The sequence below is a fragment of the Leptospira sarikeiensis genome (genome assembly GCF_004769615.1).
GTDB lineage: Bacteria > Spirochaetota > Leptospiria > Leptospirales > Leptospiraceae > Leptospira_B > Leptospira_B sarikeiensis.
Window position 1 is genome coordinate 1 of sequence record NZ_RQGF01000016.1, and the last position, 56,580, is coordinate 56,580.

Consider the following 56,580-nt stretch of genomic DNA (forward strand, 5'->3'; position numbering starts at 1 on the left):
CCACTAAGTTTACGAAATTGACTCCTTTAACGACCCTACCGTCTTTTATATCGAGGCAGGGAATGATCCTTGCGGACGAGTTATGTTTTCTAGATATCACTGCCTCCAGTGATAAAAGAGATATTCTTATTCATTTAGTAGAAGCGGTCGCTGAAAGGATCTTTATTCCTTTTACTGTCGGTGGGGGATTGCGAAATCTGGACGATGTTAAAGCAGTATTGGAGAAGGGAGCGGATAAGGTTTCTATCAATACGGCTGCTTTTCAAAATCCTGATCTTCTGAGAGCCGCAGCGGAGATTTACGGATCACAATGTATTGTCTGTGCTGTGGATGTCAAATTCCATCCGGATCGCCAAAGATACGAAGTCTTCCTACACGGAGGAAGAACAGAAACCGGAAGAGATGCATTGGACTGGGGACAAGAAGCTCAGTCGAGAGGGGCAGGAGAGATCCTACTTACTTCTATGGATAGAGACGGAACTAAAAAAGGTTTCGATATACAGCTTCTGAAATTATTTTCTTCTAATTTAGAAATTCCGATTATTGCAAGTGGTGGAGCCGGAAATCCTGAGCATATGGTAGAAGCGATCCTGAGAGGAAAAGCGGACGCGGTACTTGCCGCATCCATCTTTCATTTTGGCGAGTTTACTATTCGTGAGACAAAGGAGAATATGAAAGAAATGGGAATTAAAGTCAGGCTTTAATTTCGTTCCATTCTCCTTTTAAATTTTAAAGATTATCTATAATTGTTTTAACTTCCGCGAGAACATCATTGAAGTGGGCTTTCACTTTCGTTAAACCTCCTGAGTCTCCAGATTCATTCCTAAAAGACATCTGAGAATGATCCATATCGGAAACAGTATGTGAATCCGCTAAACCGCCGGCCCCGTTTAATAATGCCGAAGGTAGAGAAACAATTCCATCAGAGTTATTGAATATTGGATTTCCATTTGTAATTACTGTGCAAGCAGCTTGATAAGTCGTAGCATGATCTGCGCCGCCACAATCCGTGGGACCCATGTCTCCACCATATACGGTGGTTACACCGTCCTTGCCAGTGTTATTGATCATCTTTTCTAAGAAATAATTATAAGCCTGGTTCGTTCCATCAGTAATGGGAGGAGAAATCGTAGTTGCTGTGGTAAGACCATTTGTATACGCAAGGCCTTGACCACCCGGAGTGTCCGTCATAAATTTTATGATCGTGCCTATGGAGTTTAGGTTTCCTGTATATTGAGGAGACGAGTAGGGAGAACCATAATACGGAGTTCCGAGACTTACTATATGATCGATTACATCCTTAGTATTATTCGGATGTTGGATCGCAGCCCTAGAAACAAGGCCACCCATTGAGTGAGCAACCACGACCACTTTGTCCGAGTTAGAAAAGGCTGCGTTTAAGGAGTCGATAAATCTTCTTCCGTTTACTTCAATATAATCGGAGGTTCTATAAGTAAAAACGTAGATCTCATAAGTGTTATAAACACTAACAGAATAACCGGCCGGAACCCCGGTGGTCTGTGTTGTGAATGCAAGACCTTGGTTCCAAGTGCCGAGTAAGTTTGCTACTTTCTTATTAAAATCAGTAGGAGGATCCGTCTGCCTTTCTGCAAAGTCCCAGCCGTGAATGAACACGATCTTAGCTTTTGAATTATCTCTCTGAAAATATGGGTCTTGAAAATATAGGGGAGATAGACTACCAACTGCCATGTCCGGAAAGGAGGTAGAGAATTTATAAAGAGCGTGATTCTGTTCCGCAAAAAAAGCGGAAATGAGATAATCCTTAATTTTATCGCCAACAGATTCGTTATTAGGGGGCTTAATACGATCTTCAATATAATCGCAATTTGAAAGAGAGAATAAGAACAAGAATAGAACTAAGGTCTGGAAAGACAGAAATCTTTTCATACAAAGAATCTTCTTCGCGTGGAGAATTACCGCAAGCTATAAATAGTTTAGAATGATGCTTTGTAACGGATTGGAAATAAATGTTTGAACTGGATTACCTAGGTCGGTTTTTCAAACGATCTAGAACAATTCCTGTGGCGACCGTCACATTTAAGGAAGAAATATGACCGTGGAGTGGAATGCGAACGGTAAAATCCGATTTTTCCATGAGAATCCTTTTTAGACCTTCTCCTTCATTTCCCATCAGGATCACTAATTCATCCCAAGGAGGGATTTTGGACCAATCCTCGGTTCCTTTATCGGAAGTGGAGACTACCCAGAAATTTCGTTTTTGCAATTTTTCTAATATTTGAGCTAGGTTCCCGACTTTAAAAACATTCAAGTAGGCGAGTGCTCCTGAGGCGACTTTTTCTACCGCTGGAGTGATCCCGGAGGAATCCCTTTCAGGGATCAGTACCGTTTCCACTCCGAAACATTCTGCGGTCCTAAGTATATTTCCCAAATTTCCTGGATCTTGGATCCGATCCAAAACTAAGATCGGTCCTTTACAATTTTCTAAATGAGAATCGAAAGATTTTTTATCTCCGGAATGTAATTGGATGCGAGATGCAAGAACTCCCTGATGATTCACACCAGGATACATTTTATCCAATTTGCTGGGAGAAGCTTCCTTGATCAGTATTTTGCTTCCGAGTTCTTCCAGAAGATCTTCCAGTTCTTTTTTGGCTCCGGAGGTAAGCCAAATTTCTTGGAAAGGAAGTTCTGAACCTTTTTCCAGATGTCTTTCCAGAATTTCTCGGATATTTCTTCTTCCGTAAATATAATCGGGGCGACTCATTTTCTTTTCCAGCGAAGACCTTCTTTAGTGTCTTCTAATATGATCCCGAGCTCGTTTAATGTATCTCTGAGTCTGTCAGCTTCTGCAAAGTTTTTATTTTTACGAGCTTCTTGCCTCTGTCTTACGAGTTCGTCTATATCGGAATCCAGGACTTCTTTCTTTAATTCGAAATGAAGAACTCCCAAAATGGAATCTATCTTATGAAATAGAGATAATCTTTTTAGGATCTCATTTGGTTCGGAAGAGTTTTGGTCCAAGTATTGATTTGAATCTTTTACTAATTCGAATACCGATGCTAAAAATTTAGAGATATTCAGATCGTCTGCGAGGCTTTCTAAAAACTCTTCCCAACCGGAAACGTTTTCTTGGAGCACAAAGTTTTTTTCTAATTTAGTAAGTTCTTCCAATAAACGGTTCACACAATTCTGTATCTTAGAAACAGAACCGGAGGCTTCTTCCAGACGGTCTTTGGTGAAATTCAGTTTACTTCTATAATGTGCGGAAATTAATAAAAAACGAATATTGCGAGGATCTTCTCCTTCCTTTACTAAATCCCTTAAGGTGAAAAAATTCCCTTTGGATTTAGCCATCTTCTCTCCGTTTACAAGAAGATGTTCCGAGTGTAGCCAGTATTTTACGAAGGATTCTTCCGGATAAGCTCCTTCACTTTGAGCGATCTCGTTTTCATGGTGAGGGAAGGTGAGGTCCACGCCACCCGTATGAATATCCACGCCGGTTCCGTATACATCTCGGATCATAGCAGAACATTCCAAATGCCAACCGGGTCTTCCGGAACCGATCTCTGTTTCCCAAGAAGGTTCTCCGTCTTGTTTTGGGAATTTCCAAAGTACGAAGTCTCTTACGTCGTCCTTATCGTATTCGTCCGTATCATAACGAGTTCCGGATTTCATTCCGCTTACGTCTATTTTGGAAAGTTTTCCGTAATTTTTGAATTTGGAAATCGAATAATAAAGACTTCCGTCCTTCTCATAAACGAGTCCGTTCGATCTTAATTTCTGGATCATTTCCACCATGGACGGAATGGAATCTGTAGCTCTAGGATAATGTTCTAATTTTAGAATATTCAGAGAATCTAAATCTTCTTGAAAGGCTTTTACCCAAGGTTCCGTGAATTCTCTAATATTCTTTTCTTGAGCAATGGACTCGCGGATGATCTTATCGTCTATGTCGGTAATATTCATTGTCATATCCGGTTTATAGCCGAAGGACAGTAGAGTCCGTCTAAGTAGATCTACGAATAGGAATGCACGTAAATTTCCAAGATGTGCGAAATTATAAACGGTAGGGCCGCAGGAATAGATCCTTACCTTATCAGGGAATTCCGGGCGAAATACTTCCTTTTCTCCGCTTAAAGAATTATAGAAACGGATCTCTTTCATTCAGGGAACAGGATCTCTTTGGCAAATTCCAAATTCGCCAAATTTTGTTTGTCTCCTGCGACTCCTGCTTCGTTCCCTTCCGTAGGATATACCTGCATTCTTTTGTCGCAGACCAAATGATTGAATAATGCGAAAATAGATTTAGGATGAGAAACCTTATCATCCATTCCGACGGAAACCAGAGTAGGTATCTTGATCTTCTTGGAAAAATTCAAACTATCGAAATAAGAAAGGTTCTTTTTGAATTGGGATTTTTTGGATTTAGAGTTTGCAAGTTGATCTGCAATTTCTTTTCCCCAACTAGTCCCAAGTTTGAGCTGAGTATCGTCGACATGACAAAAATTAGGAGTTTCTAATATAAGAGCTTTAACCCTTGGAGAATTTGCGGCACCGAAAAGCGCCATGGAAGCTCCGATCCCTTTTCCTGCCAGAATGATCTTATCTCCGTCGATCCCGTCAGTGAGTCTTAAAAATTCGATCGTGCGGATCACATCCAAATAGTTTGCTTTAAGGAAGAAGGATTCTTTCGCTTCTAATCCTTTTCTATAATAACCGGGAGTCCAATCCGGATCAGGAAGTTCACCTTCTTTCAAAACAGGGCGAATGAGTTGTGTCCCATGTCCTCTCAGATCCAAGATAAGTTGTGCGATCCCGGCTTCAGTTAGGCCCTTGATGATCTGTGGCCTGTCTTTTGCATAATCGTGGAAGTAAACGAGAACTGGAAGATCTCCTCTTTTTCGAGGGATCACTAAACTTCCGGTAAGAGTCGCGTTTCCATAAGATTGGAAAGAAATATCGTAGATGGTTTCTTTTAGGATCGTTCCCTTGAGAAGTGCCTTTGTCTGATTTTTAACCGGAAAACCTTTTAGTTCCCGGATCGATTCGGCCCAAAAATCGTCCAAATCCGCAGGAGGAGAGAACGGAGGATATGTCTGGAAGCACTCGTCGAAACTGATAGCCATCAGAGATACATCGTTTTCATTTCAACGGGGGTGTAAAGTGATCTTTTGCGGAATACAATGTCTGGAGAAGAAGGACTGAAATCGTCATAGGTCCTACACCACCCGGAACCGGGGTATAATGAGAGGATTTCTCCCAGGCCTTAGAAATTTCGATATCCCCCACGTTTCCTGCGTTATACCCTGCGTCCAATAAAACCGTTCCAGGTTTGATCCAATCCGCCTTGATAAATTCAGGCTTTCCGACTGCACCAACTACGATATCCGCCTGGGCTATGATTTCGGGAAGGTTTTTGGTTTTAGAATGACATAGAGTAACGGTTGCGTTCATTTCCGTGAGAAGCATCGCCATCGGTTTTCCAAGAATTGGAGAACGACCTACAACAACTGCTCTTTTTCCTGCAGGATCAATTCCGTATTCTTTTAGTAAAAGTACCATCCCGTACGGAGTACAAGGAAGGTAGGTTTCCACTCCCATGGATAATTTTCCGAAGGATAATGTAGTAACTCCGTCCACATCCTTATTCAAAGCGATCCGATCGAAAGCGGCTCTTTCGTCGATTTGGGGAGGGGAAGGATGTTGTAGAAGAATTCCATGGGTGTCCGGATCTGCGTTCAGTCGATCTATGACTGAGAGTAATTCCTGGGTGGTTGTGGTTTCAGGCAATTCGATCTTTTCGGAGATCATTCCGACTGCATGACAGGCCTTCACTTTCATATTCACGTAAGTCGCAGAGGCAGGGTCGCTACCCACAAGAATGGTCGCGAGTTTCGGGGGCTTTTTCCCGGAGGCCGTGAGAGATTTGATCTCTTCGGCGATTGTATCTTTTATTTTTTGGGAAAGTTTTTTGCCATCGAGTAAAATCGCAGTCATGGGTTCAGGATTTCGCTTTAGGCCCCGATGTCATCCGAAAATAATCCTTTTCAGTCGGGTAGAATGCGTAAAATAGGATCATGTCCGAAACCTCTACCATAGACCTGAATCAATTGAAAGAACATGTAGGCCAAGAAGTCCGTATCCAGGGTTGGGTTCACGGTATCAGAGGCTCGAATGCCAGACAATTCTTAAGCCTTAGAAATTCAGGAAAGATCTTACAGGTCCTCGCTGAGAAAGAAATTTTAGGAGAAGAAGTTTTTACGGATATCAAACATCTTAAACAGGAAACTTCTGTGGAACTAATCGGTAAAATTGTGGAGAATGAAAAATCCCCGATCGGATACGAACTTGTACTTTCTTCTTACAAAAAGATAGGAGAATCCGAAAATTACCCGATCACTCCCAAAGAACATGGGATCGATTTCTTACTCTCTCAAAGACATCTATGGTTAAGATCCAGTAAACAGCTTGCGATCATCAAAGTGAGAAGCGAACTTTCCTATCAGATCAGAAAATATTTTCATTCGAATCAATTTACTCTAATCGACACTCCGATCCTGACAGGTTCAATCGGAGAATCTGCCGGGACACTATTCTCTACGGAATATTTCGATCTTGGAAACGCATATCTTGCACAAACCGGACAGTTATACCTGGAGACTGCCATCTTCGCTCATAATAAAGTATATTGTTACGGACCTACATTTCGTGCGGAGAAGAGTAAAACCAGAAGGCATTTAACCGAATTCTGGATGGTGGAAGCTGAAACTGCATTTTTAACACATGCAGGAAACTTAAAGTTACAGGAAGATTTCGTAAAAACGGTGATCCGAGAGACTATCTCTGCTTGTGCTCCTGAATTAAAAGTCTTGGAAAGAGATCCTTCTCCATTACTGGATTATATCTCTAAACCATTTGCTCTCATCGATTATAAGGAAGCGTTGGAATACCTACAATCCCAAGGAGAGGATATCGTTTGGGGAGATGATATCAATTCGGAAAGGGAACAGATGCTTTGCCAAAAATTCGGCGGACCTGTATTCATCCAAAAATACCCGAGAGAAGCGAAAGCATTCTATATGAAGGTAAATCCGGAAGATCCAAGAACTGTGCTCAATGCGGACCTAATTGCTCCGGACGGAGTGGGGGAGATCATAGGCGGCTCCGAAAGAGAAGAAAGTTACGAAAACATAGTGAAACGTTTAGAAGAGGAAAAACTTCCTGTAGAATCCTATGAATGGTATCTGGAACTCAGAAAATACGGCTCCGTTCCACATTCCGGATTCGGTCTCGGGACAGAAAGGCTGATCGCCTGGATCTGCGGATTACAACATGTTCGAGAATGTATCCCTTATCCTCGAATGATGGAAAGACTGTACCCTTAAGGACTAATTTCGCACAGAGATCGCAGAGAAGCACAGAGTCTATATCTTGCGTTTTTTGAACTCCGTGAACTCTGTGTTCTCCGTGTGAAACATCTTTATAAGAGCCTAAAAAAATAACGGAAAAATTCTAGAGTTACCGATACCAGAGAGTAGAGGTATCATATGGCTAAAAGTTCCGCCCTTTCCACACAGCTTTCAGTTGAGGAGTCCGCATGGGAACTCTTTGAAACGGGAGCCTATGAAGAGGTATCTAATCTCGCGGAGAAGAACCCTAAAAATGTGTTCTTAAACCATTTGAGAGCGGTCGGTGAATTCGAGACCGATCGAAATACCGCGAATAATTTCCTTTTAGAAGGCAAAACGGCTCTTACTCCTCTTTTGGGAGCTTATCTTCACAGAGCAAAAGGGAATTCTAAAGAAGCCGCTGTCCTATTTCACGAATACTTTAAGGCTTCTTCGAGTCCTGTATCTTATGCAATTTTGACAACTGGGATCAAGGCTTGCGAAGAAGTAGCGGCTTATAAGGCATGCGCAGATCTGATCCAAAGATACAAGGCATTATGGTCGGACGGATATTTCGGTAAGCTTGAATTTTTCTCCTTCTATCATTTGAGAAAATTCGAAGAAGCATTAAAGATCTTTAAAGAACATTCTGAAAGCCTAAAAGAAGATAGAGATGTTCTTGCGGCTCTTGGACTTTGTTTCGTTCATATAGGTAGATTCGAAGAAGCTTGTAATATCCTGGAAAAACTTCCGGGCGCAGGAGAGATCCCTTCTTTCGAAGACAAAGTAGTAGAGTATTCTGACAGAATTAAGAATATTCCGAAATACGAAGCAAGGAAGAAGGAATTAACTCGTAGTGAACTTCTGGATCTAGGATATGCGTATCTGTTCTCTGAATCGTATAAAAAAGCGGAGGAAGTATTTACTTCTCTCGTTTCCCTAGAAGCACGATAACCTTACCTTTCAAAAGAGCCTCCCTGGATTTAGGGGAGGCCAAGATCTTCTCCGCATCCTCATTGGAGATCACAAGATCCGCTCCCAATTTTCCGGAAACACCAAGCGCAGTAGTAAACAATGGTTTCATTCCTGCGACTTCTTCTTTCATCGCATCCTTAGGATTTGCATAATAACGAATGTATCCGTAATTCACAACGGAACTTTTTTTAACGAATAGAGGAGAATAGATCCCGATCCCATCCTCATCTCTTATCTCGGAGAATAAAGCAGGTTCGACTCCAAGATGTCTCGCATCCACGATCAACCCCGTATAAGGATCCGCGGGAGTATGGATCGGATGAGCTTCCGGAAAATTTTCGGAAGAATAAGGGAGAGTGATATGGGAAAGAATTCCTTTTTTACCTTTTAAGGAAAGAATTCCCGTGGCTAATAAACTATTGCCCGCGTATCTTGTTTGGATCTCGATCGGTTCTTTTTCGTAGATTTCTTGGAAAATTTCCCGAAAGGATTCGTCTTGTGCGATCTTTTCTCTAAGTAGAAGATTGGAATCCAATTTAAGATTTTCCATACTTCTATATAAATATTTCTGGATCTCTTCCTTTGCGGTTTCTTTTGCAATGGTCCTTGCTTCTGTCAAATTTTTGGCAGTTCCAACCTTATTATAATCAGGATCATCCGGATGAAAGACCACTTTCGGAAGTTTTACTTCTATCGTCTTACGGATCTCTCCAGATCTCCAGTCTACGATAGTTTCCGTTTTATCCTTGGATTCCCAACCAAAAACGGAAACACTTAGGATCAAAAGAATAGAACCGTATTTAAGTTTCATACTGCTTCTCCTGAGGAGTAATTGGGAAGTTTAGAATATTCTAATTTAAGCTGATTCCATTCCGAGATCCTTTTCGCAGGAGGAAGGGAATTGATCAAATCTGTACCGTAGGATTTAGTCCAAATTCTGGAATCGAGTAAACTTACGATCCCTGTGTCTCTTTCAGAACGGATCAGCCTTCCAAAGCCTTGTTTTAAAACAGTCGTAGCATAAGGCAATTGAAGATCTCTGAAAGGATTTCCACCTTTCTCTTTCAATTTTTCACTTCTTGCCTCTAATACAGGATCATTCGGAGGTTGGAAGGGAAGTTTCGTAAGAATTACGGATCTGAGTTTATCTCCTCTAATATCCACACCCTGCCAGAAGGAAGAAACTCCGAAAAGAACTCCATTCTTCTCAGCAAGAAAACGATTCTTTGCTGCTTCAGGTCCCGATTCTAATTGGGAAATGATAGGTAGATCCGTAAGAGGTCGGATCGTTTCTATGATCTCGTTCAAAGATTTATTGGATGTGAAAAGAACGAATGCCCCACCATTTGTAAGTTCGATCAATTTCAGAATATAACGGGAAAGGTCCGCTGCATTTCTTTCCGCAGATTCTGTTGCGTCCTTTATATCTTTAGGCAAAAACAAAAGAGCATTTTTTTCATAAGGAAAAGGAGAAGCGACTAATTTGGAACGGGAAGGAAGTTTTCCGATCCGATCCGAAAAATAACTCAGGTCTCCCTTATTAGTAGAAAGGGTAGCAGAGGTGAATACCATACTTTCAGTTCTTGGTTCTAAAATTTCTCTTAAGATCGTTTCGGATTCCAAAGGTTGGGTCAGGAGTTTCGGGAACATTTCCTTCGCTTTTTGATTGGGAGGATCCGCCCAATACACTCTCTCTCCTCCGTCCATAGTCCTGAATAGATGTAGACCCTCTGCGATCTGACCGATCCTACCTGCGGACATTTCGATCTCTAATGCGATTTCTTTCTCTTCTAGTTCGTCGCTTTCTTTGGAATATTTTTTTAATTCCAATAGAAGTGTTTCTTGGAGAGAATCGAGCGCTGCTTCCAATTCTCCTCCGTCCATTTTTAAAGGTCTTCTGATCCTTTGGGACCCGTAAAAGTTGAGAGGAAGTTCTCCGATTACCTTATTAAAACAAATAAATAGTTTTTCTCCCGCAAGATTTGCGAGTTCATTCACTTTTACAGAATTGATCCTTGCTCCAAGTCCTGATTTTTTTTGAGAGTTCCAAACTCCTTGTAGGATCTTTTGGATCTCTAAGGAAGATAATTCGATCCGAAACGCATTCCCTAAAACTTCGGGAAAATTATGAGCCTCATCCACTACGATCTTTTTGAAATCAGGTAGAATATTGAAATCGGATGCGATATGGGCCGCGAGTAGAGAATGGTTTACGATCAGAAGATTGGATTTCTGCCACTTGGCTCTTTCTAAAAAATAAAAAGAATGAGAGAAGTTTGGACAACTTCTTCCTAAACAAGAATCCGCTTCTCTTGTGACCTTGGACCAAAAATCCGGAGAGGCATAACCGTCGTATTCCTGTCTTCTTCCCGATTCTGAATTGGAAACCCAATCTTTAAAAGAAGAAAGATGATCCATCATTTCCGGGCCGAAGGTTCCTTGTGTGAGAACATTTCCTAATTTACGCTTACAAACATAATTAGAGGCTCCCATCGCAATTTCTGCCTTCACTTCTTGTCCCAAAATTTGAGAGACTAAAGGAATATCTTTTTTGATGAGCTGGTCTTGGAGAGCCTTTGTCTCGGTAGAGATGACTACTACCTCTTCTCCTTCCAATGCGCTGATCGCTGCCGGGATCAAGTAAGCCAATGATTTTCCTACGCCGGTTCCTGCTTCTACGATCAAATGTTTGGAACTTGCAAACGCGTCTTCTACGCTATTTGCCATTTGGATCTGCCCGGATCTGGATTCGAAATCAGGCCAGAGTTTTGCGAGCTTCTTAAATTGTTCTTCTACTTGGCTCAAAACTCTCACGCTTCCCTGGTTCGGAAAAGTTTTACGATACAATATAAGGATAGAAGGGTCACGAGTCCTAGAGAAACCCACATGATGAGTGTTCCGTCCAGAGTCAAATGAGGAGAAACGGATCCGAAAGCTGTGCTACTCGAAGGAGATTCCTTGTACGGTAAAAAGTTCATAAACAATGCCAGGATCAGTATAAAACTTCCCAAAAAGATTGGTAGTATTTTGTTTTTAGATTTGTCTTTCGCTTCTTCTTTATTCTTCAAACTGATATGAACTAAAAGATAGACTAAGGCAAAAACAGCGAGTATCGCCAAAAATACATAACGAGAAATAAGCGCCTGGAATTTTGCCTCTTCCGGATTTGTTCCTGGGGCCGCATTTGCGATCATCCAATCCACATCCATTTTATTTATATAAGAGCCCAGGTTTTGGTAGAGAAACATCCCGAATACGATCAATAAAAACGCAGGAGTAATGTATTGGATCACCCACCAGAAAAATTTAGGAAGTTGTGCGTGAGAACCCTTATGACCTTCTTCCAATCCTTTTCTGGCACCGATCACCCAACCGAAAATTAGGATCTGCAAGGTAGCAAGAATATAGATCAGAACTGTTCCAACCCAGAAGTCAGCTTGATCCAGCGCATTAAAGTTTTTATTAAAATACAAGATCGGGAAAGAAAGTGCGAATGTGAATACGAATAGAAAGAAACTAGAAGTCCTTCTTTTGATATGAAATGCTTCTTCCAAAAATACGATCACAGGTTGCAACATTGTTACGGAAGAAGTAAGTGCAGCCAAAAATAGAACGAAATACCAGATCGCTCCGAAGAATGCTCCTCCAGGCATTAGTGCAAATACGGAAGGAAGTGCGATAAATCCCATCCCGAATGTCCCGAAAGAAGTCGCGGATACTCCTAAGAATAAAAATGCAACAGGGATAGTGATCATTCCGCCAAAAGCAACTTCCACAAACTCGTTTAAGGAAGCGGCAGAAACGGAAGAAAGGATCACATCGTTTTCTTTTTTTAAGTAGCTAGAGAATACGAGAGCGATCCCGAAACCCGCAGAAAGAGTAAAGAAGATCTGACCCGCAGCAGAGATCCAAACCTTCGCTTCGCCTAATGCCGACCAATTTGGGTTCCACATTTGAGCGAGCCCGAGCTCTATATTATCTAAAGTCAATACACGTACAAGAACGATCACGGAACATATAAGCATAGAAGGGACAGCGATCTTTGCAAAAACTTCGATCCCTTTTGCGATCCCTCTATATACTAATATAAAATTCATCAAAAAGCATGCGAGGGTGGCGTAGAAAATTTTTCCTTGGATTGCGGTACCGTTCTCCTTTGCACCTACTAGAGTATGAAAATGGTTGGAAGAATTTTGGATGAGGCCGTTCAGGTCCCCTGTCGGAGATTGAAGGCTAATTCCTCCGGTCACAAAATCGAATGCGTATGCAAGACACCATGCTTCCACAAAAACATAATACACATAAATCAAGAGAGGGATCGTAACTCCGATCGCTCCGAGCAGTCTAAGAGGAACACCGGAAAGATAGGCGCGAAACAGATTCGGAAAGCTATGCCCTTGTTCTCCACCCATTCTTCCCATCACCCATTCGGTGATACAGACTGGAATTCCTACAAGAATGAAGCTGATGATATAAGGAAGAAGAAAGGCTCCTCCTCCGTTTTGCACTGCTTGTCCCGGAAATCTTAAAAAGTTTCCGAGGCCAATCGCACCGGAGGCGACGGTTAATATAAGTCCTGTACGGGATTTCCAGCTTTCCTTGGGCGGTTCATTTGACATCTAGGGTTGGTCCGACTTTAAGGGATTTCGGACTTACAACCCGTCCGAAAAGGGAATGGACTATAATCCCTATAGGTCCTTACGCCTTGTCAAAACGAATTCCGAATAAGAAATGGAAAAAAACGGGACATAATCTGCTGGAAATTGTCTCTGACTTTCTGGCAGAAATTTTTGGAAAAACATCGGCTTAGTCAGTCTAAGTAGTAACTCGAATACATACAAGATTCGGTACAAAAATGAAGTTAGATAAGATTACTATAAAATTGAATGAGGCTCTTTCCGGAGCCCAAAGTTCCTACGACAAAAATCCCGAGATCCAAGAGGAACATATCATCGCTCAGATCCTTTCTCAAGGAGACGGGTTTGCTCCTCCCTTATTCTCTAAGATAGGACTTAATTTGTCTTTGTTCCTACAAAAGACAGAGGAGTTCATACAAAGACTTCCAAAGGTAGAAGGTCAGGCGGAGAAGGGATTCTCTCGTGCTGCAGTCTCACTTTTACAGTCTTCCGACAAGATCAGAGCGGAATTGAAGGATGAATATCTTTCTACAGACCATGTGCTACTTGGATTTTTGAATAACGGGACTTCTTCTCTTCGCCAAGAATTCCAAAAGCTCGGACTCGATTATTCCAAATTATTAAAAGTTGTATTAGAACTTAGAAAAGGACAACCGATCATGGATGATACTCCTGAAAACAAGGCAGAAGCCTTAAAAAAATATGCCAAAAATCTAAACGAGCTCGCGAAGCTTGGAAAACTGGATCCGGTCATAGGAAGGGACGAGGAGATCAGAAGAACGATCCAAGTACTTTCTCGTAGGACTAAAAATAATCCTGTACTGATCGGGGAGCCAGGTGTAGGTAAGACTGCGATCGTAGAAGGACTCGCAGGAAAGATCATCCAAGGAGAAGTTCCGGAAGGAATTAAGAATAAAACTATCTATGCATTGGATCTAGGAGCGATGATTGCAGGTGCAAAGTATAGAGGAGAATTCGAAGAAAGACTAAAGGCAACTCTAGACGAAGTCAAACATAGTGATGGAAATATCATCTTATTTATAGATGAGATCCATACACTTGTGGGAGCAGGCGCGCAAGAAGGAGCTATGGATGCTTCTAATATGCTCAAGCCTATGCTTGCTCGGGGAGAGCTGCGTTGTATCGGTGCAACCACCTTAAAGGAATACCAAAAGTATATCGAAAAGGATGCAGCTCTTGAAAGAAGGTTTCAACCCGTTTATGTAAAAGAGCCAAGTGTGGAAGAAACAGTTACGATCCTAAGAGGACTTAAGGATAGATACGAACTTCATCATGGGATCAAAATTTTGGATTCTGCGATCGTTGCCGCAGCTAGTTTATCTAATCGTTATATAGCGGATCGATTTTTACCTGATAAAGCAGTGGATCTAATCGACGAGGCAAGTTCCAAGATGAGGATAGAAATGGATTCTATGCCGGAAGAGTTGGATAAGCTGAGTAAGAAGATCCAATCCTTGAAGATAGAGAAGGAAGCTTTAAAAAGAGAAACGGATCCTGCTTCTAAACAAAGAGTGGAAAATATCACCAAAGAACTTTCGGAGCAAGAAGAGCTATTCCGGAACTTGAAGGCTCGTTGGGATCTTGAAAAGTCTAAAATTTCCAAGATCAAAGAGATTAAAGAGGAGACTGATAAGTATAAGGTCCTGGAAGCGGAGGCGGAAAGAAGAGGGGAGATCAACCGAGTCGCCGAAATACGTTATGGAAAACTAATAGAGTTGTCCAAAGAAATGGAAAAAGCAAACGCGGAGCTCAAGAAAATTTCCGGCACAGGAAGACTCTTAAAAGAGGAAGTAGACGAGGAAGATATCGCAAACATAGTCTCTCGTTGGACAGGCATCCCTGTATCCAAAATGCTTCAGGGAGAAAAAGCAAAACTACTTAAGATGGAAGACTCTCTGAAGATCAAGGTCATCGGACAAGATCATGCTTTGGAATTATTGTCCGAGGCAATACGAAGATCCAGGGCAGGGATTGCGGATCCAAATCGGCCTATCGGAACCTTTTTATTCTTAGGACCGACAGGTGTAGGTAAAACTGAAACTGCAAAAGCTCTGTCCGAGTTCTTATTCGATGATGTGAATGCAATGCTTCGAATCGATATGAGCGAATACATGGAGGCACATTCAGTATCCAGGCTGATCGGTGCTCCTCCTGGCTATATAGGACATGATGAGGGTGGACAACTGACAGAAGCAGTTCGTCGTAGACCTTATTCAGTTCTACTGTTTGATGAGGTGGAGAAGGCTCACCCGGAAGTGTTCAATATCTTCCTACAAATTTTGGACGAAGGAAGACTAACTGACTCTAAGGGACGAAATGTGGATTTCAAGAACACAGTTATCATTCTGACCTCGAATATCGGTTCTGACGTTTTAAGTTCTACAGAATATTCGGAAGAAGAAAAAGAAAGAATGGTGGATCAAAGATTGAAACGTCATTTCAAACCTGAATTCCTGAACCGTTTGGACGAAGTGATCTTATTCAAATCAGTAGATGAAACAATGATCGCGAGTATTGCAGAATTACAATTACAGATCATGGTGAAAAAGGCTGCGGAGAATGGACTTGCGGTAAGCTTCACTCCTGGATTGAAAAAACATATCGTGCAAGCGGGTTTCGATCCTGAATACGGAGCAAGACCTTTAAAACGACTGATCCAAAGAGAGATAGGAAACGCTCTGAGTAATTTCATCCTCAAAGGTGAATTTAAAGAAGGGCAGAGTATCGTTCTGGATTATTCGGGCGGTAAGGTCTTCGTAAAATAGTCTGAGAAATAAAAAACCCCGGGAACAACCGGGGTTTTAGGATCAATGCACAGTAAGGGAAAAAGAATGTGCAGTATTACTTTACGGGAGGGAATCCCTCCCGTATTTGAATTTAGAATTCTACTTTATGTAGAAATAATTCCTCTTTTTTCATTTTTAAAACTTTAGAAGCCATGCTCTTAAAGTCTTCAGGCGGCTCTAATAATCCCAATTCCACTTTGGAAAGGAAAGGAGTAGAGACCTTTAATTTTTTGGCCATATCATATTGTTTGATTCCCAATTCTCTGCGCTTTGCCCAAAGTTTATTGGTAAGTCCTTGGCTGAATTCAGGGTAAACTTCTTCTACCGGACTTTCGTTAAATAATTTATCTAATGTCGTTTTCAAATACTTAGCACAAGCTTGTCTGAATTTTTCAGTCGGAGCTTGGCTTCCGGTTTCAATTTTGGAAAGGTAGCTAGGGGATACACCCAAAGCCCTTGCCATATCATATTGCTTGATTCCCCGTTTTTTGCGGAGCATATAGATGTGGTTGTTCATTCTTTTCCCCTTTTTTACCGTTATAAAACGACCTTGCTTTGTCTCAAGAATAAATTTCCACAAGGCTTAATCAGCCTTTAAGTATAGAAATTTTTTCCAAAGTTGGCTTATACTAAAAGAGATGAGTGGAAGAATCAAGCATTTGCAGTTTTTACTTATCAAAAAAAGCCGATAGACTGCTGCTCTTTATAGAACACGGTCAGTAGCCCGAAGTATAGGTTTGTATAACCTTTTCGGACTACTCGTTTTGGGTACTTACTCTCCAAGTGTATTGGAGAGTATAGTGATCAGACTTATATTTTACCCTCTTTCAATCTTCCCGAATCCATAATGAATTGGTAATCGGTTTTCAATTTCTGGGTAAGCTCTCTTACAAAGTTCTGTTTCTTTGCACGGATCAAATCTTCTTTAATCTTTTCACGAACTTCTCCATAAGGGATAGGAGTTCTGTCTTGAGGATTGTTCGGATTTGCTCTTGTATAAGAGAACATTTTAGCTGCTTCGTATTGCTCTCTCATTTCTTGCTCGGAAACGTTTACATCTGTAGGGAGTTCTCTTTTGAAAACCAAAGGTTGAACGATGTATAACTTCATAACGTTGAACATTTCTAAGAATTCTTTGGATTCTAAAGCCTTTTTGATCTCAGGAGAACTGTCTGAAATCTTAAACCAAAGATACTGTTGTCTGAAAAATTGAAGAACGTTTGCCTTATCATCCAGTTTAGAAGAATCTAATCCGCTTTGTTTTGCCAATTGTTCCAATTCAGAAAGTACGTCTTTGTATTTGATCGTCTCTCCTGTTTTGGTGTTGGTCAATAATACGGATTCAGGACCGAATTGGTTCAGGTTCTCTTGAGTAATTACTGCTTTTTCGAAACCTGCATTTTTCACTAATTGTTCTTCTTGTTCGGTAACTGCGCTGTATAAATATCTTTTTTTCATAAAGTCTTCGTATCTTGGTGCGATATCGTCTACTTTAAGATCCAGATAATTTCGTTTTATTTCTGACTTGGCTTGTTCGCTGATCCCTGGAGTTTCAGAATAAGTTTTAGCGAGTGATTTCAGTTTTCCGAATTCTTTAGAGAAGAACTTTCCTACTCTGGATGCATAGATGGTCTCTACACCTTCCACTCTTAGGATCAGGAATTTTTTTCTTTTAGGGATTTTCGGGTCTGAGCCGGGAGGAGCAAGATCTTCTATTTCTTTTAAGATCCACTTTCCTTCGTTCTGAGCGGCTTCTTGGTAGTAGGCAAGATTCGGATCGTTCCCACAATTTAAACATTGCGGTTCTAAAAGTCCACCAACGGCTTTATAAGGATTTTGATCCGTATGATCCGCAACATATTGGTTGATCTCTTTTTTCTTGGAAAGTTTTTGGATCCCTTCGAAAATGCTTTGAGCTCTTTGTCTAGTGATCTCTTCTTCTGTGGGGCTATTAGAGAAAACCGCAATCGCTCTTACGAAAGCGAACTTGAGTTTGCCTTCCTGCTCTAACTTTTCTGCCAAATTTCTTTGTAAGAAAGACGCAGCCATTTGTGGTTTGGAATATTTTAAAAAGACGGCTAATTCATCTTCAGAGACTAATTTTTTCTCGGAATTATACAATGCGATCAATTTGAAAAGGCCGAGTGTTTCCAGAAGTTGTGTTTGCTCTTCTTTTGTAGGATGACCCGGTTCAGGTTTACGTCCGCCCGTATTTAGTTGGTAGAAGTTCCTTAGTTCTTTTCTGGTAATTGTGCCGCCTTTGAAGGAGGCTAAAACATCCGTGTCCGAATTACACTGAAAGAGCAATACGGCCAAGAAAGAGAGTACGATTATTTTTTTGTTCATGTTGTTTTATATAACCTGTTCTTTTCGGATCTCGAAAAGACTAGTATTTATGAATGGTCTTTCGGGCAGGTTGCTGCTTCTTACCTTGGATTTCAACGGATATTTCGCGAGTTAGGCGTTTTTCGTTATCCTGGTATAAACCTTCTGCTGCCCTGGCTCCGGAAGGGTTGCCGGAAGAATTCCAATCAGAAGGAGTTTCTTTCGTTTTTAGAGAAAGCATCTCAATTCTTTGAGAAGACAGTTTATCCATCTCCGATCCGATCGACTCCTTTAAGGATTCGGAATAATCTCTATCCGCTGCAATTCTATCCTTGATTTTGCTTAGTTCAGTCAAGTCCCGATCGATTTCTTCAGTTTTACGTAAGAGATGTGCTACTTTGATTTTCATGAAAAAGATACCGGGATTTATACTTCGCTTCCTGATTCTAGGCCCCATGCTGCTTCTTGCAAGTAGGAAAAAAAGAGTCCTAGACTTAGGATCATTAACTCTTCTCCCGGGCGGGATATACATATAAGGAAAAAGAGGACGGAAAATAAGATCTTACTAAGAGGATCTCCTTTGCCTTTCCAGATCACCCAAAAAATCCCCAAGGACATAAATGTAGATTTGAATAGGGAAGGTTCAGAACCTGAATTTTCCCAGTTGAATAAGATCCAAATTACGCTGATTAGGATACAGCCGGATAATATTAAGATCCGGATACGTTTCGGGATCGAGAAAATTATGAATAATGAAAGTACTGGAAGAAGGAAAGGAGACAATTCTCTTCTGGAAAAGGAAAGAATACAGGCTCCCGCTAAGATCAATACTCCAAGGGTCTCCTTAAACGCCGGGGATCTAGTCCCTAAAAATGAAAATCCCCCGCTTGAGATCATACCCGCTAAACAAATAGAAACAAGATCTAAGATAGATTCAGGAGAAGAGCCATCCCATAAAGAGATCAGACATAGAGATGCCGGAAAAAGTAAGATCCCAAGATTTGTCTTTAGGTTACGGGAGGAATGGAATTGGGAAAACGCGATCGTAAGGCAAAGCACAAGACATCCCGAAAATGGAAACCCGTAGGTTTTGAAAAATAGATAAGCTGAGGTGAAGGTGAGAAAAACCATTTGTATCTATTATGAAATTCCGGTATCTTGACGAATCGAACTGTTATGATCCTGAACGAGATTATTATCTCAACGGAAAAGATAGACAGCGTTCAAGTTCTGAAATTGCAAGGTTCTATCAACTCCTTTACTGAGAAAAAATTCAAGGATGCGCTTTCCGTTGCCGTCCGCCAAGGCCCAGTAATTATGGATATGGAAGACGTTCATTTGGTCTCCTCTACCGGAGTCCAGGCCTTAAAGGAAGTGAGCCAATCCAGCTTTGCCAGTAAGAATAAATTGGTATTAGTGAATATTTCCAAGGCGGTTATAAACGTTTTTAAAATGGCTGGATTAAACGGCTTTTTTTTGATCGCAAATGATGAAGAGGCCGCTCTAAAAATGGCATCTAAACGTTAGGATATAAGCTGGAACTGTAGCGATACTCGGATCGAAGGTTAACTCTCGGAAATAAAAATGAAATCTGAAAAAACTACCTCGTTTAATTATTTTAGAAAGGCTTGGCATCTACTCGGTCTGATCATACCCGCTTTCTATTATTTTGATGTATTCCATAGCCAATTTTTATTAGTATATGCTACGAGGGCGATACTCACTGTTTTACTTCTTATTTGTCTCGCATTACTCGTTCTTTTGGAATGGGCAAGATTTAAGATCCCTGCTGTACAAAATCTTTTTGTAAAATTTGCGGGACCACTTTTGAAAGAAGAAGAGAAATACAGGATCAACGGGACCTTTCCTTATTTCCTTTCGATTACATTGGTCGTTTTCTTTTTTCCTCCGGACATCGCGATCCTTTCTCTTCTATTCTTGGTGATCGGTGATCCTATGGCGGCCTGGGTAGGAACTCATTTTGGCAAAAATCGTTTCTCCAACGGTAAGTCTAAGGAAGGGATCGTTGCGTTCATACTTTCTTCCGCGATCGTGGGGCTTTGGTTTATCTACGTGGTCCAATCCGATACAAGGGAATTCGGGATCTATCGTTTTGCGGAAGCCACATTTTGGCAAAATATACTTTTAGTTTTGCCAGCGGTAATCGCAGCAGCGGTTACTGAGTTGTATAGCGGAACTTATTTGAATGGGATCGTGGATGATAATCTTTTGATCCCTGTGGTTTCTGCCATAGTCCTTGGATTATTTGCGTACTTCATATTAGATCTAAGCATCGATCAGATCTTTTTGGATCCGACCCAAATTTTTGAGATGTATTAGGATCCTATTGTTTTGTTCTTAGATTGCATGCCTTAATTCATCTTGACATGTTAGAAAATTTTTAACATGATCGGTGAAGGGATTTTAAATGACCTTCGCTCAGATTCAGTCTGCATTATCTGCTCATAAAAATGAAATTATAGCATTAGGTGTGGAAGAGTTATATTTATTCGGGTCTGTGCTCAGAGAAGAGAATAATCTGAATAGCGATGTGGATATTTTGGTCAAGTTTAGGTCCGGTAAAAAGAATTTTGATAATTTTATGGATCTATACTTTCAGTTAGAAGAAATCCTGAATACGAAGGTAGATCTTCTGACTGAGGACTCTATTTCTGACGAGTTTAAAAATTCTATCATGGCAGAGGTTTTACATCTTTGAAACATGATTTAAACTATCTTTCACATATCAAAAGCGAAATTGAATTTCTAAAAAGCAAATCAAAAGATCTAACGTCTGCGACCTTCCTTCAGGACGAAGTGGTCAAACGTGCATTTGTTAGGAGTATAGAAATTATAGGAGAGGCAGCCGGGAAAGTTTCCGATCGATTCAAAAACAAATATCCCGAAGTAGAATGGAGGAAATTATCAGCTACGCGTAATCATTTGATCCATGGGTATTTTGTGGTGGATTATGATATTGTTTGGGATTTAGTTGTTTCCAAAATCCCAATTTTAGATTCGCAACTTACTAAAATATTAGAAACTGAAAAGACTTTATTCGATTGATCCTTAAATCATTTCTCCGCTGGAAGCACATGATATACAAAATCGATCTTTGTTTTTGTACTTCCCTTGATCCCTTTTGCTGACCAAGAAAATTCTAAATCTGTCGGAAATAAGGAAGTTTCATAAGGATATTGTCCCAAACGATTTTCCTTTTTTTGTTTTTCCTTCACAATCGATCCAAGATAATTGAAAGAACCGATCCAATCTTCTCCGATCTCGAAACCTTCCATTTTACCCTTAACCCCTGCGAATTCATACATAGCAAAATAGGTTTCTTTAATATGTTTTCTTTCTTCAGGACTCATCTTTCTGTTCATTCTTAAAATGAAGCCTGGAGTTTCCCTGGCATGAAAATAAAGATAGTTTCCTAACTCTTCCCAAGTATTCGGTTTTTTGGCATTCGGAATCTCCACAGAATATTTTTTATTCAATGGAGAAGGTTCCCTGCAAACTCCATCTCTCGTGAAATAATCGCAGAGTTCCACTTGGCTTACAGAAAGAGCAGCCGGCTCGCAGGAGAAGAGTAGAAATAAGAAGAAAGGATATAGTTTAACGTTTTTCCAAAGAGCTAACATAAGATTCTCGCAGATTCGTAAAAAAGTAAATCACTTCAGGATGTTTGAAAAATTCGGAGGAGGGAGCTTGTGGGATCCATTTTTGTCCCTGATAAGTATATATGATTTCCGCAAATACTCCGTGGAACATATATATTCTATGCAAATCTTCTTCAGTAGAAGCAAGAACAAGATTATAGGGAGTAAGATAACCCGGAAGAATTCGAATGGATTCATCCGATTTTCGTAAACTAGTTTGGAACTTCCCACATTGGGTTTGTAGGCTCGGTAATTCCTCTCGCGAGATCCTTCTTTTTAGGGATAAGATCCGAGTGAATCTTCCGATAGGAGAATCTAAAAAATTCTCGAATTGATGGGTCCATTTTGGAAGAGGTTTGGATTCGTATAAGGTCTGGGAGAAAGAATCTTCCGCTTTTTTTTTCAAACGATAGTATGCTTCTTCGTTTTCATAGGAAACTACAATGAAGAAGGAAGCGGGAAGTGGCTTCTTTAGTTTGGAAGGGCTGGTTTTGGAGTTCACGCGTGAGCCAAGCAGCAGATTATATTTTGGAATCGAAATAATCCAGCAGAATTTTCGTTAGCCAACGTCCGTCAGGAAGATCAGGGTTAGAATCACTTACGAATCCAACATGGCCTCCTTTCTGTGTTAGGATGGTCTTAAGATGAGGAAGTTTTTTCCAATCGATAGAATTCCATTCGAATAATGGAACTACAGGATCATCTTCCGCATGGATGAGTATTCCCGGATGTTTGATGGAAGAAATATAATGGATACAGGAATTTTTCTTATAATATTCCAACGCGCTTGGATAACCGAAAGAAGGAGCAGTAATCATATCATCGAAATCGAAGAATGTTTTGATCTTCTTAGAGTTCTCTATCTGCCCGGGAGTTAGTTCTAAAATCCCTTCTTTGATCTTCTTCTTAAAACTATTGATAAAATGATTTCTATAAAATCTTCCGGATAAGGAATCTATAAAGTCGCAGTTTTTAGCGAGATCCAAAGGAGGGGAGACCGCGGAGAATGCGATAGATTTATGATTTCTTGTCTCTCCAAAAAATTTTAGGATCAAGTTTGCGGACAAAGAGAATCCTGAGACCAATATTTTACGGCTCAAAGATTCATACATATAATCCAAAACATCCTGCACATCTTCCGATTGGCCTGCGTAATAGGATTTTTTTGCGAATCCTCTTCCTCTTCCGCAATTTCTAAAATTCATACGGATGACTCCGTATCCTCTTTCTAATGCAGCCGTTGCCAAGGAAACTAAGTAGGAACTTTCTGAATCTCCTTCCATTCCATGGATCATAAGGATATACGTTCCGTTAGATGGGACCGAACTTTTCCTGTAGGAAGAAACTGGAGGATTATGTTCGAGCCAGAGTTTGTCTCCAGATTCTCCGCTGACTGTAAGAAGGATATCTTCGCAGTAATAAGATGTTCTAAGAGGATTTTCTGGAGGAAATAAAGTGCTATAGATCGTTTGGGCATGTTTGCCCGATACAAATCTTTTAGGTCTAAAGTGAGAAGTTTCCATTAACGGATCTCGTTCTCTTTATAAAATTCTTTCCATTCTATTTCTTGTTCTTTGTTTAGAAGGGATTTTTTTTCTAAGAATTTTCTGAACTTCTTTAAGAAGTCTTTTCCTTTCGTGCGGATCTTAGGATCGTCCGGAAACATATCTTCCAAATAAAAGTTCAAAAACTCGTCTAACTCGAAGCCACCTAAATGTGAAATGAGCACTTGGTTGGAAGTATTTTCCGGATTCTCAAAAAGTAATTCTGAGAATTCCAGAAATAGGGAAGGTATTTCTTTTTCGGATCCGGAAGCTCCTTGTGGAAAAGTTTCCAGAAAGGAGCCGATTACTTCTTCTAAGGAAGGAACTCCCGACAAAATCGAGGCCTTAGTTAGAAGTTTTAGGGAACTCGATCTTAGTTGCGAGAGAATCTACGATCCCGTATTTGATCGCTTCATCCGCATCCATATAATAATCTCTGTCCGTATCTTCTTCCAGTTTTTCCACCGGATGTCCACAAGCTTCTGCAAGAATTTGATTCAGTCTTGCTCTTGTTTTCAGGATCTCTTCTGCATGGATTTGTAGATCAGTAGCAGGAGCAACGATCTGTCCTCCGATACTTGGCTGGTGGATCATCACTTTTCCGTTTGGCCAAATGGATCTTTTTCCTTTGACTCCTGCTGCAAGAAGTACGGATCCCATGGAAGCCGCAAGTCCCATACAAACAGTATGAACAGGAGAAGTGATCATTTTCATAGTATCGTAGATAGTAAGTCCGGAGGTAACAACTCCACCGGGGCTATTGATATAGAATGTAATTTCTTTTCCAGGATCGGACATTTCTAGGTAGAGGAGTTTTCCTACGATGTCTTTTGCGGATTCATCCGTAACCGCACCCCATAAGAAAATTTTTCTATGGTCGATGAATTTTTTGGAAATTTTGCTACCAGCAAGCTCTTCGAAAACTTCGCTGATTTTTTCTGTCTCGGACATTCTGGCTCCCTTACGTAGCAGTTCGTTCTTCCAGTTTCTTCCTCCGTAATTTCCTGAAAACTCCAATAAATACGAAAGCCACGAAGGAAACGTAAAAAAAGCGAAGTAACTGGATCGGAGGGACCGGCATATCTCGATCCGCTCTTAAAGCAATTAGACGAGAGGCAAGGACTGGACGATTCTCCAGTTTCGGCTCAGGCTCTCTAAATTTGATAATTTGTGCATTTTCTGAAAGAAGGTAATACTTCCTGGCTTCTTTTTCCAGAGCGACTTTGTCGTCTCTTAGAAGTTTTTGCCTTTCTTCCAACTGGCGATTCTCATACTCCAGTCTTTCCACATCCAAACGAAGGCTGGAAAGACTGGTTTCAAGGGTAGACCTTACAACTAGACCGGACTCTCCCAATACCGTGAAATAGAACATTCCGGAAAGGAAGAGTAAAAGTAAAAACAGTCTGTTTGCCAGATTCATACCCATAGAAAGCTTAAAGATTATAGAATGTATTTCTCCCTTTGTAAACCGCAGAAGCACCTAATTCTTCTTCGATCCTCAAAAGTTCGTTATATTTCGCGATCCTGTCCGTTCTGGAAAGTGAGCCTGTTTTGATCTGGCCCGCGTTCGTAGCGACAGCAATATGCGAAATAGTAACATCTTCAGTCTCTCCGGATCTATGGCTGATCACATTCGAATATTTGGCTTTTTTCGCCATATCGATGGATGCCAAAGTTTCGGACAAACTTCCGATCTGATTCACTTTGATCAGGATGGAGTTCCCCACTTTTTGGGAAATACCTTGGGAGAGCTTTTCTATATTGGTAACGAATAGATCGTCCCCAACAAGCTGGATCTTTTTGCCCAATTTCTCGCTCAAAAGTTTCCAACCTTCCCAGTCGTTCTCATCCAGACCGTCTTCAATAGTAATGATCGGATACTTTGAGACAAGATTTGAATAGTATTCCACTAATTCTGCGCTGGTGAATTCTTTATTTCCTTCTCCGCCAAGAACGTATTTTTTCTTGGTTTTGTCGAAGAACTCAGAAGAAGCTGCGTCTAGCCCCAATAATACGTCTTTTTCAGGTTTATAACCCGCTTTTTCGATAGCTTGGAGAATGACTTCCAGTCCTTCCAGATTGCTTGCCAGGTCCGGCGCAAATCCACCCTCGTCTCCGACTGCGGTATTGAGTTTTTTGGATTTGAGGACCGATTTTAGGCTGTGGAATACTTCTGCTCCGACTCTAAGAGCCTCTCTGAAACTATTCACCCCAACCGGTAGGATCATAAATTCCTGGAAGTCCACATTATTGTCAGCATGGGCTCCACCGTTGATGATGTTCATCATCGGAACCGGTAGTTCTTTTGCGAAGTTTCCACCGATGTATCGGTAGAGTGGGAGCCCTGTATGAGAAGCCGCCGCTTTTGCTACTGCCATGGAAGTTCCGAGGATTGCGTTTGCACCTAATTTGGATTTGTTCTTTGTGCCGTCTTTGTCCAACATCAGAGCGTCGATGCGATTTTGGTCTAACGCATCTTCTCCAATCAGAACGTCTTTGATCTTTACGTTCACATTCTCGACAGCTTTCAGAACACCTTTGCCTAAGTAACGGGATTTGTCCCCGTCTCTAAGCTCGACTGCTTCGTATTCTCCTGTGGAAGCTCCGGAAGGAACAGCGGCTCTACCGAAAGAACCGTCTTCTAATTTTACATCTACTTCTACCGTTGGATTTCCTCTGGAATCCATGATTTCACGGGCGCGGATCGCCGAGATTTTGGAGGATTTGGACATGTGATTTCCTATAATACCTATCTCTTATAGATTTTTCCTGAAATCCTTTTGTTACGGGGAAATAAATCAAGCGGGAAAAGGAGGAAAAAAGATTGCCCGGAAGGGCTTAAAAGATAGAAATCCCCCGATGAAAACCACAGAGAAACATTCCGTCTTCTTTCATGTAGCGTTTACCATACTATGTATCATAGTTTTATTACTTCCTATTCCGGCAACAAGCGGTTGGAGGATGTTTTTCCTAGTTCTTGTTTATAATATCGGTCTCCCTTTAGTAGCTCAGGTCTGGAAACATGATCGTTGGATGGATATCTTTCTATTCGTTCTGCCCGTGAGTATTTTGCAAGTGATCCCGGATTGGTTTTTATCTAAGGTGCTTGGAGTGCTTGTGTTCCCTCCGGACGGATTTTATAAGATCGGAACGGTTTCCGGATATATGGCAGGACTTTGGACGATCCCATTGTTCATTACAGTATATGTGGCAACTAGATATTCTAAAAGATATCCGGAGGCGAGTTCGATCGGTAAATACGCGTTAGCTGGTGTGACCGCATTTTTGATCTTTTTGGTCTCAGAAGAATTTATGAGATTAATTCCTGTTTGGTATGCTCAGAATGTATCCATGGTTGGGCATGTCGCTGTTTATGTATTATTTCCAGAGTTTGTGCTCGGAGTGTTTGCTACATTCGCATATTTTCATACGGAGCATAAACCTTTGAGAACCAAACTACTTTGGGCATTTCCGACTATGCTGATCTATCTTGGTACATTAACTTTTAGCTATCTTTTTGTAGAAGGTGTCTGGAAAGTTTAAGAAGAATGAAGATCCTACAAAGTCTTTCCGAGATCAAAGATTTGATTTCGGAAAGAAATCCTAAGATTTTAAATCTTCCGAATCAGTTTTCAAAAAATACGGATATCGATCCGGATTATTCTTATACGATCCAAAAAGAATTCGAAGTAGAGGGAAAAGCAACCTTCGAAAATAAACTTTCTAAAGTAAAAGTTTCACCTACTGAAGCCGGAAAGTCTAGTTTTAGTTGGAACGGCAAAAAATACGATCTTGAAAGCGAATATTGTATTAAAGGAAATCATAATATCCAGCTGGGGGAGGTAAAAGTAATAGAACATCCTCTCGCTTGGATGTTGGCCTATGGATTGTATGCCGATTTTTCCTTAGTGGAATCCAGTTTTCCTACATTCGATTATTGTGATAGAGTCTATTTAGATGGTTCTTCGAATAATTTGAAAAAATTGGAGAAAAGAAAAAAGATCTCCGTTTCTTCTCCTTTCTCTCTGGTTTGGGAGAAGGGCTATTGTATTATAGAACCTTCCGAGAACGGAGAGGATCTAATCCTAGATCATCAAGTAGATTATCCTGGAACTACTGTAGGAAGATCCAGGATCCTTACTGAATTTACTCCGGAAAAATTTTCCTTTTTCGGGGATGCACGAACAACAGCATTTCGCGCTAAAAAGGATGCAGAAAATTTTTATCAGATCGGACTTGCGGGTGGATTGAAGGATTATCCGTTTACTTTAGAGAATGTTTTGTTACTGGATGAAGACAAAATTTATAATCCTAGAGAAAAGTTTATCGATCCTGATTCGGGTTATAATTTTGAATTTATGTGTCATGAGATCATAGATATTGTTTCCTGGTTACGATTCGTAGAAGAAAAATATAATGGAAGATTTGTAGGAAAAATGACGACTTTCTTATTCGATCATCATAAGCAGATCGATATCGCTGGGTTCGTTTCTAATCCTGAAGAATTGACAAAAATTGGGGTGGAGATCCAAAATTAAATTTCGGATCAGCAATTTCTTTCCATAAAACTACTTGTAATCGAAACGCTTTCGTTTTAAAAATTCAAAACGAAGTTTAAATTTTCTCTAAAGAGGTTTCCAATGCGGATCGGGATTTTACCGCTATTCTTCTTCATATTAATCGTTACTAATTGTGTGGCTCTGAATACCACAGGGTTGACCAATCGTTATAAGGGAAGTGAAGCGAAAGATAAAATTGAGGAGGCAGCCACCGTTGCGGCTCAACTGTATGCGATTAGCACGGGAGATTTGGCTGGTTCGACTTATATCAATAATATCTTCTTACCTCCAATTTTGGTAAATTTGCAACCAAGCGAATATTATAAGAAAGAAGATGTAAATGCTTGTGTGGAAGAGATCAAACTTTTCGGTGCTTTGAAACTACAGCCTACGATCGCGGTTTTATTCGGCCAATGTTCCAATTTACAGCCGGATAATAACGTATACGGCAATTTGGATTAATTCTTTCATTCTGCCTCGAACATTCGCTGAATTCGAAGTTCGGGGCCGAATTTCCCCCAGTAAAAGGCTTTTCAGGGGGTCCCTCTCGCTGGAATTTGTTTTTAACAATGTCCTATCGCCAGCAATTCATTCGCAATTTTTCAATTATCGCCCATATTGATCATGGTAAATCTACTCTTGCCGACAGGCTATTGGAGATCGGCCGGATCACGGATGATCGGACCAAAAAAGATCAGATCCTCGACTCCATGGATATAGAAAGGGAGAGAGGGATCACGATTAAGGCAAATAACGCCACCTTCAATTATACGGCTGCTGACGGGAATACGTATACGATGAATCTCATCGATACCCCGGGCCACGTTGACTTTACTTACGAGGTTTCCAGATCCTTAAAAGCTTGCGAAGGAGTTTTACTCATCGTGGATGCTAGTCAGGGTGTAGAGGCTCAAACTCTTGCAAACTTGTATCTTGCTATGGAGCAGGACCTTGCGATCATTCCTGTGATGAATAAAGTTGATCTTCCTGCAGCGGATGTAGAGAAGACAAAACTTCAAATCGAGGATAGCCTTGGTTTGGACGCGGAGAATGCTGTAGCAATTTCTGCAAAGACTGGTCTGAACGTTCAGGCAGTCCTGGAAGAGATCACAAAACAAATTCCTCCGCCTAAAGGAGATCCTAAAGCTCCTCTAAAAGCACTTATCTATGATTCTTATTTCGATCCTTATATGGGGGTTGTGATCAAGATTCGCGTATTTGATGGAACTGTAAAGAAGGGGGATCGGATCCTTCTTATGAGTAGTCAAAAAGATTTTACAGTCAACGAAGTAGGGGTTAAAGGAATTACTCTCACTCCTACAGATTCACTTACCTCCGGTGAAGTAGGTTATATCATCGCCGGTATCAAAAAGGTTTCCGACGCAAGAACTGGAGACACTGTTACATTATATTCGAACCAAAGTACAGAAGCTGTTCCTGGTTATAAAGATGCAAAACCTATGGTATTTGCAGGACTCTTTCCGATCGCAGGAGAACAGTTCGAAGAACTTGTAGACGCGATCGAAAAAATGAAACTGAACGACGCTGCTCTTGTATACGAGAAGGAAAGTTCTGCTGCATTAGGATTCGGATTTAGGGTAGGTTATCTAGGACTTCTTCATATGGAGATCGTCCAAGAACGTTTAGAAAGAGAATTTAATTTAGATCTAATCACTACCGCACCTTCCGTAAAATATACGATCCGGATGAAAAACGGAGAAGTTTTAGATATAGATAACCCTTCTAAATTCCCGGATCCTGTATTTATAGATTCTACCGAAGAACCATATGTAAAGGCTTCTATCATTACCCCGAACGAGTATGTAGGAAATATCATGACACTCGCGATCGAGAAGAGGGGGATCCAGTTGGATACGGTATATCTTTCTCAGGATAAGGTTCAATTGACTTATGAACTTCCACTTGCTGAGTTAATTTTCGAATTTTATGATAAGTTAAAATCCTTAACTAGAGGATACGCTTCTCTTGATTACGAGCCGAGCGGTTATAAGGCTTCTCGTCTGGTAAAGATGGACATTCTTGTGAATGGAGAATCTGTGGATGCACTTTCCATGATCGTCCACACCACTAAGGCAGAATCCAGAGGAAGAGAGATCATCGAAAAATTGAAGGAGATCATTCCTCGTCACCAATTCATGATCCCGATCCAGGCCGCTGTCGGCGGTAAGATCCTCGCTCGTGAAAGTATTTCCGCTCTTCGTAAGAATGTAACCGCAAAATGTTATGGTGGGGATATTACCCGTAAGAAGAAACTTTTAGAGAAGCAGAAAGAAGGAAAGAAGAGGATGAAACAGATCGGAAACGTAGAAATTCCTCAAGAAGCATTCCTTGCAGTTCTAAAAACCGGAGATTAATCTTGGAAGACTCCGTTTTGCGTCTTGGCAAAACAGGGGTCGATTTTGCTTTCAAAACCGATTCTTCAGAATTATTCATCAAGAGAGAAGATCGTATCTTTTTCTCCCAAGGGACTAAGATCCGTAAACTACTTGGAATTTACAAAAGCATTCTACCGAAAATCCAAGATGGTTCCGTCAGAAAGATCGTTTTACAAGGGAATCTTCATTCTAATGCGATCCTTGCCGGGGTTCTATTCTTTAGATTTGTCGGAGTGACTACAAAAGTTCTAGGTTATTCCAGAAATCCTAAGCTTATTACTCCTGCCTCTATCTTAGCGAATCGATTTTCGGAACTGGAATTGTATTCGAGTCGGGTAGAATGGAATAAGGCTGTCGAAGAACCTACAAAATCACCTGATTTACAAGTGAATCCTCATTCCGGCGAAGTGATCCTCCCTGAATTTCTATTCTGTGACGAGGCATTGGATGGTTTGCAATCTCTTTGGGAAGAAATCGATCCTACACTTTACGATCGGATCATTCTGGATGTAGGTTCTGGTCTGACCTGGATTTCGGCGATCCTTTGGGGGAAACTCCCTGTAATTGGGATTTCTCTCGGATTACAAAAGGAGAAGTTTGTTTCTTGGATGAGAAACCATTTGTCGTCACTTCGACAAAACTCAATTGAATTGCCTTGGGAGAGTTTACTTGATCCAAGCAAAATAATCGGAGCAGGTTTTTCGTTCGGTAAGAAGGGAGACCATTGGTCTGAAAAATCCAACGAGTATCAAAAACGTTTCGGACTTTATTTAGAGCCTATCTATGCTGCGAAGTCTGTTTCAGTCATTGAGGAAATGATGAAGAATAAAGAATTGGACGGCAGAAATTTATATATTTACCAAGGTGGGATTTTGCAGTCCGGAATTTCTTCCATACTTTAAACCTCACAAATAAAAAAGGCCTTCGATGGAAGGCCTTTTAAAAACTGATCTATCAGAATCAATTAAGAAAGAATAAATTCTTTGTTTAATACTCTAATAAAATCTCGTTTGATCTCTTTTGGACAAGCTGCCTCGCACTCGTATTGGTTCGTGCAATTTCCGAAACCTTCTTTGTCCATTGCGTTTACCATGTTTTTCACGCGCTCTTTTTTCTCGACTTGTCCCTGAGGAAGTAGGGCAAGATGAGAAACTTTTGCGGAAACAAATAACATCGCAGAAGCATTTTTACAAGAAGCTACACATGCTCCACAACCGATACAGGTAGCCGCATCCATTGCAACGTCTGCATCCTTTTTAGGAATAGGAAGAGCGTTTGCATCCGGAGCTCCTCCAGTATTGATGCTTACGAATCCTCCAGCTTGGATGATGCGATCGAAACCGCTACGATCAACAACCAAGTCTTTTAGCACTGGGAATGCTTTTGCTCTCCAAGGCTCTAGATAGATCGTATCTCCATCCTTAAAAGTTCTCATATGAAGTTGGCAAGTAGTGACACCAGGAAGAGGGCCATGAGCCTCCCCGTTGATCATAATATTACAAGAACCGCAAATACCTTCTCTACAATCATGCTCGAACGCAATCGGATCCTCTCCTTTTACGATCAGGTCCTCGTTGACTACATCCAACATTTCGAGAAAGGACATATCGGGAGAAACTCCCTTGGCATCGTAATTTACGATCTTGCCTTTCTCTTTCGCGTTCTTTTGTCTCCAGACTTTTAGTTTGAGGTCCATTATTTGTAGCTCCTCGTAGCGAGTTTAATATTCTCGAATTCCAGTTTTTCTCTGTGCTCCGTAGGTTTCGCACCTACACCTTTCCATTCCCAAGCGGTAGCGTGACAGAATTTGTCGTCGTCACGTTTCGCTTCTCCGTCATCCATTTGATGCTCGGTGCGGAAATGTCCTCCGCAGGATTCTTCTCTTGTGAGAGCATCCAAGCAGAGAAGTTCTCCGAACTCTAAGAAGTCCGCAACTCTTCCCGCTTTTTCCAGAGATTGATTTAGATCAGCTCCGGAACCTGGAACGTTTACGTTTTGCCAGAATTCTTCTCTGATCTGTGGGATCTTAACAAGAGCTTCTTTTAAGCTCTTATCATCTCTTGCCATTCCGCAATTATTCCACATGATCTTTCCAAGTTCTTTATGGAAGGAATCTACAGTTCTTTTACCTTTGATGGAAAGAAATTTGTTTACCTGAGCGTTTGCATCAGATTCAGCTTTTTTGAATTCAGAATGATCGATAGAAGGAGTTTTTCCAAAACCGACTTCTGCCAGATAATTCCCGATGGTGTAAGGAAGAACGAAATAACCGTCTGCAAGACCTTGCATTAGAGCGGAAGCCCCAAGTCTGTTCGCTCCGTGATCTGAGAAGTTTGCTTCACCGATTACGAAAAGTCCAGGAAGGTTACTCATCAAATTATAATCTACCCAAAGTCCACCCATAGTGTAGTGAACCGCTGGATAAATTCTCATCGGAACCTTGTAAGGATTTTCTCCGGTGATCTGCTCATACATTTGGAAGAGGTTTCCGTATCTTTCTGCAATTGTATGTTCTCCCAAACGATTGATTGCGGATGAGAAGTCCAGATATACACCTTGGCCTCCAGGTCCCACTCCGAGTCCTGCATCACAAACTTCTTTTGCAGAACGAGAAGCGATATCCCGAGGGCAAAGGTTTCCGTAGCTCGGATACTTTCTTTCTAAGTAATAATCTCTTTCACTCTCTGGGATGTCCGCAGGATTACGAGTGTCTCCAGGCTTTTTAGGGACCCAAATTCTTCCGTCGTTTCTTAAAGACTCAGACATCAAGGTCAACTTGGACTGATGGTCTCCGGAAACAGGGATACAAGTAGGGTGGATCTGAGTGTAACAAGGGTTCGCGAAGAACGCGCCTTTCTTGTAGGCTCTAAAAGTTGCGGTTACATTAGAACCTTTTGCATTCGTAGAAAGATAGAAAACGTTTCCATATCCACCGGAAGCAAGAACAACCGCATCCGCAGAATGAACGCTGATCTGACCTGTAACTAAGTCTCTGATCACAACACCTTTTGCGTGACCATCGATAACAACCAGATCCACCATTTCAGTTCTTGGATACATCTTCACATTTCCAAGACCGATCTGGCGGGAAAGTGCGGAATAAGCTCCCAATAGAAGCTGTTGTCCGGTTTGACCTTTCGCGTAGAACGTTCTGGAAACCTGCGCCCCACCGAAGGAACGGTTATCCAAATGCCCGCCATATTCGCGAGCGAAAGGAACACCTTGAGCAACACACTGATCAATGATATTCGTAGAAACTTGAGCTAAACGATATACGTTTGCTTCTCTCGCGCGGAAGTCTCCACCTTTGATCGTGTCGTAGAAGAGTCTGTAAACGGAGTCACCATCATTCTGATAGTTTTTCGCAGCGTTGATACCACCTTGGGCAGCGATGGAGTGAGCTCTACGAGGGCTGTCTTGGAAGCAGAAAGTTTTTACATTGTATCCGAGTTCTGCCAAAGTAGCAGAAGCTGAACCTCCGGCAAGACCGGTTCCGATCACGATAACTGTGTATTTTCTTTTGTTGGCAGGGTTCACCAATTTGATATGGGATTTATAGTCGTCCCATTTCTTTTCCAAGGGACCCGATGGGATTTTGGAATCTAAACTCATAATTATTGCGCTCCTGAAACTTTCACAAAGTTAAGAAGAATGGCCACCGGCATGGAAGTATTTCCGATGAAGATGGTCAAAGCGTAAAGAATTGCAAATGCATTCGTCTTCGGTGCCCAGAAAGGAGTGTTTAACCCAAGAGTTTGGAAAACACTTGTGACCCCATGACGGAGGTGGAAAGCAAGAAGTGCCATCGCAATGATATAAGAAATAGAAACATAAATATTCTTAAATCCTAATACCACCATAGAATAAACATCATGTCTTTGCTTATCGCCGATCGTTTCGTGAAGTGCGAAATTTTCCGGCTGGATCTTTCCGATCGTAAAATGAAGTAAATGGTATATTACGAAAGCGAGTAATACTGAACCGGTCAAGGCCATATAGCGGGAAGAAAGTGTGGCTTGGATCGTGCTATTTTTTACATAGCTGACTGGCCTTGCTTTTTTATTTTCCAGGGACAATTGGAGTGCGTAGTAAACGTGTAGAACGAACGCCACCAAAAGAATTCCGCGGGCAAGCCATAAGAGTCCGCCTAAACTTTGTAGGAACTCGGCATAAGAATTGATCTTATCCGGTTCTTGGAAGATCTGGAGGTTCCCCAGCATATGTACGAATACAAAGCCGAAGAAAATGATTCCGGTAATCGCAACGATAGTTTTTCTACCGATGGAAGACCTTAGATATCCAGCTTGAAAATCCATTCAAAATCTCCTGTAAGGATCATGGGAAGAAGTCATCGATTTGTTTGAGGAAGGGGCCGGGAAAAAGAACAAATGTTCTTTCTGGTCCCTCTACAAAGTATGATAAAAAAGCAGGTTTAGGCGAAAAGCACTTTTAAAGTAAAAGACAAAAAATGGACATTTGTCGGAGATTATTTAGACTTGGTCTCATTTAGTGCGCTAGTGCGACGCGAAAATTCGAAAAAACGCAAATGATTTCTCCGGACCCATTTCAATCTTTGTATAGAGAGCCCCTTCATGAGGGGAAAAAGGAAAAATACTCCCGAGAGAAAAAGGGAGACAACCCTGGTTATTTTTTCTTCAGAGAATTTAGACTTTCCCGAATTGCGTTCGGTGGATATCGGATCGGCTTAGGAGATCCCGAACATAAGGACGCATTAAATTTTGCGTTAGATTCTGGGATCAATATGATCGATGTCTCGGCTAACTATGGGGACGGCGAAGCCGAAAGTTTAGTCGGACAGGTCTTGGCAGAAAACTTCCGAAAGAGAAATCTACATCGAAAAGAAATTTTTATAGTCACTAAGGCCGGTTATATCCAAGGAAAAAATATGAAACTGGTCGAATCGAAAGAGAAGACCAAGAACCAATTTCCTGAAATCACTTACTACCAACCCGGTTGTTATCATTGTATTTCTCCAGAATTTTTAGAAGACCAGCTGGAAAGATCCCGTAAACGTTTAGGGCTTTCCACGATCGATGTATTCTTACTTCATAATCCTGAATATTTCTTAAGCGATGCCGAAAAGAAAGGAGTTCCGAAAGAGGAAGCTCACGCAGAATATTATCGTAGGATCAAAGAAGCATTCTTATTTTTGGAAAAGGCCAGAAAAGAGGGAAAGATCCAGTTCTATGGAATTTCCAGTAATACATTTCCGATCCCGGAAGGGGAATACACCCATACTTCTTTGTCGAAGTGCCTACAAATCGCGGAGAAGGTCGCCGGAAAAGAGAACGGTTTCGCAGTAGTTCAATTTCCAGGGAACTGGTATGAGGATGGATTTCTCCGGAACAAGAATTCGCAAGGACAAACGATTTTGGATCTTTGTAGTAACTTCGACCTTCTTCCTCTGATCAATCGCCCTCTAAATTCGTTTCGCGAAGGAAAAGGAATGGTCCGGCTTTCCTATGCTCCTCAGGCCCAGGCTCCTGATTTGTCTAAGTTACTACAGATCCTGGAATTAGAATCTTCCTTTCTTGAAACACTTTCCGCAAATCCGAATCGGAATTCACTTTCCAAACTTTGGGGAGCGTACGGCGAGAAAATCCGTTCCGAAGAACAATTCCAAACAATCTTGCAGAGATCTTGGATTCCTAGTTTAAGAACCATAATTGACGAGATCGATTCTGAAAAAGGAAAAGAAGAAGCAGAAGAGTATATTCGAGTTTTGAATACCGCTCTTCCTTTATTAGAAGAACAAATCCGTATTCGAGCCTCCGAGAATTTATCCGAATTGTATGAAACTATGATCCAAAAATTTCATTCCAACGAGAATTCTCCGGAGAGCCTGTCCTCTTTGATGGTTTTTCATTTGGCTTCTCTATTGGAAAAGGGAACAGTCTTACTCGGAATGAGAAAAAGAAGATATGTCCGAGATATTCTTCCTATATTCAAAAATCCTCTTCCGAATATTTCAAAATTAGAATGGGGAGAACATGGAATTCGATCCTGAAATATTAGCGATCTTAGAAAAGATCAAAGGGGGAGATGCGGATTCCACATTCGATTATTCCTGGGAAGAAGGTAAAAAACTCTATCGGATCGGAAGGTATTTCGAATTGCACGAAGTATTCGAATTCCAATGGAAGAAGGAAACAGGCGGTCGAAGGCTTCTTTTGCACGGTTGGATACAACTTGCGATCTCTCTTAATAAAATATTCGTAAAGCCGAATATCCGAGGTGCAAAAATGCAAGCGGAGAAGTCTAGGCAGAAGTTCCTACAACTTGCAGAAACTGGAGAATTGTCTTCTCTAGGAGTTGAGAAGAACGAGGGGCTCATTAACTATTTAAATTCGCTATTAGAATTATTTTCCGGAGAAGATAGTTGGGAAATCGAACAAATTAAGAAACTTTCTCTTCCAATGATAGAAGAAAACGCAAAGGAATTGTTTTCAAGTTCTGTTTTTCCCCGAGGATGACCGAATGGAAGTCTCCGAAGCCCAAAATCAAAATATAGAAACCGGTTTTTTCAAATCAGGCGGTTATAAACTTCATTATACGAAGAGGGATAACGGTAAAAATAGGGCCTTATTACTTCTCCATGGGTTTATGGATTCTTCCGAGACTTTCCTATTTCAGGAAGAATATCTATCCAAACATTTCGATCTTTATCGATTCGATTATAGAGGTCATGGAAACTCAGAATGGCTACGAGAAGGTTTTTATCATTTTATGCTTCCCTTGGTGGATACTAAAACATTCATCCAAAAATTTCTTCCTGAAAAATTCCATATACTTGGGCATTCTATGGGTGGGGGATTGGGTTCCAGGATCGCAGGCTTGTATCCGGAAAGAGTCCAAAGTTTGATCTGCCTCGAGGGTTTTAGTTCTCTCCAAGATCCTGAAAAGGAAAGAAGAAGATTTTTAGGTTGGTTAGAGAATTGGGAGATCAGTCTTGCGGGAAAAGATAGAAAGCGCCAAAAAAATTTCAAATCTGTAGAAGATGCGGCTGCGAGACTTGCTCCTATCTATCCAAGACTTCCAAAAGAACGTCTTTTGAAAATTACGGAAACCTTAACTAAACCAGCGGAGGACGGTGGTTTTATGTGGAAGAGCGATCCTTCGTATAAAAATGGACCTCCTGTGTTTTTGAGCCCACAATTTACTAGACATTTATGGGAAACGATCTCTTGCAATGTTTTAGTGATTTACGGACAGAAAACAAATCTACCTCTGGATGATAGCAAAGAGGTTTTTTCTCATATTAAAAATTTAGAATATAAAGAGATAGAAGATGCGGGTCATAATATGCATCATGATAGACCCGATGTTTTGGAATCGCTACTGGAGCAATTCTACGTAACAAATTTGAAGTAAACATGCTTGTAATGCATGGAAGTGACGCCTAACGTATTTAGCGGTTACGCTTGTTTAGTACCAAAAATTCCGAGACATAAAAAAATTTCCTGCTAAAACATAAAAAAAACTTGTACTTTTCATGTACCCAAATACTTTTCCTCCAACGTTTTGTAGTTAGGAGCGAACATGGTCAGCAGCAAATTTAAAGAACAAATGGAAAGATACGTAAATTATAGAGGGATCGATATCATCTTACATTTGAAAGACGGCTCGATTGTAGAGTTGGATAAAAACCGCAGACTAGTAGGAGAGGAAATTGTATATTTCCCTCAAAAAGCGACTCCGAGTAAAATTTCTCTCACAATGATCCAGAAGGCAGATCTATTCGTAGCCTAGTCGGATCCCAATAAACCTGTTTGTAAGACAAAGATCAAAACGACACCGGGATATTCTTCTCCCGGTGTTTGTTATATTCGATTAAGCCAAAGTTTGGATCAGCTCTTCGATCTCTTTTATCTTTTCGAAATCCTTCTCCGTATAATTCAAGAACACATCGTATTCCAGATCGGAGACTTGATCACATTTAATGACCTTCATTGGAATGTCGATAGAACCGGAAATACTCAGAGTTTTTACTTGAACTGCGAGATTCGTTCCTGGCTCTAAAGGATATTCAGTCCTATGGACGATCCCAACGAGCACATTTTCTGCGATTCTTAACTTTGAACTTTCTAGCACCTGAAAGCCGACGTTAAGGGTGGAAGGGATTCTATTGTATTTCATGGCGGTTTTCCTCCCGTATTTCTTTCTAAATTTATAGTCGATCGCTTACGTTCCGATTAAGATCCTTTTACGAACTCGAGAAATCTCTTGGAACCGGCGTTTATTGTATTTTAAGCAAGTTTTATACCAGTAATCTTCTATTTGGAGCTTTGACGAAAGAAAATCGTGCAATGCACTAAAATATTAAGTCTCTTTCCAATATAGCGAACAATTGCCAAAGTGTAGCAGAGAAATGCTGTCAATTTCGCATTTTTTACCTAAGAAAGCCAGTTCCTTAAGGGTGAAAGGCTTCTTTTCGTATCTTCCATTTTTATCAATTTATTTCCTGGAATTGCTAATTTATTAAGCGAATTGGTTCAATTTGCTTCTTTATGTTTTTTAGGAAATATTTTATTCCGGAATCACTTTTCCTCCTTTCTCTTTTTTCTTTTCTTGATTTTTAAGTGTATTACTTTGTATTACAGGTGTCTGAGATGAGGAAAGTGGTCTCGGTTAGTTTAGATGAGGAATTAGAATCTATGTTACTCAAAAGCGCACGTAGACAAAAAATTTCTAAAAGTGAAGTTGTCCAAAAGGCACTGAAACAATATTTCTTCTTAACCGACGCGAAACAGTTCCGTAAAAACCTAAAAAAATACGCGGAAAAAGCAGGGTATCTCAACGAGGAAGATATCTATTCAGATATCTCGTGAAGATCGTTCTAGACACGAACGTACTTCTCTCAAGCTATTTATTTCAAGGTTATACTGCCGAAGTTTTCGACCATATTTGGTTGAATCATGAAATTATAGTATCCGAATGGATTTTTGCGGAATTCAAAGAAGTTTGTTCCAGGAAATTCAAAATTCCGGAAAAAGAGATCCGAGGGATTTTAGATCATCTTAGGGGAGGGAGTGTTGTATTCCAACCCAAAGGAAATCCACCGAAAGTTTGTATTGATCCGGATGACGATCAAATACTCCATGTTGCGGAATTTTCTAAAGCGGATTGGATCTTAAGTGGAGATTCCGATCTTCTGAAATTAAAAAAATATCAAAAGATCGAGATCATTTCTCCTAGAGAATATAAGCTAAAGTTTTTGGTCTGAACTTAATATAGAATTCTAGTTTTGAGAGAGCCAGGGTGTTTTTCGATCCTTTCTTTCAGTTCGTCACCTACACTCATATTGATCACCATAGAAAGATAACCGATTTCTGCACTGGTCCCTAAATGTTGGGAGCTGATATTTGCTCCGATCTCGGAAACCATACTGTTGATATCTTTCAAGAAACCAGGCTGGTTCTTATGTACATTCAAAATTCTGTACATTCCCTGGGGGATCGGGTTCAATTCCAAGTGAGGAAAGTTCACTGCGAATGTAGTCGAACCGTTATTTACGAATTTCAAAAGTTTAGATGCAACTTCGCTTCCAATATTCTTTTGAGCTTCTTCTGTGGAACCACCAATATGTGGAGTTAAAATTACGTTTTGTAAATTTTGCAACGGAGTAATGAAAGGATCACTATTGGATTCAGGCTCTTCCGGAAATACGTCGACTCCAGCTCCTGCGATATGACCTGACTTGATCGCTTCTGCCAAAGCTTCCAGATCCAAAACTTTTCCTCTGGAAAGATTAATGATATAAGCTCCTTTTTTCGTAGCCTTAATCTCTTTTGCAGAATACAAGTTCATCGTTTCAGGAAGTTCAGGCACATGGAAAGTAATGAAGTCGGAAACGGAGAGTAGTTCTTCGTAAGAATTGATCGGGGTTGCGTTTCCTAAAGGTAGAACCGTTTGCACATCGTAGTATACAACTTTCAAGCCCATCGCTTCTGCAAGAACTGAAACCTGAGAACCGATATGACCGTAACCTACGATCCCAAGAGTTTTCCCTCGAACCTCAAAACAGTTTTTAGATATTTTATTCCAAACCCCAGAATGAGTATTTCTGATATGATCCGGAACTCTTCTCGCTAACATTACGATTTCAGCGATTACTAATTCCGCTACGGATCTAGTGTTTGAATAAGGTGCGTTGAATACAGGGATCCCTTTCTTTTCCGCCTCCGCTAAATCCACTTGGTTTGTCCCTATGCAGAAGCAGCCTACTGTTAAAAGTCTTTTTGCTTTTGCAAAAACAGGAGCAGTGACATTCGTTTTACTGCGGATCCCCAAAACATGAACGTTTTCGATCTCTTTTAAAAGTTCATCTTCTCCCAAGGCCTGGGGAAGCAGACGAACATTAAAACCGTCTTTTTGAAAGAGCTGGAAGGCGTCTTGGTGCACATTCTCTAAAAGGAGGACGTTGATCTTTTCTTTTGGGTAGGAAATCATAGTTCTATTGCCATGGAACGTGTCCTTTGCTTCCCTGAAAACGGATTTTTTACTTCACCTTTCCGAGATCCTCGGGAGAATGGAGTGGAAACCACTCGGAGACAACCTACACGATGCTCGCCAAAAATTCCCCGTTTTTCTCCCTTTCTATCCTGGCCTTATACTTCTCAATTTTTCTACTTTCCTGTTCGGCCAGGGTCCAAGTTTTACCTGAGCCTGTAGTAGAGCAGACATTATTCAGAACCGGACCGATTTGCCCAGGGGCCATATTCTGTAGCGTTGGTAAACCTGGCTCCTTAAACTTTAAGGGAGTGCTTATCAATAAAACAGGGGAGAAGCCGATCTTTTTGGAATACTATATGAGCTCCTTTGAGGAGAGTTTTCCGATAGGAGTTTCAGTAAAACTGGACCAAACCTGGCATAACCTTAGAAAAACCTCTACCGATTACGGAGACACCGTTCGAGTAGTTTCCGTTTTCCCGGCGGATGTTGCGGATAAACTCCTTGCAGCCAAGGAAGTACAATTCAGTTTTTCTTCCAGAGATAATACGAGCACATTCACTTTAAGCTCCTCCAATGCCGATAGTCTGAAATCTTTATTGAAGGATCTAAAAGAAAAACTGGATGCTCAGTCCAAGCTAACGATCACAAATCATTAATATATAAAAAAGCCCCATTTTTTGATGGGGCTTTTTCTATTAGATAACTTTTTAGTTACGAGCTATTATTCTGGTCTCATCAAAGGGAATAGAATGGTATCCCTGATTGAATGAGAATTTGTAAGTAACATCACCAATCGATCGATCCCGATCCCGAGACCTCCAGTTGGAGGCATTCCATATTCTAATGCCCGGATATAATCCTCGTCCATCATGAATGCCTCGTCGTCCCCAGCTTCTCTCTGTTTTACTTGATCTTCGAATCTTTCTTTTTGATCAAATGGATCGTTCAACTCTGAGAATGCATTTCCGATCTCTCTACCTACGATATATGGTTCGAATCTTTCCACATAACCTGGATTTTCAGGATTCGATTTCGCTAATGGAGAAAGTTCCTTCGGATAATCAGTTACAAATACTGGTTGGATCAGATTCGGTTCTGCTTTTTCGGAGAATACCTCGTCTGCCACTTTCCAGATAGAAGTACATTTGCTTGCGTCCACTTTTACGGAAGATGCTTTTTCTTTCGCTTCTTCTAATGTTTTTACCTGAGAGAAATCTATTCCGGAATATTCTTTGATAATATCCACGTATTTCACTCTTCTCCACGGAGGGCTTAGGTCCACTAGATCATTGCCGTATTTGAGCTTCAAAGTTCCGCAGATCTTTTGGGCAACAGTGGTGATGAGTTTTTCAGTAAGTTCCAACATTTTTCCCATATCACCATAAGCCATATACGCTTCCATCATGGTGAATTCAGGGTTATGTTTTGTAGAAATTCCTTCGTTCCTAAAATTTCTGTTCAATTCAAAAACTCTATCCAAACCGCCTACGATAAGACGTTTCAAATAAAGTTCAGGAGCGATCCTTAGGAAGAGTTGCATATCCAAAGTATTATGATGTGTAACGAAAGGTCTTGCAGCGGCTCCACCAGCGATCGGCTGCATCATAGGAGTTTCCACTTCCAGAAATCCTTCGGAGGTGAGAAAATTACGGATCTCAGATACGATCCTACTTCTGGTGATGAATGTATCTCGGACATGGTCGTTCACTACCAAGTCCACATAACGCATTCTATATCTTTGTTCTACATCTGCAAATGCGTCGTAAATCACTCCGTCTTTCTCTTTTACTACAGGAAGAGGGCGGACACATTTTGCAAGAAGTGTGACGGATGTAAGATGAAGAGTGGTTTCTCCCTTCTGTGTTTGGAATAAGTATCCTTCGATACCGATCAAATCTCCTAAGTCCAAACTTTTGAATAGAGTATAATTATCTTCTCCCAGATCGTCTCTGGTTGCGTATAGCTGAATAACGCCTGATTTATCTTTGAGATGGGCAAAACTTGCTTTTCCCATAACTCTTTTAGAATGTAAACGTCCTGCTAATAAAAACTTCTTCTCCGGTCCGGTAGGTGTCTTGGAGAACATTTCTATAAGGGATGCGGAATCAGAATCCGGGAAAAAACGGATCGGATAAGGATCTATACCTTTCTCCTTCAGATTCTTGATCTTTTCGATCCTTTGTTGTATAAGTTCGTTTGTTTCTTTTTGATCTTGGGACATTCTAATTTCCTAATAATATCAGATATAAATGTTTCGAGAGTCTTCCTAAAATTGATTCTAGGCTTTTCGGTTTTAGGAACCAGTCCCAGGAGCCGATCCCTTCGCTTACTTTGGACACAGCTAAATAGATCCCTGCAGGTTCTAATACGTTTCTATAAAGTTTTAATAAAGTTGCGGAGTCGTATTCTTTTCCGATCAATAGGAATGTTTTCCATTGTCTATCTAAAGCGATCTTTAGTAGAGTTTTAGGAAATTCCTGAGGACCTGCTTCTACAGTGTAGACCAGGATCTTAGTTTCGTCCACACCTAGGGAAACTAAATAAGATTGGAAAGCCGTTGTTGGATCTCCTACAATACCTAGATCAGATTCAGGATTTGTAGGGGAATAAAGGATCACGATCGATGGAGCTAAACCTTTTTTCCAAAGTGCGGCTGCTTGTTTGAATTTATCTTTTTTCCCGGTTTCGATCGCTTCCAAAACAAGAGCATCCGACTTTTTAGGATCCGCTTTAGAGACCAGGATATAGGTAGATGAGAAGAATAAGATGAGGAATAATATTAAAAGCCCGAAAAAACCGTAAGAAACAAGTTTGGCTTTATCTAAGAAATCTTTAACGGATAAGGGACCCGATGCCATATAAAATTACCGAGGGTTTGTTTTCCTAGATGGAGGAGGGGTTTTCAGGTAGGACCTAATTGCTCGAGAGGGGACTCGAACCCCTACACCGAACCGGCACAAGCACCTCAAGCTTGCGTGTCTACCAATTCCACCACCCGAGCGGTCGCGATTGACAGAATGGGTGGGTGCCCCCCGATGTCAAGGAAATTCAAACGAGGATTGCTGCTTAGACCAGTTCGTACTTTTTCTTTTGTTTTTTATCTTCCGGATCCAAGACGAATTTGTCGGGATGAAAGACTATATCCCAGTATCTGCGAGAATATGCGATCACACCTACGCTTAATACAAGAACCAAAACATAGCCGGCATATTCAGGATGTAGGAAGAAATGATCTTCCGGAAGAGTAGGTCCGACGAGAGGAAGAGTCATATACCATAAAACCGCCGCAGCAACGATACCAACTCCGAATTTTCCCCACCAGTTCGGTTTACCTTGGATCCCTCTTTTTAAATATAGGAATCCACCCAACCAAACTCCTAAAATTTCTCTCAGAATATAAATGATCAGGATCCAAAGTGGAAATTGATAGTAGTGAACAATTACTGAAAGTCCGCCGATCGTTACGAACTTGTCGCAGATCGGATCTAAATATTTTCCTAATACCGATTCTTGACTAAGAAGCCTTGCTAAGAAACCGTCTAGAAAATCGGTAAGAACAGCGAGAATACAAGTGCCAATCGCTAGAAATAAATATTCACTGTTTCTAGGAGATTCTATATGTTTACGGGTGAATTGGATAAAAAAAGGAAGAAGTAAAACTCTAGAAACGGAAAGAAAATTAGAGAGAGTAAATACTCTATCCTCGAGTAGATCCTTAGGTTTTTTTTCGTGGAGCATCTATACGGCCGATTTAGTTGAAAAAACTATACTATTGGAAAGGCTATGGAAGGGACTTAAAAATTCATCCCTTTTTCGGAGAAACGAATTGACCCAGAGACTCGCTCAGAAATTATGTTCTACATAAAGGAGCTGTAGCTCAGCTGGTTAGAGTGCCTGCCTGTCACGCAGGATGTCGCGGGTTCGAGTCCCGTCAGCTCCGAAATTCCCAACAGACAACTAGACTCAATTGCAACGGATCGTTTGATTTGAGCTTTGTGTGAATTGACCAAACGTGGTTTGGTCACCGACTCGCTTCGCGGTCGTCTTCTCGCTCCTATTGTCGCTGCGAAGGGCTCGAAGCTTTTGCGAGAAAGCAATCGTAGCTTCCGTAAGAAGCGTAAACGATTGCGACGCAAGCCATGGATGGCGAAGCGAACGCAAAAGACGCCGTGGAACCAAGTTTGCCAGGATGGCAAACTGTGTAACGGCGAGTCCCGTCAGCTCCAGTACGTGAAATTTCGCAGAAATTTCCACACACCAAATTCACACCCACGGAAGAGCTAACCTCATAAAGCGACTGAAGGTCGCGCACTCGGCCAAAAGCCGAGGAGAAAAATCTTACTTAAAATAAAAATCTTAACTAACAAAAACAGAATGCGCTACCACGCGCAACCGAAGATCGCATTTCTTAAATAAACTCGTCAGAGTCCTTCTTGATAATGATCTCTCCGGTTTCTTCCAAATCTCGAAGTACGGTTAAGACACTGTTCCTTGCATCGGTAATTTCTTTGAGGGTCACTTTACCTCGAAGATCCATACTTTCCAAAATATCATTGGCTCTGTTCTTGGACATTGCTTCGAAAAAGTGAACTTTAATTTCTTCAGAGGCACCGCGTAGAGCGATCGCAATCAAATCGTCGTTTGCGATCCGATTGATGATGAGCCTCATCTCTTTCGAATTCAGAAGAAGAACATCTTCGAATGTATATAATTTCTCTCTGACCTGGGACGCGAGTTCCGGAGAATGTTCCTCTAACTCTTTTAGGATCGTTTCTTCTAAGGATTTATCCATATGATTTAGGATATTCGCAAGAGCTTCCGCTCCACCTGCTTCGCTGAATTCGGATTTATCCCTTTGTTCGTATTTTTTCTTCAGTACTTTTGCGATCTGGCGGATTGCGTCCGGATGAGTTTTGGTAGTATTTGCGAGCCTAAGAGCGACTTTACTTTGAAGCTCTTTTGGGAGAAATTTTAAAGTTTCTGCGGCTTTTTTAGGATGAAGGAAGGCGAGGGTTACCGCAATCGTCTGTGTATGCTCAGGAGCTAAAAGATGAGCGAGAGTTTGGGGCTCCGCATCGTTCAGAAAGGAGAAATCTTCTTCCGTATCTTTTCTATCTAGCTTTCCTAATATATTTTCGGACTTTTCTTTCCCTAAAGATTTTTGGAGTAATTCTCTTGCAGTTTCAAGGCCACCTCTGGATTCGCCTGCTAGGTCTTTTAAAGAACCTTGGAAATCCAGTAAAACTTCTTCCTTTTCGGATTTACTAATGGTCTTGATTTTCGCCATTTCTTGGACGATCTCTTCTATGAGTTTTTCGTCCAATTGGGCGAGTGCTTTTGCCGCCGCGTCTTTATCCAGGGATAGAAGAAGCATGGCTGCTTTTTTTACTTTTTGGTCTCTGATCTTTAGATTGGAATCTTGGTCCACTTTCTTTCGCCGAATCCGGAATTAGGCGAGTAACCGAAGTGGATGTTCCAGAAAATTTCGAAACACTTCCAGCCAACCGGCTCCTACAGCTCCATCTACCACTCTATGATCACAGGAAAGGCAGACAGAAAGAGTTTTTCCGGGGACGACGGCGCCATTTTTCACAACAGGTTTGGATACTACATTACCTATCGCAAGGATCGCAGCCTCAGGTTCATTGATGACCGCTGCGAAACGATCGATACCGAACATTCCAAGATTGGAAACGGTGAAGGTTCCGTCTGAAAACTCTTCCGGTTTGAGTTTTCGTTCCCTTGCACGGGAAGCAAGCTCTTTTACCGTCTTACCAATTTCCAGAACGGATCTTTTGTCCGCGTTCCGAACATAAGGAGTGATGAGCCCACCTTCGATAGAAACTGCAACTCCAATATCCACTCTTCCATGTTTTAGAATATGATCTTCTCTCCAGGAAGAATTTACTTCCGGAACTTTCAAGAGGGCAAGAGCGGAAGCTCGTATAATGAAATCGTTTAAGCTGAGTTTAATCTCTTCTCCGGATTCTTTTAAGTCTGAGTTGAAATTTTCCCTTAGATGGACCAAAGGTTCCGCATCTATTTCCATATCTAAATAGAAATGAGGCTGATGGGTTTTGGAATGGACCAGTCTGGAAGCGATCGTCTTTCTCATTCCTGAGATCGGAAGTTTTTCTTCCTGAATATTTGCTGAGGCAAAAGGAGAAGAGCTAATGCCAGCAGAAGAAATCCCATTCTCAATATCTCTTTTTAGGATCCGACCGTCCGGTCCACTTCCTCGAACCCTAGAAAGATCTAATCCACTTTCTTCCGCTAAACGTTTTGCGAGAGGAGAAGCCTTGATCCTTCCTTCTAATGCGGAGGAGGAAAGTCCTCTGGAAACCGAACTTTCCCTTGGTGTAGGTTCTTCCACTTCGATTGAAGGAGAAGGGGCTGCGGCAACAGTTTCCGGATCCGGTTTTTTAATAGAAGAAGGCGCTGGACTTGGGCTAGAAACTGGGGCGGGGGTCGACACATTAGCTGTAGACCTGGATTTTGCCTCTGCGAGTAAGGCGGTAATATCTTCTCCAGCTTTTCCGATAATGGCGACCGGGGCTCCTACGGGTAGTTTAGCTCCTTCCGGAGCGATAATTTCCAAAAGGACACCGGAATCAAAGGCTTCCATTTCCATGACCGCCTTATCGGTTTCTACCTCGGCTAGAATTTCTCCTGGGCCGACCGAATCTCCCTTCTTCTTTAGCCATTTTACCAAAACTCCCTCGGACATCGTAGGAGAGAGTTGGGTCATTTCGGAAATTTTTGCCATTTATTTTTCCTATTTATAATATAATAATATTCGAATATTATGAATTACTTTAACATTTCTCTGACTTTTTTTATAATCTTCTCTTCGCTCGGAAGGGATAGTTTTTCCAAGTTCGCTGCGTAAGGCATCGGAACATCTTCTTGGGTAATTCTTTCCACTGGAGCATCTAAATAATCGAATGCATCTTTTTGGATCTGATAGGCGACCTGTGCTCCAAATCCTGCAACATTCCATCCTTCTTCCACAATGAGAGCTCTGTTTGTTTTTCGCACAGAAGCTAAAATTCCTTCTTCGTCTAAAGGGCGAATGCTTCTAAGATCTAAAACTTCTACCGAAATCCCTTCTTTTGCAAGCTTCTCCGCTGCGGGTAACACATACATAAGAGCTCTTGACCAGCTAACAATAGTTAGTTGGGTTCCTTCTCTTTTAATATCAGATTTTCCCATAGGGATCAAGAATTCTCCTTCTGGAACTTCTCCCTTAGAGCCATATAATACTTCACTTTCTATAAAAATGGTAGGGTTATTGTCTCGAATGGAAGTTTTAAGAAGCCCATACGCATCCGCAGGAGTATAAGGAGCGAGGACCTTTAGGCCGGGAATATGAGCATACCAACTTTCGAATGACTGGGAATGTTGTGCCGCGAGTCTTCCTCCCGCACCTCCCGCACCTCTAAATACGATCGGGATCGGGAATTGTCCCGCGCTCATATAATTCATTTTAGCTGCAGAGTTAATGATCTGATCGATTGCGACTAAAGAAAAGTTCCAAGTCATGAATTCAATGATAGGTCTAAGCCCCACCATCGCCGCTCCGACTCCTACTCCCGCAAATCCGTTTTCTGAGATTGGAGTGTCTATGACCCTTTTTTCTCCAAACTTAGCAAGCATTCCTTGGGAGACCTTGTAGGCTCCTTCATAATGTCCTACCTCTTCGCCCATGAGGAAGATATTCGGATCTTTCTCCATTTCTTCGGTCATTGCTCGATTGAGTGCTTCTCTGTAAGTTAGGACTGCCATTATACGTTCTCCGCATAAACGTGTTTGTATAACCAACCGAGTGGGGGCTCTTCGCTTTTTTCTGCGAAATCGACCGAGTCTTCCACATGTTTTAAGATCGTTTCATCCAGTTTGGTCAATTCCTCTTGGGCCCAACCTGAGTTGAGAAGATCTTTTTCCGCGCGGATGAGAGGATCGCCTTGTTTATATTTTTCTAATTCTTCTTTGGTCCTGTATTTTGCGGGATCAGACATAGAATGTCCTCTGAATCTGTAGGTGGAAATTTCCATAAGAGTAGGACCTTCTCCTCTTCTTGCTCTTTCTACCGCAACTTTTACGTGCTCTCTTACTTTTCGGACCTCGTCACCTTCGATATGATCTCTTGCGATATCGTATGCGATCGCACGAACGGAAACATCTTTAACTGAGAGCGCTCTATACTCAGGAGTTCCCATTGCATAATGGTTATTCTCACAGATCATTACGAGGGGGAGTTTCCAGATCGCAGCTAAGTTCATTCCTTCATGAAATGAACCTATGTTCGCTGCACCTTCTCCAAAAAAACAAAGTGTGACTGCACCGTCGTTCCTGTATTTGGAAGCATATGCCATACCTGCCGCAAGAGAGATATGTCCTCCAACGATCCCATGTCCTCCCATAAAGTTTTTAGCTTTATCGAAGAAGTGCATGGATCCGCCGTTTCCGTGAACAATCCCGGTCTTCTTGCCGTATAACTCGGCCATGAGAGCTTTCGGATCAAGGCCTCTGGCAAGCGCATGGCCATGGTCCCTATACGTGGAAACTATATAATCTTTTTCTTCTAAAGCAGAGATTGCTCCTACGCCGACCGCTTCCTGGCCGATGTATAGATGGCAGAAGCCACCGATTTTACCCATGCTGTACGCTTTTGCGGAAGCTTCTTCAAAACGTCTGATAAGAAGCATCTGTCTGTATAATTCTAAAAGATCTTCGGTTTCTTTTTTGGTTTTAGGTTGGCTCATAATTCTATGGTTCGCTGAAACAATCGCAAAGTATCGTTGCGGAACTGGGATATGCAAACCGATTTCGGAAAATTTCGAAAAAAAAGAAAAGAGTACAGAAAGGAAAAAATTTTCCTTTCCTCGGAACGAGTTTACGATTTCCTTTTTCTGAATGAACTCCGCTCGAACGATTCTTGTAACGGAAGATGAACCAGGGATCATTGATACGATCCGTATGGTATTAGAGTCGGAAGGGTTCCGGACTTTGACCGCTATGACTAGCAAAGAGTGTTTTGCTCTTCTGCCTGAATCTCCGGACCTACTCGTATTAGACGTTGGACTTCCAGATTCTAACGGCTTCGATATATTAAAAGAGCTAAGAAAAAAATATTCTATCCCAGTAATACTACTTACTGCCAGGGAATCCGAGTTGGACCGAGTTCTTGGTCTTGAACTAGGTGCGGATGACTACATGGTAAAACCTTTTAGCCCGAGGGAATTGGTCGCTCGGATCCGTGCTGTGCTTCGAAGATACGACGCTAAAATCGAGGAAAAATCTACTGATTTCGTTACGGACGAAGATAGAAAGGTGATTTACTTCCACGGAAAACTTTTGAGCCTCACTCCTTACGAATATAAAACTTTGGTATTATTCATCAAACGAAGAGGAAAAATTTTCACCAGAGAAGAAATTATGGATTTGGTTTGGACAGAACCGGAAGATAGTTTCGATCGTGCTGTGGATACTCTGATCAAAAATTTAAGAGCTAGACTAAAGGAAATCCGTCCGGATTTGGACCCAATCGAAACGAGAAGGGGACAAGGCTACGGCCTAAAGGAGATGATATGAGTCTTTGGATACGGATCATCATCGGTTTTTTTTTGCGTTCTCGATCGGGTTTTACTATCTAGTAGATAAGATAGAAGAGTCGATTCGTCCTCGTTATATGGAAACGGTTGAGGAGTCCATGAACGATACTGTTTATGTTCTCTCCTCATTGATCGAACAAGAACTTTTAAAACATCCTGATATTCCTTTCCAATCCAATATAAATCATGTATTAGGAGATTCATTTCAGAAAGCGAAGGAAAAAAACTTCGAGGCAAAGATCTTCAGCCATACTAAACGAAAGATAGATCTAGAATTTTATGTAACCGATGCAAAAGGGATCGTATTGTACGATTCTTCCGGAAGAAGAACCGGAGAAGATTATTCCAAATATAACGATGTATTTCTGACTTTAAAAGGAAAATACGGAGTACGATCCAGTAAACTAGGAATGAGTGATGCGGAAAGTGCGATCTTTATCGCCGCCCCCATTTATTTTAAAGGAAAGATCACAGGAGTTCTTACTTTAATTAAACCTAAAACAAGCATATTACCTTTTATAGATTATGCAAAGGAGAAGTTCTATCGGATCAGTCTGCTTGTCGCTGTTTTTATTTCGATTGTGTTTTGTATTGCAGTGTATTTTCTCTTCTCTCCAATTCGGAAATTATCTTCCTACGTTGTTGCATTACGTTCTAAAAAACGCCCTAGTCTTCCAAATATTGGAGTTCCCGAGATCAGAGAATTGGGGGAACAGATGGATCAACTTGTGCGTGAGATCGCAGGAAAGGAATATGTGGAAAATTATGTGCAGGTCTTAACTCATGAGATCAAAAGCCCTTTATCTTCCATACTCGCTTCAGTGGAGTTATTATCTGAAGATCCGAATAGAATGGAAACTCTTTTGCAAAATATCCAATTGGAAAGCAAAAGGATCCAAACAGTGATCGAAAAATTACTGGAACTCAGTGTTTTGGAAAATGTTTCCAGTCTTGAGATCCAAACTGGTCTCGGCATGAGAGAAATTATCAGCGAGACTGTGGCTTCATTTGCAATCGAAGCGGATCGGAAGAAGATCCTTTTAAATATTTCCATCCAGGAAACATTTTTAGATGGGAACCGGTTCTTTCTAATGACTGCGTTTAGAAATCTTATTCAGAATGCTTTAGATTTTGCTTATGCAAATACCGAGATCCGGGTCCGAACCGGGATTTCGGGGGATCAGAATTGGTTTTTAGAGATCCAAAATGAAGGTCCAAATATTCCGGAGTATGCTCTTACTCGGATCTTCGAAAGATTCTATTCTTTACCTCGCCCTGATACTGGAAGGAAAAGTTCGGGTCTTGGGCTGACATTTGTCTTTGAAGTCGCAGAATTACATTCCGGAAAGGTAGAAATATACAATTGGGATAAAGGAGTAATTTCTAAATTTTCTCTGCCCATTCGATCATAAATTTACTTTCCTCACAGGATCTACATACTTCCCTCATAATCCGCTCACTTAGAACTCGGATACTATTCATACTTAGGAGTGGATGTATGAGTAAATTAAAAACTTCCATCGGTATTCGAGTATTGATCTTAGGCTCTATGCTTGTCGGGTTTGTGGTCCCATTATTTATGTTGGGAGCCTTAGTCAGTGAAAGGCAGGATCGTTCCAGGGATGCAGTCCAAGAAATGAATTCTAAATGGGGTGGGACTCAAACGATCGCAGGTCCTTTTTTAGTGATCCCATATAAATTGGAAAAGTCCAAAAAGAATGTAAAAGAGCAGGATGAAGAGGAAGTAGAAAACGAAAGCGGAGAGATCTATATTCTACCGGAAACTTTAACCGTAGATTCCGATCTGAAAGCGGAGAAGAGAAAAAGATCTATATATGAATCAGTTCTTTTTTCTGGCGACTTTAAGATGGAAGGAGGTTTTAAATCTCCAACTCTTGCAGATTTTCCTGCTAAAACGAAGAATATTCTATGGTCCCAGGCAAGAGTAATCCTTTCGGTTTCAGATCCAAAAGGGATCGGTAAAGACGTAAAATTCAATTTAGCCGGGCGGGATACTTCTTTGCAGCCTGGATCTTCTTCTTATTTTTTTCCTTCAGGTCTTCATACCAAACTAAATGCAAAGGATGGGAGTGGGAATTTTTCATTCTCTATCGAGATCCCTTTAAAAGGTTCAGATTCGATTTATGTTGTTCCTGTAGGAAAAACAAGTTCGATCAAAATGAGATCCGATTGGAAGGACCCTTCGTTTGAAGGTTCTATTTTGCCGAATGAAAGATCTGTAACAGAAAAAGGTTTCCAAGCGGCTTGGGAATCCACTTATTTCGCGAGAAATTATCCTCAAGTAATCCAAGACATGAACGGGTCGTATATGGATTCTATTATAAATTCAGCATATGGAGTTCGTTTGATCATTCCTGCAGATCATTATCTTAAATCTGAAAGATCTCTTAAGTATGCGATCCTGTTTTTGACTGCGAGTTTTACTCTATTCTTCCTGCTTGAGATTTTTGGAGGGAAGATACTACATCCTCTCCAGTATTTAATGATAGGAGCTGCGATGCTTGTATTTTATGTTCTGAATCTTTCTCTTTCGGAACATATTGGATTTAATTCAGCGTATATATGCGCCTCTATTTCTGTGTCCGCTTTGATCTCTTATTATGCCGGATCCGTATTAAAAGACAAGAAGAGAGGATATCTTGCGGGTGGATACTTTACTGCTCTTTATACTTTTTTGTATGTGATCCTTGCTTCGGAAGAGAATGCGTTGCTCTTAGGTTCATTGGCTATCTTCTTCGTATTGGCTGGACTAATGCATCTCACTCGAAATGTGGACTGGTATTCGTTCGGAACTAAGGAAGATCGGTCACTAACGTAATTCTTATATTTCCTTTTAGGGGAGATCCAATTTCCTCTAAAAGGGTTTTTGGTGCATACATTATGAAGTTAATATTGAGTATACCTTTTATCCAACAATTATTCGTTCTTTCTTTAAGTTGTTTTCTTAGCGTTTTCTTGATTGTAGTTCGGATTACTGTCTCGAAAGAAAAATCATTTTCATTTTTAGTGTGGAATCTGTTTCTTGCGGTCGTTCCTTTAATAATTTCCTATTTTATGTATGTATATTATGAATTTAGAAATCGTAAAATAGATCTTTTATTTTTAATAATGGGAGTCGTTTGGCTCGCATTATTTCCGAATGCACCTTATATCGTCACAGACTTTGTGCATTTGAGAGTAGGGAATTCTGTTCCGATCTGGTTCGATATATTGATGATTTTCTCTTTTGCATGGTGCGGACTATTTTCCGGCTTTATTTCCTTACGAATTCTCCAATTACTTTTGGTGGATAAGTTTAATAAATGGTTCGGATGGGTATTCATTGTTTGTATTTCTCCTTTAACAGTATTAGGAATTTGTATCGGTAGATTTTATCGTTGGAATTCCTGGGACCTACTTGAGAATCCAAAATCTCTATTCTTAGATTCTTGGGAATTCATTCAGATCGTTTTCAAAAATTGGAAATTATTCTCTGTACTCGGATTCATTTCCTTAGGAATGATCCTTGCGTATCTTCTTGCTTTGTCTCTAGGTATGATGGAGCTCCGTGCACAAAATTATCAGATTTTAAAAAAGACACGCTAAGACGCTAAGGTGAGAGAAGAGTCGCAAAGCCAGGTAGTGGAGGAAGGGTTCACACGGAGAGCACAGAGATCACGGAGGAATTATGAATGTCCCGAGTAGATGTCGAAGGGATGTATCGAAGGGATGTATCGAAGGGATGTATCGAAGGGATGTATCGAAGGAATTGGTAAAGGAAAAATTTATGTTATTAAAGAACTTAACTCTGTGAACTCCGTGGTCTCAGTGTGAAATATTGCATTATGTATTTTCAGGCTAAGCCGCAAGCCACAGAGTGGGGGAGTTTTGAGGTGGTAGTTTTGAAGAAATCAGTCGTTCCCTAAAACCTCCGCGTCTCAGCGCCTCTGCGTGGGAATACTTAGCGTCTCCTTTAAACTCTGCGACTTTTCAAAAAAAATGCTTATGGAAATTTCCGATTTGTTCGAACCTTTAGATGAGCCCAAAAAAGGGAAATTTTTTGGAAAAAAAACTTCAGCTCCTTTCTTTTCATTTCTTTAAAAATCACTAAAAATCATTAAAAAATGCCGAAAAATGGCAAATTTCTCCATTTTCGTTAAAATTAATCTAGGCCAACCCCTTCACCGAAGATATATCTGAAGGAAACCCTGTAATTCTAGGATTTTTCCAGGAATTCAGCCTTCATTTAAATATATAGAAAAAAGACCAAAACCAAACCAGCACAAGATCCCGGCACGGACGCCGGGCTCATGATCTTAAGTTTCAAGGAGGAAACAAATGATCATTAACCATAACTTAGCCGCGATTAACTCCCACCGCGTTCTGAAGTTCCAGAACAACGAAGTGGCGAAAAACATGGAGGCTCTATCTTCCGGTATGCGTATTAACCGCGCCGGTGACGATGCTTCCGGTCTAGCTGTTTCCGAGAAAATGAGAACTCAGGTGAAAGGACTTCGCCAAGCGGAGAGAAACACTGAGGACGGCATGTCCCTGATCCAAACAACTGAAGGATATCTGCAGGAAACTAATGATATCATCCAGAGGGTCCGTGTACTTGCTATCCAATCTTCCAACGGAATCTACGGTGCAGAAGACCGTCAGATGATCCAAGTAGAAGTTTCTCAGCTTATTGACGAGATTGATCGTATTTCCTCCCAAGCAGAGTTTAACAAGATGGCATTGCTCCAAGGCGATTTCGCTCGTGGATCAAGAACCGCTTCTATGTGGTTCCACATCGGACCAAACCAGCACCAGAGGGAACGCGTTTATATCGCAACAATGACCGCTAAGGCTCTGAATTTGATCAAGTCTGACGGAACACTTTTGACTCTTTCTACTGCTGAACTTTCAAACGAAGCAATCGGCTTTCTTGACGATGCTTTAATGAAAATCAACAAACAAAGAGCAAATCTTGGAGCTTACTATAACCGTTTAGAGCATGCATCTAAAGGCCTAATGGTAGCTTACGAGAACATCCAAGCTTCAGAGTCGAGAATCAGGGACGCGGATATGGCAGAGGAAACTGTTGCATTCACCAAGAACCAAATTTTGGTTCAATCGGGAACTGCAATGTTAGCACAAGCTAACGTAAGACCTCAGTCAGTCCTCCAGTTACTTAGGTAATTAGGACTTTCCGGCAGCGGGGGCAGTGATGCTCCCGCACCGGGAACTTTTCTGTAGAACTCCGAAGCCGCTATGCGGCTATCGTCGTCTACGGACCTAACGAAAAGGTACAGGAAAAACGTCGGGTCTTAATTCATTCATCCCCAATTTTTTTCCGGTTCCTTTTCCGAGGACGATTCCGAAGAAACCGAACTGGGTTAGTAATAACCTAAAGCTTATTGAACTTAGTATAAGAGCGTATCGGTAACGTTATGCTCTTATGTGTTGATTGAAAACATCCAATTCTCCACGGGAGTGTATGGCCTGTCGGGTGGTCCGACCGGGTCCATCCCGGAGCACCGGACAGGTCATGTCCGATCGGAGGATAGGGAGATCCTCCGGAAACTCTCTACAAGGAGTGTAGGATGATTATCAATCACAACCTGAGTGCGGTGAACTCTCATCGCTCTCTGAAGTTCAACGAGCTAGCTGTGGATAAAACCATGAAGGCTTTATCTTCCGGTATGAGGATTAACTCTGCCGGCGATGATGCTTCAGGTTTGGCTGTCTCCGAAAAACTTCGGACCCAAATTAATGGTCTGAGGCAAGCGGAGAGAAATACGGAAGACGGGATGAGTTTCATCCAGACTGCGGAAGGATTCCTTCAACAGTCTTCGGATATCATTCAAAGGATCCGGGTTTTGGCCATCCAAACCTCGAATGGGATCTACAGCCCCGAAGACAGACAATTGGTTCAGGTGGAAGTTTCCGCTTTAATCGACGAAGTGGATCGGATTGCCTCTCAAGCAGAGTTCAACCGTTTCAAATTGTTCGAAGGAGACTTTGCTAGAGGTTCCAAAAGAGCTTCTATGTGGTTCCATATGGGACCAAACCAGAATCAAAGGGAAAGGTTCTTCATTGGAACTATGACTGCGAAAGCGTTTAAGCTGAAGCTGGCGACCGGAGATCCGATATCAATCTCTACGCCTGAAAAAGCGAACACAACCATCGGCATTGCCGATGACGCGCTTGCGAAGATCATGAAGCAGAGGGCGGAT

57 protein-coding genes, 2 tRNA genes and 1 pseudogene (1 of these 60 only partly in view) are annotated in these 56,580 nt (G+C 41.2%); 27 read left to right on the top strand and 33 right to left on the bottom strand.

Annotated elements, in window-relative coordinates:
- The coding region (locus EHQ64_RS08425; protein WP_246048657.1) for a HisA/HisF-related TIM barrel protein at nt 1-97 on the bottom strand (97 nt) is incomplete at its 3' end.
- Here EHQ64_RS08425 and hisF point away from each other — a divergent pair.
- Nucleotides 69-704, top strand: a pseudogene (gene hisF, locus EHQ64_RS08430) (imidazole glycerol phosphate synthase subunit HisF); the annotation flags it as partial. The gene EHQ64_RS08425 and the pseudogene hisF sit on opposite strands and share 29 nt — an antisense overlap.
- Before the next feature lie 25 nt (nt 705-729).
- On the opposite strand, the gene EHQ64_RS08435 reads toward hisF, so the two are convergent.
- The 5 genes from EHQ64_RS08435 to folD form a co-directional block, all read right to left on the bottom strand.
- Nucleotides 730-1,908 carry an alpha/beta hydrolase gene (locus EHQ64_RS08435; RefSeq protein WP_135649052.1) on the bottom strand — a complete coding sequence of 393 codons (1,179 nt, stop codon included), beginning with the start codon at nt 1,906-1,908 and terminating at the stop codon, nt 730-732.
- Nucleotides 1,909-2,002: 94 nt separating this feature from the next.
- Nucleotides 2,003-2,746: a 23S rRNA (guanosine(2251)-2'-O)-methyltransferase RlmB gene (gene rlmB, locus EHQ64_RS08440; RefSeq protein ID WP_135649053.1), complete on the bottom strand. Its 744-nt coding sequence runs from the start codon at nt 2,744-2,746 to the stop codon at nt 2,003-2,005.
- Nucleotides 2,743-4,146, bottom strand: a complete 1,404-nt coding sequence (gene cysS / locus EHQ64_RS08445; RefSeq protein ID WP_135649054.1) for a cysteine--tRNA ligase — start codon at nt 4,144-4,146, stop codon at nt 2,743-2,745. Before cysS ends, rlmB begins: the two co-directional genes overlap by 4 nt.
- Complete coding sequence (locus tag EHQ64_RS08450) at nt 4,143-5,108, bottom strand: acetylxylan esterase (protein WP_135649055.1); 966 nt, start codon at nt 5,106-5,108, stop codon at nt 4,143-4,145. The genes cysS and EHQ64_RS08450 overlap by 4 nt, the downstream gene beginning before the upstream one ends.
- A 16-nt stretch (nt 5,109-5,124) precedes the next feature.
- Nucleotides 5,125-5,979: a bifunctional methylenetetrahydrofolate dehydrogenase/methenyltetrahydrofolate cyclohydrolase FolD gene (gene folD, locus EHQ64_RS08455; protein WP_135649056.1), complete on the bottom strand. Its 855-nt coding sequence runs from the start codon at nt 5,977-5,979 to the stop codon at nt 5,125-5,127.
- Nucleotides 5,980-6,059: 80 nt separating this feature from the next.
- Here folD and asnS point away from each other — a divergent pair, with 80 nt between their 5' ends.
- Both asnS and EHQ64_RS08465 read left to right on the top strand, forming a co-directional pair.
- Complete coding sequence (asnS, locus tag EHQ64_RS08460) at nt 6,060-7,367, top strand: asparagine--tRNA ligase (protein ID WP_135649057.1); 1,308 nt, start codon at nt 6,060-6,062, stop codon at nt 7,365-7,367.
- Nucleotides 7,368-7,529: 162 nt separating this feature from the next.
- The gene (locus EHQ64_RS08465; protein WP_135649058.1) at nt 7,530-8,324 is read left to right on the top strand and encodes a tetratricopeptide repeat protein; all 795 of its coding nucleotides are present in this window, start codon (nt 7,530-7,532) and stop codon (nt 8,322-8,324) included.
- On the opposite strand, the gene EHQ64_RS08470 is transcribed toward EHQ64_RS08465, so the two are convergent.
- The 3 genes from EHQ64_RS08470 to EHQ64_RS08480 are packed head-to-tail and all read right to left on the bottom strand — an operon-like array spanning nt 8,293 to nt 12,964.
- Complete coding sequence (locus EHQ64_RS08470) at nt 8,293-9,156, bottom strand: hypothetical protein (RefSeq protein ID WP_135649059.1); 864 nt, start codon at nt 9,154-9,156, stop codon at nt 8,293-8,295. The genes EHQ64_RS08465 and EHQ64_RS08470 overlap by 32 nt on opposite strands.
- Nucleotides 9,153-11,150: an ATP-dependent DNA helicase gene (locus EHQ64_RS08475; protein ID WP_135649060.1), complete on the bottom strand. Its 1,998-nt coding sequence runs from the start codon at nt 11,148-11,150 to the stop codon at nt 9,153-9,155. The genes EHQ64_RS08470 and EHQ64_RS08475 overlap by 4 nt, the downstream gene beginning before the upstream one ends.
- Before the next feature lie 5 nt (nt 11,151-11,155).
- Nucleotides 11,156-12,964 (bottom strand): sodium-dependent transporter, encoded by a 1,809-nt coding sequence (locus tag EHQ64_RS08480; RefSeq protein ID WP_135649061.1) that lies wholly within the window; start codon nt 12,962-12,964, stop codon nt 11,156-11,158.
- Between the two features lie 236 nt (nt 12,965-13,200).
- Between EHQ64_RS08480 and clpB the strand changes: the two genes are divergently transcribed.
- Entirely contained in the window at nt 13,201-15,768 is a 2,568-nt protein-coding gene (gene clpB / locus EHQ64_RS08485) for an ATP-dependent chaperone ClpB (protein WP_135649062.1), read from the top strand.
- 112 nt (nt 15,769-15,880) lie between these two features.
- On the opposite strand, the gene EHQ64_RS08490 is transcribed toward clpB, so the two are convergent.
- From EHQ64_RS08490 to EHQ64_RS08505, 4 genes are all read right to left on the bottom strand, one after another.
- The gene (locus EHQ64_RS08490; protein ID WP_010515694.1) at nt 15,881-16,288 is read right to left on the bottom strand and encodes a helix-turn-helix domain-containing protein; all 408 of its coding nucleotides are present in this window, start codon (nt 16,286-16,288) and stop codon (nt 15,881-15,883) included.
- 311 nt (nt 16,289-16,599) lie between these two features.
- A complete protein-coding gene (locus tag EHQ64_RS08495; RefSeq protein ID WP_135649063.1) occupies nt 16,600-18,135 on the bottom strand; it encodes an LIC12015 family putative lipoprotein in 1,536 nt (511 codons plus the stop codon).
- Nucleotides 18,136-18,175: 40 nt separating this feature from the next.
- Nucleotides 18,176-18,523, bottom strand: coding sequence for a hypothetical protein (locus EHQ64_RS08500; RefSeq protein WP_135649064.1), 348 nt, complete (start codon nt 18,521-18,523; stop codon nt 18,176-18,178).
- A gap of 17 nt (nt 18,524-18,540) precedes the next feature.
- Nucleotides 18,541-19,245 carry a hypothetical protein gene (locus EHQ64_RS08505; protein ID WP_135649065.1) on the bottom strand — a complete coding sequence of 235 codons (705 nt, stop codon included), beginning with the start codon at nt 19,243-19,245 and terminating at the stop codon, nt 18,541-18,543.
- A gap of 45 nt (nt 19,246-19,290) precedes the next feature.
- Here EHQ64_RS08505 and EHQ64_RS08510 point away from each other — a divergent pair, with 45 nt between their 5' ends.
- From EHQ64_RS08510 to EHQ64_RS08525, 4 genes are all read left to right on the top strand, one after another.
- Nucleotides 19,291-19,641, top strand: coding sequence for an STAS domain-containing protein (locus EHQ64_RS08510; protein WP_135649066.1), 351 nt, complete (start codon nt 19,291-19,293; stop codon nt 19,639-19,641).
- Nucleotides 19,642-19,698: 57 nt separating this feature from the next.
- On the top strand, nt 19,699-20,454 hold the full coding sequence (locus EHQ64_RS08515; RefSeq protein WP_135649067.1) for a diacylglycerol/polyprenol kinase family protein: 756 nt from the start codon (nt 19,699-19,701) through the stop codon (nt 20,452-20,454).
- Nucleotides 20,455-20,542: 88 nt separating this feature from the next.
- On the top strand, nt 20,543-20,833 hold the full coding sequence (locus tag EHQ64_RS08520) for a nucleotidyltransferase family protein (protein ID WP_135649068.1): 291 nt from the start codon (nt 20,543-20,545) through the stop codon (nt 20,831-20,833).
- Nucleotides 20,830-21,180, top strand: a complete 351-nt coding sequence (locus EHQ64_RS08525; RefSeq protein ID WP_135649069.1) for a HepT-like ribonuclease domain-containing protein — start codon at nt 20,830-20,832, stop codon at nt 21,178-21,180. Before EHQ64_RS08520 ends, EHQ64_RS08525 begins: the two co-directional genes overlap by 4 nt.
- Before the next feature lie 8 nt (nt 21,181-21,188).
- On the opposite strand, the gene lcpA is transcribed toward EHQ64_RS08525, so the two are convergent.
- Genes lcpA through eno form a run of 7 tightly spaced genes read right to left on the bottom strand, consistent with a single transcriptional unit; the run spans nt 21,189 to nt 26,049 of the window.
- On the bottom strand, nt 21,189-21,755 hold the full coding sequence (gene lcpA / locus EHQ64_RS08530) for a complement regulator-acquiring protein LcpA (protein WP_135649070.1): 567 nt from the start codon (nt 21,753-21,755) through the stop codon (nt 21,189-21,191).
- A complete protein-coding gene (locus EHQ64_RS08535) occupies nt 21,730-22,275 on the bottom strand; it encodes a DUF4416 family protein (protein WP_135649071.1) in 546 nt (181 codons plus the stop codon). The genes lcpA and EHQ64_RS08535 overlap by 26 nt, the downstream gene beginning before the upstream one ends.
- A gap of 19 nt (nt 22,276-22,294) precedes the next feature.
- Entirely contained in the window at nt 22,295-23,296 is a 1,002-nt protein-coding gene (locus tag EHQ64_RS08540) for a YheT family hydrolase (RefSeq protein WP_135649072.1), read from the bottom strand.
- Nucleotides 23,296-23,652 carry a hypothetical protein gene (locus EHQ64_RS08545; RefSeq protein WP_135649073.1) on the bottom strand — a complete coding sequence of 119 codons (357 nt, stop codon included), beginning with the start codon at nt 23,650-23,652 and terminating at the stop codon, nt 23,296-23,298. Before EHQ64_RS08545 ends, EHQ64_RS08540 begins: the two co-directional genes overlap by 1 nt.
- 10 nt (nt 23,653-23,662) lie before the next feature.
- Nucleotides 23,663-24,268 carry a ClpP family protease gene (locus EHQ64_RS08550; protein WP_135649074.1) on the bottom strand — a complete coding sequence of 202 codons (606 nt, stop codon included), beginning with the start codon at nt 24,266-24,268 and terminating at the stop codon, nt 23,663-23,665.
- A gap of 10 nt (nt 24,269-24,278) precedes the next feature.
- Nucleotides 24,279-24,743, bottom strand: a complete 465-nt coding sequence (locus EHQ64_RS08555; protein ID WP_210410829.1) for a septum formation initiator family protein — start codon at nt 24,741-24,743, stop codon at nt 24,279-24,281.
- Between the two features lie 7 nt (nt 24,744-24,750).
- The gene (gene eno, locus EHQ64_RS08560; RefSeq protein ID WP_135649075.1) at nt 24,751-26,049 is read right to left on the bottom strand and encodes a phosphopyruvate hydratase; all 1,299 of its coding nucleotides are present in this window, start codon (nt 26,047-26,049) and stop codon (nt 24,751-24,753) included.
- Nucleotides 26,050-26,176: 127 nt separating this feature from the next.
- Between eno and EHQ64_RS08565 the strand changes: the two genes are divergently transcribed.
- From EHQ64_RS08565 to EHQ64_RS08585, 5 genes are all read left to right on the top strand, one after another.
- On the top strand, nt 26,177-26,860 hold the full coding sequence (locus EHQ64_RS08565) for a DUF6989 domain-containing protein (protein ID WP_135649076.1): 684 nt from the start codon (nt 26,177-26,179) through the stop codon (nt 26,858-26,860).
- A 5-nt stretch (nt 26,861-26,865) separates the two neighbouring features.
- Nucleotides 26,866-27,855, top strand: a complete 990-nt coding sequence (locus tag EHQ64_RS08570) for a UDP-3-O-acyl-N-acetylglucosamine deacetylase (RefSeq protein ID WP_135649077.1) — start codon at nt 26,866-26,868, stop codon at nt 27,853-27,855.
- A gap of 102 nt (nt 27,856-27,957) precedes the next feature.
- Nucleotides 27,958-28,338, top strand: a complete 381-nt coding sequence (locus EHQ64_RS08575; protein ID WP_135649078.1) for a TIGR04452 family lipoprotein — start codon at nt 27,958-27,960, stop codon at nt 28,336-28,338.
- A 107-nt stretch (nt 28,339-28,445) separates the two neighbouring features.
- Nucleotides 28,446-30,251: a translation elongation factor 4 gene (lepA, locus tag EHQ64_RS08580; protein ID WP_135649079.1), complete on the top strand. Its 1,806-nt coding sequence runs from the start codon at nt 28,446-28,448 to the stop codon at nt 30,249-30,251.
- A 2-nt stretch (nt 30,252-30,253) separates the two neighbouring features.
- Nucleotides 30,254-31,174, top strand: coding sequence for a 1-aminocyclopropane-1-carboxylate deaminase (locus EHQ64_RS08585; protein ID WP_135649080.1), 921 nt, complete (start codon nt 30,254-30,256; stop codon nt 31,172-31,174).
- Nucleotides 31,175-31,236: 62 nt separating this feature from the next.
- Here EHQ64_RS08585 and EHQ64_RS08590 read toward each other — a convergent pair whose 3' ends face one another.
- The 3 genes from EHQ64_RS08590 to EHQ64_RS08600 are packed head-to-tail and all read right to left on the bottom strand — an operon-like array spanning nt 31,237 to nt 34,588.
- Entirely contained in the window at nt 31,237-31,968 is a 732-nt protein-coding gene (locus EHQ64_RS08590; RefSeq protein WP_135649081.1) for a succinate dehydrogenase/fumarate reductase iron-sulfur subunit, read from the bottom strand.
- A complete protein-coding gene (locus EHQ64_RS08595; RefSeq protein WP_135649082.1) occupies nt 31,968-33,884 on the bottom strand; it encodes a fumarate reductase/succinate dehydrogenase flavoprotein subunit in 1,917 nt (638 codons plus the stop codon). Before EHQ64_RS08595 ends, EHQ64_RS08590 begins: the two co-directional genes overlap by 1 nt.
- Before the next feature lie 2 nt (nt 33,885-33,886).
- Complete coding sequence (locus EHQ64_RS08600) at nt 33,887-34,588, bottom strand: succinate dehydrogenase cytochrome b subunit (protein WP_135649083.1); 702 nt, start codon at nt 34,586-34,588, stop codon at nt 33,887-33,889.
- Nucleotides 34,589-34,818: 230 nt separating this feature from the next.
- On the opposite strand from EHQ64_RS08600, the gene EHQ64_RS08605 reads away from it, so the two are divergent.
- From EHQ64_RS08605 to EHQ64_RS08620, 4 genes are all read left to right on the top strand, one after another.
- Complete coding sequence (locus EHQ64_RS08605; RefSeq protein WP_135649084.1) at nt 34,819-36,300, top strand: aldo/keto reductase; 1,482 nt, start codon at nt 34,819-34,821, stop codon at nt 36,298-36,300.
- Complete coding sequence (locus tag EHQ64_RS08610) at nt 36,284-36,766, top strand: DUF309 domain-containing protein (protein ID WP_135649085.1); 483 nt, start codon at nt 36,284-36,286, stop codon at nt 36,764-36,766. The genes EHQ64_RS08605 and EHQ64_RS08610 overlap by 17 nt, the downstream gene beginning before the upstream one ends.
- A gap of 4 nt (nt 36,767-36,770) precedes the next feature.
- Nucleotides 36,771-37,664, top strand: a complete 894-nt coding sequence (locus EHQ64_RS08615; RefSeq protein WP_135649086.1) for an alpha/beta fold hydrolase — start codon at nt 36,771-36,773, stop codon at nt 37,662-37,664.
- A gap of 168 nt (nt 37,665-37,832) precedes the next feature.
- Nucleotides 37,833-38,042 (top strand): hypothetical protein, encoded by a 210-nt coding sequence (locus EHQ64_RS08620; protein WP_135649087.1) that lies wholly within the window; start codon nt 37,833-37,835, stop codon nt 38,040-38,042.
- 81 nt (nt 38,043-38,123) lie between these two features.
- Here the strand turns inward: EHQ64_RS08620 and EHQ64_RS08625 are convergent, their stop codons facing one another.
- Nucleotides 38,124-38,429, bottom strand: coding sequence for a PilZ domain-containing protein (locus EHQ64_RS08625; protein ID WP_210410830.1), 306 nt, complete (start codon nt 38,427-38,429; stop codon nt 38,124-38,126).
- 473 nt (nt 38,430-38,902) lie between these two features.
- Between EHQ64_RS08625 and EHQ64_RS08630 the strand changes: the two genes are divergently transcribed.
- Together EHQ64_RS08630 and EHQ64_RS08635 are read left to right on the top strand one after the other, a co-directional pair.
- The gene (locus EHQ64_RS08630) at nt 38,903-39,121 is read left to right on the top strand and encodes a ribbon-helix-helix domain-containing protein (RefSeq protein WP_210410831.1); all 219 of its coding nucleotides are present in this window, start codon (nt 38,903-38,905) and stop codon (nt 39,119-39,121) included.
- On the top strand, nt 39,118-39,516 hold the full coding sequence (locus tag EHQ64_RS08635) for a putative toxin-antitoxin system toxin component, PIN family (protein ID WP_135649088.1): 399 nt from the start codon (nt 39,118-39,120) through the stop codon (nt 39,514-39,516). Before EHQ64_RS08630 ends, EHQ64_RS08635 begins: the two co-directional genes overlap by 4 nt.
- A 2-nt stretch (nt 39,517-39,518) precedes the next feature.
- Here EHQ64_RS08635 and serA read toward each other — a convergent pair whose 3' ends face one another.
- Complete coding sequence (gene serA, locus EHQ64_RS08640) at nt 39,519-40,742, bottom strand: phosphoglycerate dehydrogenase (protein ID WP_135649089.1); 1,224 nt, start codon at nt 40,740-40,742, stop codon at nt 39,519-39,521.
- Nucleotides 40,743-40,855: 113 nt separating this feature from the next.
- On the opposite strand from serA, the gene EHQ64_RS08645 reads away from it, so the two are divergent.
- Nucleotides 40,856-41,401, top strand: coding sequence for a hypothetical protein (locus EHQ64_RS08645; protein WP_135649090.1), 546 nt, complete (start codon nt 40,856-40,858; stop codon nt 41,399-41,401).
- Between the two features lie 65 nt (nt 41,402-41,466).
- Here EHQ64_RS08645 and lysS read toward each other — a convergent pair whose 3' ends face one another.
- The 4 genes from lysS to EHQ64_RS08665 form a co-directional block, all read right to left on the bottom strand.
- Nucleotides 41,467-42,966 carry a lysine--tRNA ligase gene (lysS, locus tag EHQ64_RS08650; RefSeq protein WP_135649091.1) on the bottom strand — a complete coding sequence of 500 codons (1,500 nt, stop codon included), beginning with the start codon at nt 42,964-42,966 and terminating at the stop codon, nt 41,467-41,469.
- Between the two features lies 1 nt (nt 42,967).
- Nucleotides 42,968-43,603, bottom strand: a complete 636-nt coding sequence (locus EHQ64_RS08655; RefSeq protein ID WP_135649092.1) for a hypothetical protein — start codon at nt 43,601-43,603, stop codon at nt 42,968-42,970.
- A gap of 60 nt (nt 43,604-43,663) precedes the next feature.
- Nucleotides 43,664-43,746 (bottom strand) — tRNA-Leu (locus EHQ64_RS08660).
- Nucleotides 43,747-43,811: 65 nt separating this feature from the next.
- Nucleotides 43,812-44,483 carry a CDP-alcohol phosphatidyltransferase family protein gene (locus tag EHQ64_RS08665; RefSeq protein WP_135649093.1) on the bottom strand — a complete coding sequence of 224 codons (672 nt, stop codon included), beginning with the start codon at nt 44,481-44,483 and terminating at the stop codon, nt 43,812-43,814.
- Between the two features lie 128 nt (nt 44,484-44,611).
- Here EHQ64_RS08665 and EHQ64_RS08670 point away from each other — a divergent pair.
- Nucleotides 44,612-44,685 (top strand) — tRNA-Asp (locus tag EHQ64_RS08670).
- 468 nt (nt 44,686-45,153) lie between these two features.
- On the opposite strand, the gene fliG is transcribed toward EHQ64_RS08670, so the two are convergent.
- From fliG to pdhA, 4 genes are read right to left on the bottom strand one after another with little or no spacing between them, the layout of a single operon-like run.
- Complete coding sequence (gene fliG, locus EHQ64_RS08675; protein ID WP_135649094.1) at nt 45,154-46,173, bottom strand: flagellar motor switch protein FliG; 1,020 nt, start codon at nt 46,171-46,173, stop codon at nt 45,154-45,156.
- A gap of 21 nt (nt 46,174-46,194) precedes the next feature.
- Nucleotides 46,195-47,511, bottom strand: coding sequence for a pyruvate dehydrogenase complex dihydrolipoamide acetyltransferase (locus EHQ64_RS08680; protein WP_135649095.1), 1,317 nt, complete (start codon nt 47,509-47,511; stop codon nt 46,195-46,197).
- 44 nt (nt 47,512-47,555) lie between these two features.
- Nucleotides 47,556-48,530 (bottom strand): pyruvate dehydrogenase complex E1 component subunit beta, encoded by a 975-nt coding sequence (locus tag EHQ64_RS08685; protein WP_135649096.1) that lies wholly within the window; start codon nt 48,528-48,530, stop codon nt 47,556-47,558.
- Nucleotides 48,530-49,513, bottom strand: coding sequence for a pyruvate dehydrogenase (acetyl-transferring) E1 component subunit alpha (gene pdhA, locus EHQ64_RS08690; RefSeq protein WP_210410832.1), 984 nt, complete (start codon nt 49,511-49,513; stop codon nt 48,530-48,532). Before pdhA ends, EHQ64_RS08685 begins: the two co-directional genes overlap by 1 nt.
- A 148-nt stretch (nt 49,514-49,661) precedes the next feature.
- Here pdhA and EHQ64_RS08695 point away from each other — a divergent pair, with 148 nt between their 5' ends.
- The 6 genes from EHQ64_RS08695 to EHQ64_RS08720 form a co-directional block, all read left to right on the top strand.
- A complete protein-coding gene (locus tag EHQ64_RS08695) occupies nt 49,662-50,339 on the top strand; it encodes a response regulator (RefSeq protein WP_135649098.1) in 678 nt (225 codons plus the stop codon).
- A 4-nt stretch (nt 50,340-50,343) separates the two neighbouring features.
- On the top strand, nt 50,344-51,771 hold the full coding sequence (gene creC / locus EHQ64_RS08700; RefSeq protein ID WP_135649099.1) for a two-component system sensor histidine kinase CreC: 1,428 nt from the start codon (nt 50,344-50,346) through the stop codon (nt 51,769-51,771).
- Between the two features lie 86 nt (nt 51,772-51,857).
- Complete coding sequence (gene creD / locus EHQ64_RS08705; RefSeq protein ID WP_135649100.1) at nt 51,858-53,198, top strand: cell envelope integrity protein CreD; 1,341 nt, start codon at nt 51,858-51,860, stop codon at nt 53,196-53,198.
- A 62-nt stretch (nt 53,199-53,260) separates the two neighbouring features.
- Nucleotides 53,261-53,965, top strand: a complete 705-nt coding sequence (locus EHQ64_RS08710) for a DUF1361 domain-containing protein (RefSeq protein WP_135649101.1) — start codon at nt 53,261-53,263, stop codon at nt 53,963-53,965.
- Between the two features lie 732 nt (nt 53,966-54,697).
- Nucleotides 54,698-55,543 carry a flagellin N-terminal helical domain-containing protein gene (locus tag EHQ64_RS08715; RefSeq protein ID WP_008591598.1) on the top strand — a complete coding sequence of 282 codons (846 nt, stop codon included), beginning with the start codon at nt 54,698-54,700 and terminating at the stop codon, nt 55,541-55,543.
- Between the two features lie 404 nt (nt 55,544-55,947).
- On the top strand, nt 55,948-56,580 hold the 5' portion of the coding sequence (locus EHQ64_RS08720) for a flagellin N-terminal helical domain-containing protein (protein WP_135649102.1). The gene runs 216 nt beyond the window's last position; 633 of the gene's 849 nt are visible here — the first part of the coding sequence; its start codon is at nt 55,948-55,950; the stop codon falls past the right edge of the window.

What these genes read in the sequence shown, in the direction of transcription:
- EHQ64_RS08500 (WP_135649064.1), bottom strand. Translation starts at nt 18,523, where the DNA reads ATGAAAATCAAAGTAGCACATCTCTTACGTAAAACTGAAGAAATCGAT.
- EHQ64_RS08595 (WP_135649082.1), bottom strand. Translation starts at nt 33,884, where the DNA reads ATGAGTTTAGATTCCAAAATCCCATCGGGTCCCTTGGAAAAGAAATGG.
- clpB (WP_135649062.1), top strand. Translation starts at nt 13,201, where the DNA reads ATGAAGTTAGATAAGATTACTATAAAATTGAATGAGGCTCTTTCCGGA.
- EHQ64_RS08470 (WP_135649059.1), bottom strand. Translation starts at nt 9,156, where the DNA reads ATGAAACTTAAATACGGTTCTATTCTTTTGATCCTAAGTGTTTCCGTT.
- asnS (WP_135649057.1), top strand. Translation starts at nt 6,060, where the DNA reads ATGTCCGAAACCTCTACCATAGACCTGAATCAATTGAAAGAACATGTA.
- EHQ64_RS08610 (WP_135649085.1), top strand. Translation starts at nt 36,284, where the DNA reads ATGGAATTCGATCCTGAAATATTAGCGATCTTAGAAAAGATCAAAGGG.
- EHQ64_RS08450 (WP_135649055.1), bottom strand. Translation starts at nt 5,108, where the DNA reads ATGGCTATCAGTTTCGACGAGTGCTTCCAGACATATCCTCCGTTCTCT.
- creD (WP_135649100.1), top strand. Translation starts at nt 51,858, where the DNA reads ATGAGTAAATTAAAAACTTCCATCGGTATTCGAGTATTGATCTTAGGC.
- EHQ64_RS08480 (WP_135649061.1), bottom strand. Translation starts at nt 12,964, where the DNA reads ATGTCAAATGAACCGCCCAAGGAAAGCTGGAAATCCCGTACAGGACTT.
- folD (WP_135649056.1), bottom strand. Translation starts at nt 5,979, where the DNA reads ATGACTGCGATTTTACTCGATGGCAAAAAACTTTCCCAAAAAATAAAA.
- EHQ64_RS08575 (WP_135649078.1), top strand. Translation starts at nt 27,958, where the DNA reads ATGCGGATCGGGATTTTACCGCTATTCTTCTTCATATTAATCGTTACT.
- EHQ64_RS08590 (WP_135649081.1), bottom strand. Translation starts at nt 31,968, where the DNA reads ATGGACCTCAAACTAAAAGTCTGGAGACAAAAGAACGCGAAAGAGAAA.
- lepA (WP_135649079.1), top strand. Translation starts at nt 28,446, where the DNA reads ATGTCCTATCGCCAGCAATTCATTCGCAATTTTTCAATTATCGCCCAT.
- EHQ64_RS08565 (WP_135649076.1), top strand. Translation starts at nt 26,177, where the DNA reads ATGAAAACCACAGAGAAACATTCCGTCTTCTTTCATGTAGCGTTTACC.
- EHQ64_RS08540 (WP_135649072.1), bottom strand. Translation starts at nt 23,296, where the DNA reads ATGGAAACTTCTCACTTTAGACCTAAAAGATTTGTATCGGGCAAACAT.
- EHQ64_RS08655 (WP_135649092.1), bottom strand. Translation starts at nt 43,603, where the DNA reads ATGGCATCGGGTCCCTTATCCGTTAAAGATTTCTTAGATAAAGCCAAA.
- EHQ64_RS08615 (WP_135649086.1), top strand. Translation starts at nt 36,771, where the DNA reads ATGGAAGTCTCCGAAGCCCAAAATCAAAATATAGAAACCGGTTTTTTC.
- EHQ64_RS08645 (WP_135649090.1), top strand. Translation starts at nt 40,856, where the DNA reads ATGCTCGCCAAAAATTCCCCGTTTTTCTCCCTTTCTATCCTGGCCTTA.
- EHQ64_RS08490 (WP_010515694.1), bottom strand. Translation starts at nt 16,288, where the DNA reads ATGCTCCGCAAAAAACGGGGAATCAAGCAATATGATATGGCAAGGGCT.
- EHQ64_RS08510 (WP_135649066.1), top strand. Translation starts at nt 19,291, where the DNA reads ATGATCCTGAACGAGATTATTATCTCAACGGAAAAGATAGACAGCGTT.
- EHQ64_RS08605 (WP_135649084.1), top strand. Translation starts at nt 34,819, where the DNA reads ATGATTTCTCCGGACCCATTTCAATCTTTGTATAGAGAGCCCCTTCAT.
- EHQ64_RS08435 (WP_135649052.1), bottom strand. Translation starts at nt 1,908, where the DNA reads ATGAAAAGATTTCTGTCTTTCCAGACCTTAGTTCTATTCTTGTTCTTA.
- serA (WP_135649089.1), bottom strand. Translation starts at nt 40,742, where the DNA reads ATGATTTCCTACCCAAAAGAAAAGATCAACGTCCTCCTTTTAGAGAAT.
- EHQ64_RS08570 (WP_135649077.1), top strand. Translation starts at nt 26,866, where the DNA reads ATGAAGATCCTACAAAGTCTTTCCGAGATCAAAGATTTGATTTCGGAA.
- EHQ64_RS08555 (WP_210410829.1), bottom strand. Translation starts at nt 24,743, where the DNA reads ATGGGTATGAATCTGGCAAACAGACTGTTTTTACTTTTACTCTTCCTT.
- lysS (WP_135649091.1), bottom strand. Translation starts at nt 42,966, where the DNA reads ATGTCCCAAGATCAAAAAGAAACAAACGAACTTATACAACAAAGGATC.
- EHQ64_RS08625 (WP_210410830.1), bottom strand. Translation starts at nt 38,429, where the DNA reads ATGAAATACAATAGAATCCCTTCCACCCTTAACGTCGGCTTTCAGGTG.
- EHQ64_RS08600 (WP_135649083.1), bottom strand. Translation starts at nt 34,588, where the DNA reads ATGGATTTTCAAGCTGGATATCTAAGGTCTTCCATCGGTAGAAAAACT.
- EHQ64_RS08680 (WP_135649095.1), bottom strand. Translation starts at nt 47,511, where the DNA reads ATGGCAAAAATTTCCGAAATGACCCAACTCTCTCCTACGATGTCCGAG.
- EHQ64_RS08465 (WP_135649058.1), top strand. Translation starts at nt 7,530, where the DNA reads ATGGCTAAAAGTTCCGCCCTTTCCACACAGCTTTCAGTTGAGGAGTCC.
- rlmB (WP_135649053.1), bottom strand. Translation starts at nt 2,746, where the DNA reads ATGAGTCGCCCCGATTATATTTACGGAAGAAGAAATATCCGAGAAATT.
- EHQ64_RS08685 (WP_135649096.1), bottom strand. Translation starts at nt 48,530, where the DNA reads ATGGCAGTCCTAACTTACAGAGAAGCACTCAATCGAGCAATGACCGAA.
- EHQ64_RS08715 (WP_008591598.1), top strand. Translation starts at nt 54,698, where the DNA reads ATGATCATTAACCATAACTTAGCCGCGATTAACTCCCACCGCGTTCTG.
- EHQ64_RS08515 (WP_135649067.1), top strand. Translation starts at nt 19,699, where the DNA reads ATGAAATCTGAAAAAACTACCTCGTTTAATTATTTTAGAAAGGCTTGG.
- lcpA (WP_135649070.1), bottom strand. Translation starts at nt 21,755, where the DNA reads ATGTTAGCTCTTTGGAAAAACGTTAAACTATATCCTTTCTTCTTATTT.
- cysS (WP_135649054.1), bottom strand. Translation starts at nt 4,146, where the DNA reads ATGAAAGAGATCCGTTTCTATAATTCTTTAAGCGGAGAAAAGGAAGTA.
- EHQ64_RS08695 (WP_135649098.1), top strand. Translation starts at nt 49,662, where the DNA reads ATGAACTCCGCTCGAACGATTCTTGTAACGGAAGATGAACCAGGGATC.
- EHQ64_RS08520 (WP_135649068.1), top strand. Translation starts at nt 20,543, where the DNA reads ATGACCTTCGCTCAGATTCAGTCTGCATTATCTGCTCATAAAAATGAA.
- EHQ64_RS08505 (WP_135649065.1), bottom strand. Translation starts at nt 19,245, where the DNA reads ATGGTTTTTCTCACCTTCACCTCAGCTTATCTATTTTTCAAAACCTAC.
- EHQ64_RS08495 (WP_135649063.1), bottom strand. Translation starts at nt 18,135, where the DNA reads ATGAACAAAAAAATAATCGTACTCTCTTTCTTGGCCGTATTGCTCTTT.
- eno (WP_135649075.1), bottom strand. Translation starts at nt 26,049, where the DNA reads ATGTCCAAATCCTCCAAAATCTCGGCGATCCGCGCCCGTGAAATCATG.
- EHQ64_RS08710 (WP_135649101.1), top strand. Translation starts at nt 53,261, where the DNA reads ATGAAGTTAATATTGAGTATACCTTTTATCCAACAATTATTCGTTCTT.
- EHQ64_RS08630 (WP_210410831.1), top strand. Translation starts at nt 38,903, where the DNA reads ATGAGGAAAGTGGTCTCGGTTAGTTTAGATGAGGAATTAGAATCTATG.
- EHQ64_RS08620 (WP_135649087.1), top strand. Translation starts at nt 37,833, where the DNA reads ATGGTCAGCAGCAAATTTAAAGAACAAATGGAAAGATACGTAAATTAT.
- EHQ64_RS08550 (WP_135649074.1), bottom strand. Translation starts at nt 24,268, where the DNA reads ATGTCCGAGACAGAAAAAATCAGCGAAGTTTTCGAAGAGCTTGCTGGT.
- EHQ64_RS08665 (WP_135649093.1), bottom strand. Translation starts at nt 44,483, where the DNA reads ATGCTCCACGAAAAAAAACCTAAGGATCTACTCGAGGATAGAGTATTT.